The sequence below is a fragment of the Pseudonocardia terrae genome (assembly GCF_021343995.1).
Classification (GTDB): domain Bacteria; phylum Actinomycetota; class Actinomycetes; order Mycobacteriales; family Pseudonocardiaceae; genus Pseudonocardia; species Pseudonocardia terrae.
In genome coordinates, this window is record NZ_JAJTTE010000027.1 from 1 (window position 1) to 57,093 (window position 57,093).

Annotated in this window: 51 protein-coding genes and 1 pseudogene (1 of these 52 only partly in view); 29 read left to right on the forward strand and 23 right to left on the reverse strand. The window is 74.4% G+C overall.

Features of this window, described 5'->3' with window-relative positions:
• Window positions 1-367: 367 nt before the first annotated feature.
• Together LWC33_RS18790 and LWC33_RS18795 are read left to right on the forward strand one after the other, a co-directional pair.
• Window positions 368-916, forward strand: a complete 549-nt coding sequence (locus tag LWC33_RS18790; RefSeq protein ID WP_308190964.1) for a TetR/AcrR family transcriptional regulator — start codon at window positions 368-370, stop codon at window positions 914-916.
• A gap of 46 nt (window positions 917-962) precedes the next feature.
• Window positions 963-1,781, forward strand: a complete 819-nt coding sequence (locus tag LWC33_RS18795) for an alpha/beta fold hydrolase (protein WP_233305713.1) — start codon at window positions 963-965, stop codon at window positions 1,779-1,781.
• 3 nt (window positions 1,782-1,784) lie between these two features.
• On the opposite strand, the gene LWC33_RS18800 is transcribed toward LWC33_RS18795, so the two are convergent.
• The 5 genes from LWC33_RS18800 to LWC33_RS18820 form a co-directional block, all read right to left on the reverse strand.
• Window positions 1,785-2,735, reverse strand: coding sequence for a metallopeptidase TldD-related protein (locus tag LWC33_RS18800; protein ID WP_233305714.1), 951 nt, complete (start codon window positions 2,733-2,735; stop codon window positions 1,785-1,787).
• 94 nt (window positions 2,736-2,829) lie between these two features.
• On the reverse strand, window positions 2,830-3,165 hold the full coding sequence (locus tag LWC33_RS18805) for a PmbA/TldA family metallopeptidase (RefSeq protein ID WP_233305715.1): 336 nt from the start codon (window positions 3,163-3,165) through the stop codon (window positions 2,830-2,832).
• Complete coding sequence (locus tag LWC33_RS18810) at window positions 3,162-4,709, reverse strand: TldD/PmbA family protein (protein WP_233305716.1); 1,548 nt, start codon at window positions 4,707-4,709, stop codon at window positions 3,162-3,164. The genes LWC33_RS18805 and LWC33_RS18810 overlap by 4 nt, the downstream gene beginning before the upstream one ends.
• A gap of 53 nt (window positions 4,710-4,762) precedes the next feature.
• Window positions 4,763-5,104, reverse strand: coding sequence for a hypothetical protein (locus LWC33_RS18815; protein WP_233305717.1), 342 nt, complete (start codon window positions 5,102-5,104; stop codon window positions 4,763-4,765).
• The gene (locus LWC33_RS18820) at window positions 5,094-5,981 is read right to left on the reverse strand and encodes a hypothetical protein (protein ID WP_233305718.1); all 888 of its coding nucleotides are present in this window, start codon (window positions 5,979-5,981) and stop codon (window positions 5,094-5,096) included. Before LWC33_RS18820 ends, LWC33_RS18815 begins: the two co-directional genes overlap by 11 nt.
• Before the next feature lie 307 nt (window positions 5,982-6,288).
• On the opposite strand from LWC33_RS18820, the gene LWC33_RS18825 reads away from it, so the two are divergent.
• Window positions 6,289-8,052, forward strand: a complete 1,764-nt coding sequence (locus tag LWC33_RS18825; protein ID WP_233305719.1) for a PH domain-containing protein — start codon at window positions 6,289-6,291, stop codon at window positions 8,050-8,052.
• On the opposite strand, the pseudogene LWC33_RS18830 reads toward LWC33_RS18825, so the two are convergent.
• Window positions 7,966-9,489 (reverse strand): annotated as a pseudogene (locus LWC33_RS18830) (hypothetical protein); the annotation flags it as partial. The gene LWC33_RS18825 and the pseudogene LWC33_RS18830 overlap by 87 nt on opposite strands.
• Before the next feature lie 366 nt (window positions 9,490-9,855).
• Between LWC33_RS18830 and LWC33_RS18835 the strand changes: the two are divergent.
• The 3 genes from LWC33_RS18835 to trmB are packed head-to-tail and all read left to right on the forward strand — an operon-like array spanning window position 9,856 to window position 12,518.
• A complete protein-coding gene (locus LWC33_RS18835; protein WP_233305720.1) occupies window positions 9,856-10,689 on the forward strand; it encodes a glycosyltransferase family 2 protein in 834 nt (277 codons plus the stop codon).
• Window positions 10,690-10,738: 49 nt separating this feature from the next.
• Complete coding sequence (locus LWC33_RS18840) at window positions 10,739-11,767, forward strand: glycosyltransferase family 2 protein (RefSeq protein ID WP_233305721.1); 1,029 nt, start codon at window positions 10,739-10,741, stop codon at window positions 11,765-11,767.
• A gap of 43 nt (window positions 11,768-11,810) precedes the next feature.
• On the forward strand, window positions 11,811-12,518 hold the full coding sequence (gene trmB / locus LWC33_RS18845) for a tRNA (guanosine(46)-N7)-methyltransferase TrmB (protein WP_233305722.1): 708 nt from the start codon (window positions 11,811-11,813) through the stop codon (window positions 12,516-12,518).
• Between the two features lie 24 nt (window positions 12,519-12,542).
• On the opposite strand, the gene paaI is transcribed toward trmB, so the two are convergent.
• Window positions 12,543-12,935, reverse strand: a complete 393-nt coding sequence (gene paaI, locus LWC33_RS18850; RefSeq protein ID WP_233305790.1) for a hydroxyphenylacetyl-CoA thioesterase PaaI — start codon at window positions 12,933-12,935, stop codon at window positions 12,543-12,545.
• Window positions 12,936-13,087: 152 nt separating this feature from the next.
• On the opposite strand from paaI, the gene LWC33_RS18855 reads away from it, so the two are divergent.
• From LWC33_RS18855 to LWC33_RS18865, 3 genes are read left to right on the forward strand one after another with little or no spacing between them, the layout of a single operon-like run.
• On the forward strand, window positions 13,088-13,705 hold the full coding sequence (locus LWC33_RS18855; protein WP_233305723.1) for an NYN domain-containing protein: 618 nt from the start codon (window positions 13,088-13,090) through the stop codon (window positions 13,703-13,705).
• Entirely contained in the window at window positions 13,702-15,024 is a 1,323-nt protein-coding gene (locus LWC33_RS18860) for an amidohydrolase family protein (RefSeq protein ID WP_233305724.1), read from the forward strand. The genes LWC33_RS18855 and LWC33_RS18860 overlap by 4 nt, the downstream gene beginning before the upstream one ends.
• A gap of 25 nt (window positions 15,025-15,049) precedes the next feature.
• Entirely contained in the window at window positions 15,050-16,288 is a 1,239-nt protein-coding gene (locus tag LWC33_RS18865) for a D-arabinono-1,4-lactone oxidase (protein WP_233305725.1), read from the forward strand.
• Between the two features lie 613 nt (window positions 16,289-16,901).
• Here LWC33_RS18865 and LWC33_RS18870 read toward each other — a convergent pair.
• The gene (locus LWC33_RS18870; RefSeq protein WP_233305726.1) at window positions 16,902-17,480 is read right to left on the reverse strand and encodes a hypothetical protein; all 579 of its coding nucleotides are present in this window, start codon (window positions 17,478-17,480) and stop codon (window positions 16,902-16,904) included.
• Between the two features lie 802 nt (window positions 17,481-18,282).
• On the opposite strand from LWC33_RS18870, the gene LWC33_RS18875 reads away from it, so the two are divergent.
• The 3 genes from LWC33_RS18875 to LWC33_RS18885 all read left to right on the forward strand — a co-directional run bounded on the left by LWC33_RS18875 (window position 18,283) and on the right by LWC33_RS18885 (window position 22,203).
• Window positions 18,283-19,584: an AI-2E family transporter gene (locus LWC33_RS18875; RefSeq protein ID WP_233305727.1), complete on the forward strand. Its 1,302-nt coding sequence runs from the start codon at window positions 18,283-18,285 to the stop codon at window positions 19,582-19,584.
• 70 nt (window positions 19,585-19,654) lie between these two features.
• Window positions 19,655-21,148 (forward strand): SDR family oxidoreductase, encoded by a 1,494-nt coding sequence (locus LWC33_RS18880; protein WP_233305728.1) that lies wholly within the window; start codon window positions 19,655-19,657, stop codon window positions 21,146-21,148.
• Window positions 21,149-21,282: 134 nt separating this feature from the next.
• Window positions 21,283-22,203 (forward strand): TIGR03564 family F420-dependent LLM class oxidoreductase, encoded by a 921-nt coding sequence (locus LWC33_RS18885; protein ID WP_233305729.1) that lies wholly within the window; start codon window positions 21,283-21,285, stop codon window positions 22,201-22,203.
• Window positions 22,204-22,207: 4 nt separating this feature from the next.
• Here LWC33_RS18885 and LWC33_RS18890 read toward each other — a convergent pair whose 3' ends face one another.
• Window positions 22,208-23,107 carry an aldo/keto reductase gene (locus LWC33_RS18890; protein ID WP_233305730.1) on the reverse strand — a complete coding sequence of 300 codons (900 nt, stop codon included), beginning with the start codon at window positions 23,105-23,107 and terminating at the stop codon, window positions 22,208-22,210.
• A gap of 119 nt (window positions 23,108-23,226) precedes the next feature.
• Between LWC33_RS18890 and LWC33_RS18895 the strand changes: the two genes are divergently transcribed.
• The 3 genes from LWC33_RS18895 to pcaD are packed head-to-tail and all read left to right on the forward strand — an operon-like array spanning window position 23,227 to window position 25,443.
• Window positions 23,227-24,000 (forward strand): CoA transferase subunit A, encoded by a 774-nt coding sequence (locus tag LWC33_RS18895; RefSeq protein ID WP_233305731.1) that lies wholly within the window; start codon window positions 23,227-23,229, stop codon window positions 23,998-24,000.
• The gene (locus LWC33_RS18900) at window positions 23,997-24,668 is read left to right on the forward strand and encodes a CoA-transferase (RefSeq protein WP_233305732.1); all 672 of its coding nucleotides are present in this window, start codon (window positions 23,997-23,999) and stop codon (window positions 24,666-24,668) included. Before LWC33_RS18895 ends, LWC33_RS18900 begins: the two co-directional genes overlap by 4 nt.
• A 13-nt stretch (window positions 24,669-24,681) precedes the next feature.
• The gene (gene pcaD / locus LWC33_RS18905) at window positions 24,682-25,443 is read left to right on the forward strand and encodes a 3-oxoadipate enol-lactonase (RefSeq protein WP_233305733.1); all 762 of its coding nucleotides are present in this window, start codon (window positions 24,682-24,684) and stop codon (window positions 25,441-25,443) included.
• Between the two features lie 73 nt (window positions 25,444-25,516).
• On the opposite strand, the gene LWC33_RS18910 is transcribed toward pcaD, so the two are convergent.
• Complete coding sequence (locus LWC33_RS18910) at window positions 25,517-25,852, reverse strand: DUF3040 domain-containing protein (RefSeq protein WP_233305734.1); 336 nt, start codon at window positions 25,850-25,852, stop codon at window positions 25,517-25,519.
• A gap of 208 nt (window positions 25,853-26,060) precedes the next feature.
• On the opposite strand from LWC33_RS18910, the gene LWC33_RS18915 reads away from it, so the two are divergent.
• Window positions 26,061-26,987, forward strand: coding sequence for a cation diffusion facilitator family transporter (locus LWC33_RS18915; protein WP_233305735.1), 927 nt, complete (start codon window positions 26,061-26,063; stop codon window positions 26,985-26,987).
• A gap of 119 nt (window positions 26,988-27,106) precedes the next feature.
• Here the strand turns inward: LWC33_RS18915 and dnaB are convergent, their stop codons facing one another.
• The 5 genes from dnaB to rpsF all read right to left on the reverse strand — a co-directional run bounded on the left by dnaB (window position 27,107) and on the right by rpsF (window position 30,826).
• Window positions 27,107-28,528 (reverse strand): replicative DNA helicase, encoded by a 1,422-nt coding sequence (gene dnaB / locus LWC33_RS18920; protein ID WP_233305736.1) that lies wholly within the window; start codon window positions 28,526-28,528, stop codon window positions 27,107-27,109.
• A 669-nt stretch (window positions 28,529-29,197) separates the two neighbouring features.
• Window positions 29,198-29,647 carry a 50S ribosomal protein L9 gene (gene rplI, locus LWC33_RS18925; protein WP_233305737.1) on the reverse strand — a complete coding sequence of 150 codons (450 nt, stop codon included), beginning with the start codon at window positions 29,645-29,647 and terminating at the stop codon, window positions 29,198-29,200.
• A gap of 20 nt (window positions 29,648-29,667) precedes the next feature.
• Window positions 29,668-29,904 (reverse strand): 30S ribosomal protein S18, encoded by a 237-nt coding sequence (rpsR, locus tag LWC33_RS18930; protein ID WP_037042067.1) that lies wholly within the window; start codon window positions 29,902-29,904, stop codon window positions 29,668-29,670.
• Window positions 29,905-29,958: 54 nt separating this feature from the next.
• Entirely contained in the window at window positions 29,959-30,477 is a 519-nt protein-coding gene (locus LWC33_RS18935) for a single-stranded DNA-binding protein (protein WP_233305738.1), read from the reverse strand.
• Between the two features lie 10 nt (window positions 30,478-30,487).
• Window positions 30,488-30,826: a 30S ribosomal protein S6 gene (gene rpsF, locus LWC33_RS18940; protein ID WP_233305791.1), complete on the reverse strand. Its 339-nt coding sequence runs from the start codon at window positions 30,824-30,826 to the stop codon at window positions 30,488-30,490.
• Between the two features lie 372 nt (window positions 30,827-31,198).
• Between rpsF and LWC33_RS18945 the strand changes: the two genes are divergently transcribed.
• Window positions 31,199-31,969 carry a deoxyribonuclease IV gene (locus LWC33_RS18945; RefSeq protein ID WP_233305739.1) on the forward strand — a complete coding sequence of 257 codons (771 nt, stop codon included), beginning with the start codon at window positions 31,199-31,201 and terminating at the stop codon, window positions 31,967-31,969.
• 1,479 nt (window positions 31,970-33,448) lie between these two features.
• Here LWC33_RS18945 and LWC33_RS18955 read toward each other — a convergent pair.
• The 4 genes from LWC33_RS18955 to LWC33_RS18970 all read right to left on the reverse strand — a co-directional run bounded on the left by LWC33_RS18955 (window position 33,449) and on the right by LWC33_RS18970 (window position 38,780).
• Entirely contained in the window at window positions 33,449-34,108 is a 660-nt protein-coding gene (locus LWC33_RS18955; protein WP_233305740.1) for an NUDIX hydrolase, read from the reverse strand.
• The gene (locus LWC33_RS18960) at window positions 34,095-35,702 is read right to left on the reverse strand and encodes a glycosyltransferase family 87 protein (RefSeq protein WP_233305741.1); all 1,608 of its coding nucleotides are present in this window, start codon (window positions 35,700-35,702) and stop codon (window positions 34,095-34,097) included. Before LWC33_RS18960 ends, LWC33_RS18955 begins: the two co-directional genes overlap by 14 nt.
• On the reverse strand, window positions 35,703-38,057 hold the full coding sequence (locus LWC33_RS18965) for a transglycosylase domain-containing protein (RefSeq protein ID WP_233305742.1): 2,355 nt from the start codon (window positions 38,055-38,057) through the stop codon (window positions 35,703-35,705).
• 318 nt (window positions 38,058-38,375) lie between these two features.
• Complete coding sequence (locus LWC33_RS18970; protein WP_233305743.1) at window positions 38,376-38,780, reverse strand: DUF5318 family protein; 405 nt, start codon at window positions 38,778-38,780, stop codon at window positions 38,376-38,378.
• A 196-nt stretch (window positions 38,781-38,976) separates the two neighbouring features.
• Between LWC33_RS18970 and LWC33_RS18975 the strand changes: the two genes are divergently transcribed.
• The 6 genes from LWC33_RS18975 to LWC33_RS19000 all read left to right on the forward strand — a co-directional run bounded on the left by LWC33_RS18975 (window position 38,977) and on the right by LWC33_RS19000 (window position 43,854).
• Entirely contained in the window at window positions 38,977-39,546 is a 570-nt protein-coding gene (locus tag LWC33_RS18975) for a PadR family transcriptional regulator (protein WP_233305744.1), read from the forward strand.
• A 42-nt stretch (window positions 39,547-39,588) separates the two neighbouring features.
• Window positions 39,589-40,668, forward strand: coding sequence for an inositol-3-phosphate synthase (locus tag LWC33_RS18980; RefSeq protein ID WP_233305745.1), 1,080 nt, complete (start codon window positions 39,589-39,591; stop codon window positions 40,666-40,668).
• A gap of 529 nt (window positions 40,669-41,197) precedes the next feature.
• A complete protein-coding gene (locus tag LWC33_RS36125; RefSeq protein WP_233305746.1) occupies window positions 41,198-41,788 on the forward strand; it encodes a C40 family peptidase in 591 nt (196 codons plus the stop codon).
• Window positions 41,789-41,839: 51 nt separating this feature from the next.
• A complete protein-coding gene (locus LWC33_RS18990; RefSeq protein WP_233305747.1) occupies window positions 41,840-42,523 on the forward strand; it encodes an SDR family oxidoreductase in 684 nt (227 codons plus the stop codon).
• Window positions 42,524-42,604: 81 nt separating this feature from the next.
• A complete protein-coding gene (locus tag LWC33_RS18995) occupies window positions 42,605-43,381 on the forward strand; it encodes a UPF0158 family protein (protein ID WP_233305748.1) in 777 nt (258 codons plus the stop codon).
• Window positions 43,378-43,854 (forward strand): hypothetical protein, encoded by a 477-nt coding sequence (locus LWC33_RS19000; protein ID WP_233305749.1) that lies wholly within the window; start codon window positions 43,378-43,380, stop codon window positions 43,852-43,854. Before LWC33_RS18995 ends, LWC33_RS19000 begins: the two co-directional genes overlap by 4 nt.
• Before the next feature lie 46 nt (window positions 43,855-43,900).
• On the opposite strand, the gene leuS is transcribed toward LWC33_RS19000, so the two are convergent.
• A complete protein-coding gene (leuS, locus tag LWC33_RS19005) occupies window positions 43,901-46,744 on the reverse strand; it encodes a leucine--tRNA ligase (protein ID WP_233305750.1) in 2,844 nt (947 codons plus the stop codon).
• 304 nt (window positions 46,745-47,048) lie between these two features.
• Here leuS and LWC33_RS19010 point away from each other — a divergent pair, with 304 nt between their 5' ends.
• Window positions 47,049-47,489 carry an SdpI family protein gene (locus LWC33_RS19010; protein ID WP_233305751.1) on the forward strand — a complete coding sequence of 147 codons (441 nt, stop codon included), beginning with the start codon at window positions 47,049-47,051 and terminating at the stop codon, window positions 47,487-47,489.
• Between the two features lie 160 nt (window positions 47,490-47,649).
• Here LWC33_RS19010 and LWC33_RS19015 read toward each other — a convergent pair whose 3' ends face one another.
• Both LWC33_RS19015 and LWC33_RS19020 read right to left on the reverse strand, forming a co-directional pair.
• Window positions 47,650-47,988, reverse strand: coding sequence for a DUF4333 domain-containing protein (locus tag LWC33_RS19015; protein WP_233305752.1), 339 nt, complete (start codon window positions 47,986-47,988; stop codon window positions 47,650-47,652).
• A gap of 130 nt (window positions 47,989-48,118) precedes the next feature.
• The gene (locus LWC33_RS19020; RefSeq protein WP_233305753.1) at window positions 48,119-48,712 is read right to left on the reverse strand and encodes a YqgE/AlgH family protein; all 594 of its coding nucleotides are present in this window, start codon (window positions 48,710-48,712) and stop codon (window positions 48,119-48,121) included.
• Window positions 48,713-48,755: 43 nt separating this feature from the next.
• Here LWC33_RS19020 and LWC33_RS19025 point away from each other — a divergent pair, with 43 nt between their 5' ends.
• Window positions 48,756-50,072 carry an MFS transporter gene (locus LWC33_RS19025; RefSeq protein WP_233305754.1) on the forward strand — a complete coding sequence of 439 codons (1,317 nt, stop codon included), beginning with the start codon at window positions 48,756-48,758 and terminating at the stop codon, window positions 50,070-50,072.
• 118 nt (window positions 50,073-50,190) lie between these two features.
• Here LWC33_RS19025 and LWC33_RS19030 read toward each other — a convergent pair whose 3' ends face one another.
• Window positions 50,191-51,654, reverse strand: a complete 1,464-nt coding sequence (locus LWC33_RS19030) for a CCA tRNA nucleotidyltransferase (protein WP_233305792.1) — start codon at window positions 51,652-51,654, stop codon at window positions 50,191-50,193.
• Window positions 51,655-51,864: 210 nt separating this feature from the next.
• On the opposite strand from LWC33_RS19030, the gene LWC33_RS19035 reads away from it, so the two are divergent.
• The 4 genes from LWC33_RS19035 to sigM form a co-directional block, all read left to right on the forward strand.
• A complete protein-coding gene (locus LWC33_RS19035) occupies window positions 51,865-52,359 on the forward strand; it encodes an NUDIX domain-containing protein (protein ID WP_233305755.1) in 495 nt (164 codons plus the stop codon).
• Window positions 52,356-54,836: a DUF6049 family protein gene (locus LWC33_RS19040; protein WP_233305756.1), complete on the forward strand. Its 2,481-nt coding sequence runs from the start codon at window positions 52,356-52,358 to the stop codon at window positions 54,834-54,836. Before LWC33_RS19035 ends, LWC33_RS19040 begins: the two co-directional genes overlap by 4 nt.
• Window positions 54,837-54,902: 66 nt before the next feature.
• Window positions 54,903-56,681, forward strand: a complete 1,779-nt coding sequence (locus LWC33_RS19045) for a protein kinase family protein (protein WP_233305757.1) — start codon at window positions 54,903-54,905, stop codon at window positions 56,679-56,681.
• A 78-nt stretch (window positions 56,682-56,759) separates the two neighbouring features.
• Window positions 56,760-57,093 carry the 5' portion of an RNA polymerase sigma factor SigM gene (gene sigM, locus LWC33_RS19050; protein WP_233305758.1) on the forward strand. Its footprint extends 221 nt past the window's final position, so only the first 334 of its 555 coding nucleotides appear in the window; it begins with the start codon at window positions 56,760-56,762; its stop codon lies off the right edge, out of view.

Sequence of the window (57,093 nt, forward strand, 5' to 3'; positions counted from 1 at the left end):
CGTGGGCAGCGTCTGATGTGTTTAAGAGACAGGGAGTGCCGTGCCCAGCTCCGCGCCCAGCTCGTAGGCGGTCGCGCCGCCCGCCGAGGCGGACCCGGCCGGGTCGGCGGGCGCGGGCCGGGGTGGGTGCGGGGGAACGGGTGAGCGGGGCGGTGCTCGGGGTGGCGGTCATGGTGGTACGGGTCCTTGCAGGGTCCGGCGGCGCCCGGGGACGCGGATCGGGGGGAACACAGCTGTACCGTCCAGACGGTACAGCTTTACCGTCCAGACGGTACCGTTGCTCAACGGGCAGGTCCAGAAGCACATTCCGCTGGTGAGCGGCCTCACCGGGCAGTCGTCGGTCGGGTCCGGTCGGTAGGGTCCCGATGTGCCGAGTGCCCGCGACCGCGTCCTGGACGCCTACGAGACGCTGCTCGTCGAGCAGGGTCCGGCGAGCGCCACGCTCGACGCCGTCGCCGCCGCCGCCGAGGTGTCGAAGGGCGGCCTGCTCTACCACTTCGGGTCCAAGGAGGCGCTCGCCGAGGGCCTGCTGCAGCGCCTGCGCGAGCGCAGCGCCGCGGACGTCGAGCACATGCGCGCGGATCCCGGCGGCGCCGTCGCCTATTACCTCCAGACCTCCGTCCCCGGTGCGGCCTCGCCGGTCGGGCTGACCCGCACCTACCTCGCCGCGCTGCGGATCGCCGACGGCAGCGCCACCGGGGAGGCCACCCGCCGCGCCCTCGCCGACGTCGACGCGGACGGTCTCGCCGCGCTGCGCACCGAGATCCCCGATCCCGTCCTGTCGTGGCTGGTGCAGCTCGTCGGCGACGGGCTGTACCTCCGGACCCTCACCGGCGCCCCGCTCACCGGCGACGTCGGCGTCGACGCACTCGTCGCCCGGCTGCGCGAGATGTTGATCTCCACCTCACGGGGCTAACGCCGGCTCCCCTCCCGCCGAATCCCGGCCCGGGGGGACGAATCGGATGGTGCTGGTGCGACGCGGGGTCGTCGACGTCGACGTGGACCGGGTGGGCGCGGGGCCGCCGGTCGTGCTGCTGGGGTCGATCGCCGGCGGCCGGCGGGTGTGGGACCCGGTCGCCGACGCGCTGCTGGACCGCTACCGGGTGCTGACGCTGGACCTCCACGGCCACGGAGCGACGCCGCCGTGGCCGGGGGACCGGCCGCAGACGCTGTCCGACCAGGTCCGGCTGGTGCACGCGGTGACCGCCGGCAGCAGCGAACGGCTCGGGCTGGTCGGGCACTCGTTCGGCGGGGCCGTCGCGATGCGCGCCGCCGTCGAGCTGGGTGAGCGGGTCCGGGCCCTGGTCCTCGTCGAGCCCACGCCCTTCGCGCTGCTCACCAGGGCCGGCCACGACGACCTGTTCGACGCCGTGTGCGCCTCGCGGGACCGGTTGCGGGCCGAGCTCGCGGCAGGGCGCCCCGACGAGGCCGCCCGCGAGTTCACCGACCACTGGCTCGGGCCGGGCGTGTGGGACGGGCTGTCCGCCGAGCGCCGCGCCGCCGTCCTCAAGGGGCTCAGGCCCCGGCTCGCCGAGTTCGACGCGGTGACCGACCCGGGGCTCACCCTCGCCGAGGTCGCAACCGCCGACGCACCCACGTTGCTGATCCACTCGCGGGACTCCCGGGCGCCGGTGCGGGCGCTCGTCGACGTGCTCGGCGAGGCCCGGCCGGACTGGGAGCGCGCGGCGCTGCCGGGAGCGGGCCAGTGGGCACCGCTCACCGGGGCGGACGAGCTCACTCCGACCATCGGCGCGTTCCTCGACCGGCACCTGCGCCGGTGACCCTCACTTCCCGAGCGACACCGACGACATCCGGAAGTCCGGGATCCGCATCGCGGGCATCCGCGCGCGGGTGAACCAGTCCTTCCACTCCCGCGGCAGCGCCGGCTCGGTGCGGCCGACCTCCGTGGCGCGCCGGAGCATGTCCAGCGGCGAGTAGTTGAACCGGAAGTTGTGGTCGACCTCGGCGGTGACCTCCCCGCCCTCGACCAGGTACACCCCGTCGCGGGTCAGCCCGGTGAGCAGCAGCGTCGCGGGGTCGACCTCGCGGATGTACCAGAGGCACGTCAACAGCAGGCCGCGTTCGGTGCGGGCCACCATCTCGTCGAGCGTGACGGCGGAGCCCCCGGTGAGCAGCATGTTGTCGCCGGGAGGGGTGAAGGTCGTCCCGAACTCGGCCGCCTCCGCGCGGGAGTACACGAGCCCGTCGACCACGCCCTCGCGTATCCAGTCGACCCGGCGGGTGGGAGCGCCGTTGTCGAACACGCTGACCCCGCCGCCGGAGCTCGACGTGATCACCACGGGCTCGTACTCCAGGCCGGGCGCGGCGGGGTCGGAGTACAGGGTGAGCGGGAGGTCGGTGAGCCGCCCGCCGACGCCGGCCTTACCCGTGAACGCGCTGTGCCCCTCCTGCGCCGCACGGCCCTCCATCGACCAGCCCGCGTAGACGAGCATGTCCGAGACGGCCGACGGCGGCATCACGGTCTCGTAGCGGCCGGGCTCGAGGCGGACCTTCCGCGCGCCCCACGCCAGTCGCTGTGCGGCCTCGGCGGCCAGCGCACGGACGTCGACGTCGGTGAAGTCGGTGGTGGCCGTCCCCGTCCAGGCCGAGGAGTCGGCGTCCTTGACGTTCAGCTCGACCGAACCGGTCGGCTGGACCCACCGGCGGCGGACACCGGTCGAGGTGCCGAGCCAGGTCGTCGTCAGGGAGTGGTCGGCGTAGCCGAACTGGCGCAACGGCCCGGCCAGGACCTCGGCCAGGCCGGCGGCCAGGTCGGTGTAGACGGCGATCGAGGTCGCCGCGGCCGGCTCGCCCCAGCCCGGGTCGGCGTCACCGGCCGGTTCGGGCAGCGGCGCAGCGTCCCGCGAGGGCCCGGCGTCGCGCGCGCTGCGCTCGGGCGGCCGCGACGAGGTCCGCCAGCCGCTCCGGCCCGGTGATCTGCTCGCCCGACGAGACGGTGCCGGCGGCGGTCCCGCCCGGCACGTCGACGACGGCGATCACGGTGATCCGCGAGGAGGTGGTGTGCCCGTTGGTCGTCATCGTGGAGTTGGCCCAGCGGAGCACGGCCTCGCTGGTCTCCGAGACGATCACGACGCAGCCGGTGAGGTGCGCCGCCGCCGCGAGCGTCCGCTCGACCGTCTCCTGTGGGGTGAGCACGCCGGTCACTCGCCCTCCTCCCGGGTGTTGAGCACGGTCACGCCGCGGAACAGCGCGCTCGGGCAGCCGTGGCTGACCGGCGCGATCTGCCCGGGCTGGGCCTTGCCGCAGTTCATCGCCCCGCCGAGTCGCCACGTCGAGGGCCCGCCGACGGCCGCGAGCGCGCCCCAGAAGTCCGTCGTGGTGGCCTGGTAGGCGACGTCGCGCAGCTGCCCGGCGAGCCGCCCGTTCTCGATCCGGAAGAAGCGCTGGCCGGTGAACTGGAAGTTGTAGCGCTGCATGTCGATCGACCACGACCGGTCGCCGACGACGTAGATCCCGCGCTCGACGCCGGCGAGCAGCTCGTCGGTCGTGGTGTCGCGCACCGGGTCCGGTTGCAGCGAGACGTTCGCCATGCGCTGGATCGGGACGTGGTGCGGGGAGTCGGCGTAGGCGCAGCCGTTGGACCGCTCGAGGCCCAGCCGCGGGGCGAAGGTCCGGTCGAGCTGGTAGCCCACGAGCGTGCCGCCGCGCACGAGGTCCCACTCGGAGGTGGCGACGCCGTCGTCGTCGAACCCGACGGTGGCCAGCCCGTGCGGGACGGTGCGGTCGCCGGTCACGTGCATGTGCTCGGAGCCGTAGCGCAGCGTGCCGAGCTGGTCCGGGGTGGCGAACGAGCCGCCGGCGTAGGCGGCCTCGTAGCCGATCGCGCGGTCGTACTCGGTGGCGTGGCCGACCGACTCATGGATCGTGAGCCACAGGTTCGTCGGGTCGATCACCAGGTCGTAGGCGCCGGGCTCGACCGACGGCGCCTTCGTCTTCTCCGCCAACAGCTCCGGGAGCCCGGCGAGCTCCGCCTCCCAGTCGTAGGAGGTGCCGGTGAGGTACTCCCAGCCGCGCCCGGCCGGCGGGGCGAGGGTGCGCATCGACTCGAAGGTGCCGGCCCCGGGGTCGACGGTCGTGGCGCTCAGCCCCGGCTCGATGCGGACCCGCTGCTGCAGCGTGGTGGTGCCGGCGAGGTCGGAGTAGAACTTGCACTCCCGCACCTGCGTGACCGACGCCTGGACGTGGTCGATCCCGTCGGCCGCCAGCAGCCGCTGCGACCAGTCGGTGAGCAGCTCGACCTTCTCCCGCGTGGGGACGGTGAAGGGGTCGACGTCGTAGGCGGACACCCAGACCGCGTCCGGGTACACCGGCTCGTCGGCGCGCTCGACCCGCTCCAGCGCGACCGGCGCCAGGGTCCGGGCCACCGCCACCGCGCGCTCCGCCGCGGCGCTCGCCGCCTGCACCGTCAGCTCGACGTGCGAGGCGAAGCCCCACACGCCGTCGACGAGCACGCGGACCGCGAGGCCGGTGGTGACGCCGTCCGACACGCCCTCGACGGTCCCGTCCCGCAACGATATCCGCTGCGACACCACCCGCTCGACCCGGAGGTCGGCGTGCTGGGCGCCCAGCAGCATGGCCCGGCTCAGCGCCGCCCCGGCGAGGGCCTGCAGGGGGAGCGACCGGAACTCGGGGTCGACGGCGTCGACGGGATCACTCCCCGGGAACGAGGGGGCTGGATCGGGGGCCACGGCGCAGAACCTATCCCGCACCGGGGAGGGCCGCGACAGCTCGGCGGTACCGCTCAGGGATCGGCGAACCAGGTCCACGGCGCCCACCAGTGCACCTCCGCCTGACCGTCCACAGTGGGTGGAACTCCGCGACCGGGGAGGGTCGTGGGGCCGAACCGCAGGACCTGGTCGGCGAGGCGGTCGCCGTCGAAGTCGGTGTGCAGCAGCAGATCCGGCCCGTCGACGACGACGACGGAGTCGGCAACGCCGTCGGTGTCCGTGTCGAGCCCGTCGGCCCCGACGGCCACGCGGGTCGGCGCCGACCCGGAGGCGAGGGGTTCGGGCCGCACCGGGGCGTCGACGTCCGGATCGGGGTCGGCCGGATCGGGGTCGACCGGATCGAGCTCAGGGCGCATCCGGTCCTCCCAGGGAGCGCAGCTCCGCGGCGAGCGCCGTACGCCGCTCGGCGGCAGTGCGGTCGAGCAGTTCGGTGGCCCGCCGCTCGAGGTCGATCAGCAAGGCGGACAAGGCCGAGACGGTCGCCGCCTCGGCGTCGCGCAGCGCCGTGTCCAGCCAGTACCCCCATCGCTCACGGTCGAGGGCCACCCGCCGGTGCCTCGCGAGCAGGACCGCGGCGGCCACCGCGAGTCCGACCGCCAGGGGGAGCAGGGTGCGCCCGCCCGCCACCGACAGCCCCAGCGCCGGAGCGCCCGCGACGAGCACCAGCACCAGGCGCACGGCACCGGCGCCGGAGCCGGCCCGCAGCAGCGCGTCGAGCCGGCCCGGCCGCCCCGGAGGCTCGGGCAGCTCCCTGACCGCCAGGACCGCCGGTTCCGCCGGCGCCGCCGCCGTGCGCGCCGTGCTCGCCGTGCTCGCCCGTGGGATCAGCTCGCCCGGCAACGGATGTGGGCCGAGCATCCGCCCCGCGGCCCGGCGCACCGCGGCGTCGGCATCGCCGCGGGCCCGGGCGAGCAGCGTGGCCGACACGCGCCCGATCGCGGGCCCCAGCACGGCCGGCAACGACGAGCGCGGCCCGCTGATCCACGGGGCGCTCAGGGTGCGCAGATCACGAAGGGCCGCCGTGAGATCGGCGGTCGCCCGCAGCCGGACCAGGGCGAGGTCGCCGCGCAGCCGGGCCCGGTGCCGCCCGTCCACCTCGGCCAGGGCAGTGGTGAGCTCGGATCGCCTGGCGCGCAGCGCCTCGGCGTGCCGGCGGGCGAGGGGTGGCAGGGCGGGCGACGGTGCGGGCGAGGGTGCTGACGGGGCTGACGACGGGGCGGCGGTCGTGGTCACGACGCGGAGCATCACCGACCCGCGACCGGGCGTGGGGCGGATCGGCGGAACCCTTCACGGCCGTGAACGCGCCGTCCGGGTGCTCCCCCGCTCACCCCCTCGGGGTGATCCTCCGCCCGCCCGGCGGAGGTGCGACGCGCGTCCCGCCGCCTCCCGCCTGCACGAGTTCCCCTCGATCGCACCCCGCCCCTCGCCCACGGGCCGCCGGTGCGTCAGAGTGGAGCGTCGAGGAGAAGCACGGACGAGCGCGAGCGAGACGCGACCGGGGGGAAACGATCGTGTGCCGACGGGGTGGGGGAGCGGGCCGGTGAGGCCCGGCGCGTCCCCCGGGGCCGGCCTCGCCCCCGAGCGCACCGGGACCCTCGACCTCGAGCCCGACCCGTCCGGCTGGACCGGGCTGGATCAGCGCTGCGTGCCGGTCGCCGGGGTGCTGACGACCGTCACCGTCGCCGTCCTGGGCGCGACCGCGGTGGTCGCCGTCGCGGCGCGCGAGCCCGAGCTCGCCGGCCCGGTCGCGCTGTGGACGCTGGCCGTCGCGCTGCTGCTGGTCGGCCTCGCCGTCGCGACCTCCTACGCCCGCTGGCGCTGCTCGCGCTACCGGATCACCACCGACCGGGTCGAGCTGCGCACCGGCGTGATCGTGCGGCGGGCGCGCAGCATGGCCATCGAGCGCGTCCGGACCGTCGACGTGGCGGCGGGCCCGGTCCTGCGGGCGTTCGGCCTGGTCACCCTGCGCGTCGGCACGGGCCAGCAGCGCGGGCGGGGCGAGGCGACGCTGCGGCTGCGCCCGGTCGAGCGGATGGAGGCCGACCGGCTGCGCACGCTGCTGCTCGACCGGATGCGCTCCGCGGGCGGCCCGCCCGCCGGCCCCGCGGACGGCCGCATCGCCGAGCTGGACCCGCGCTGGCTGCGCTACGGCGTGCTCACCGCCGCCACCCCGCTGTTCGGGATCGCCGTGCTGGCCGTGGTGCTCGCGCTGGTGGACCGGCCGCTCGGCGGGCTGCTGCGGGCGGTCCCGCCGGCGGTGCGCATCGTGCTGGTCGTGCTCGGGATCGTGCTGGCCGGCACGGTCGTCGCGTTCCTGGTCTACGCCGAGACGTGGAGCGGGTTCCGCCTCGACCGGGAGCCCGGCAGCACGCTGCGCGTCCGTCGCGGGGTGCTCACCACCCGGTCGATCTCACTGGAGGAGCGGCGGCTGACCGGCGTCGAGCTCGTCGAGCCTCTCGGGGTGCGGCTGGCCGGGGCCGCGCGGGTCGACGCGGTCGCGACGGGCCTGCTGGTGGGCAGTGGCACCGAGAGCACCGAGCACCGCACCCTGTTGCCGACGGCGCCGCGCCGGCTCGCCGAGCGGGTGGCCGCGGTGATCCTCGGCGAGTCCCGCTCGCCGACGGCCGCGGCGCTGCGCCCGCACCCGCCCGCCGCGCGCCGCCGACGGCTCCGCCGGGCCGCACTCGTCGTCGGGCCGCCGGTGGTGGCGCTCGCCGTGGCGGGCGGGGCCACCGGGACGCTGTGGCCCGTCCTCCTGGCCGTGGCCCTGCTGGTCGTCGGCGGCCCGGTCGGTGCGGCGGTCGCGATCGACACCTACCGCGGGCTCGGGCACGCGGTGGTCGGCCGCTACCTCGTGGTGCGGGCCGGGTCGCTGCGCCGCACCACCGTCGCGCTGCACCGCGACGGCGTGATCGGCTGGACCGTGCGCCAGACGATCCTGCAGCGGCGCAACGGACTCGTCACCCTCGGCGCGACCACGGCGGCCGGCCGGGGCGCCTTCCACGCCCACGACGTCGACGCCCGCGAGGCGCTGCGGCTGGCCGGCGAGGCCACGCCGTCACTGCTCGCTCCGTTCCTGGTGTCGGGCAGTGTCTCGGGCACCGTCGCGGGCAGCGTGCCGGGTGCCGTCCCCGGCGCCCGCACCCCGGGCCACCAGCCGCGCGTAGCGGTGTCCGGCCGCCAGCAGGACCAGCCCGGCGCCGAGGAAGGCCGCCACCCGGGCGACACCGTCGAGCGCCAGCAGGTCGAACAGCACGAGCTTCCCGACCGCCGCCACCACGAGGACGGCACCCGCCGCCCGTAGCGCCGGCCGGGCGAGCCCGCGGGCGAGCAGGACCAGCGCCGCGACCGTCCACGACACCGTGACGAGCGCGTGCCCGGCGAGGAAGCCGGTCCGGTCGGGCGAGACGAGCAGCGTCGCGGTCACGGCCGTCGCGGTGGCGCCGTGCAGCGCGACGAGCGCGAGCGGGACCCACAGCACCGAGGTCCGGGCGTCGGCGCGGACCGTCCCGGTGCGCCCCGCGGCGACGAGCGCCGCGACCGCCGCCGCGAGGACCAGCACGGCGAGCACGAGGCCCCCGAACGGCACCGACAGGGCGGGGACCGTGGTCGGGTCCGGCAGCCCACCGGCGGGCGCACCGAGGTAGCCGATCACCGCGAACCCGCCGCCGACGAGCAACGCCGGCCGGCTCCGCACGACCGCCGCCGCGACGAGCACCACCACTCCTTCACCGAGCAGGACCGCGTCGAGAGTGCCGCCGTCGAACGCCACGACCGTCGCGACCAGCACCGCGACCGCACCGGCCGCGAGTGCCGTGAGCCGCACGGCCGCCCGCCCGGCCGGGACGGCGATCGCGAGCAGGGCGACACCCGCGAGCAGCGCCAGCCCCGCACCGGGCCAGGGGTCCGTCCGGGCCGCGAGCGCCAGCAGGGGCAGCGGCGCGGCCGCGATCACCCAGGCCACCGCCACGGCGGCGGGCCGGGTGCCCGGGCGGTCGAGCAGGAGCGTCGGCACGAGCCCCACGACAAGGGCGGCGCCCGCGGCTGCGACCGCGGCGCCGAGCGGCTCGGCGTACGGACCGACCAGGCCGTAGAGCGCGGGCGCGGTGGCCGCCGTCGCGAGCGCCCCGGTCCGCGCCTCGGACCGCCGGTGCAGCCGCACCGCCACGCCGACCAGGACGACGCCGAGGAGGGCTCCGGCGGTCACCCGTCCCGGCGGGGAGAACCAGCCCCGCGAGGCGGCCAGCACCAGCAGCAGCACGACACCGAGCAGCGTCACGGCCGCCCCGGCCACCGCCAGGAGCGCAGGGCCGGAGAGCCGGGCCCGCAGCCGTTCCGCCAGGGTGGGCGGGCTCGGCCCGATCGGCGCGGCGTACTGAAGGCCCTGGTGGACCGCCTGCGGGACGGGTCCCCACGACCCCCTCGCGGGCGACGGCGACACACCCGACGGTGGCGTCCACAGCGTGGTCACAGGGTCGGGGGTGTAATGGCGCGACACGCGCGGCGGGACGGACGGTTCCGACGCGTCGGCGGACGGTCGGACGGCCGCCGGCACCCCCTCCGCCGGACCCGCCGCAGCACCCCCCGCAGCACCCTCGGCCGAACCGGCGCGCCACTCCGTGACCAGCGCGTTCACCGTTCCACCGAGCTCGTCGACCCGCCTGCCCAGGCGGGTGAGCTCGGCCGCGACGGACAGCAGCCGTTCGTCGAGCGCGGGCGGACGACCGGTCGGTTCGGACATACCGCTGAGGCTGCCGCCGATCGGACGCGCCAGGATGCGTACGACTACGAGGATCGGGTCACGACACGGTCACGCTCCCCGACCGACCCGATCTCGAGCGAGTGAGATCGCGGTCACCCGTAACCGGGATCGCGGCGGCTCGTTGTCCCGAGTGGAGCGGACCTGTCTGGAGGTTGTGTGAGCGCCGTAACGCCCGCCCGTCCGGCCTCGTCGCCGATGCCCCCCGGGGCGCCCGGTGCGCCGCCGTACCGCGGACCTCGGCCCGGCGGCCCCGGGCAGCACCCCGGACCCGGCCCGCGTCCGGGCCCCTACGGGCCCCCGCCCACCGGGTACCGGCCCCCGCCCGGGGCCGTGCCCCCGGGGGCCATGGCTCCCGGTCCCTTCGCGCCGCCCGCCGGCCCGCAGGCGCCGCCCGCGGGGTTCCGCAGGCCGCGGCCCCGGCCGTCGCCGCGTCGCTCGGCCAACCCCGCCGTGACGGTCGTGGTGCCCACCCGCAACGAGGCGCGCAACCTCGAGGTCGTGCTGCCGCAGATCGCGGCCGTGCGCCCCGCGGTGCACGAGATCATCGTCGTGGACGGCAACTCCACGGACGACACCATCGGCACGGCGCGCCGCACATTGCCGTGGGTGCGATGCATCACGCAGACCCGTAAGGGCAAGGGCAACGCGATGGCGTGCGGCTTCGCGGCGGCGACCGGCGACGTGGTCGTGATGTTCGACGCGGACGGCTCGGCCGACCCGGCGGAGATCCCCGCGTTCGTCTCGGCCCTGGTGGCCGGCGCCGACTTCGCCAAGGGCACCCGTTTCGCGGCCGGCGGTGGCAGCGACGACATCACCCTGCTGCGCCGCACCGGCAACGCCGGGCTGAACGGCGTGGCCAACGCGCTGTTCGGCACGTCGTACACCGACCTCTGCTACGGCTACAACGCCTTCTGGGCCGACCTGCTCCCGCTGCTGGAGCTCCCGGACCCGGGGGAGCCGCAGCCGGAGGACGGCACGATGCTGTGGGGCGACGGGTTCGAGATCGAGACCGTGCTCAACTGCCGCATCGCCGCCGCCGGCCTGAAGATCACCGAGGTGCCGTCGGTCGAGAAGCAGCGCATGTTCGGCGAGACGAACCTGCGGACCTTCGCCGACGGCACCCGGGTGCTGCGTACCCTGCTCTCCGAGCACCGGCGCGCCGACAAGCGGAAGAACTGACCGCACGAGACGTCGGCCGCCGGCGGACCGCACCGGAGGACCCCGCCCCGTGAACCTGTTCGAGCCCGCGCCCGAGCCGCCGGTCACCGCGACCGTCGTCGTCTGCGTCTACACCGACAAGCGGTGGGCCGACATCGTGTCGGCCGTCGAGTCGGTGCAGGCGCAGGACGTGCTGCCGGTGGAGACGATCGTGGTCGTCGACCACAACGAGGGACTGCTCGAGCGGGCCCGCGAGGCGTTCCCACGGGTGCAGGTCGTGCCCAATGCGCACAGGCAGGGCCTGTCGGGCGCGCGCAACACCGCCGTCGAGATGGCGACCGGCGACGTCGTGGTGTTCCTCGACGACGACGCCACCGCCCGTCCCGGCTGGCTCCGCGCCCTGCTGGAGCCCTACACCGACCCGGCGGTGATCGGCGTCGGCGGTGTGGCGCACCCTCGCTGGCCCGTCGCCCGGACCGCCGTCGACGACTCGGGTCGCCCCGCGACCCTCCCGGGCGCGCCCGGGGGACGGGATGCGACCGGCGAGCTCGACTGGGTCGTCGGCTGTACCTACACCGGTCAGCCCACGGAGCAGGCCGAGGTCCGCAACCTCATGGGCTGCAACATGTCCCTGCGCCGCGAGGTGTTCAAGCGGGTCGGCGGCTTCGCCGAGGACATCGGCCGGATCGGCAAGAACCCGCTGGGCTGCGAGGAGACCGAGCTCTGCATCCGGGCCCGGCAGGCCTACCAGGCCGACGGCCGCGAGGTGAAGATCCTCTTCGAGCCGCGGGCGGAGGTCGACCACCGCGTCTCGGACGACCGCGTCGACTGGTCCTACCTGCGCCGCCGCAGCTGGGCGGAGGGCCTGTCGAAGGCCGCCGTCTCCAAGCTCGTCGGGCAGGGCGACGCGCTGTCGACCGAGAGCAGGTACGTGGCGACCGTGCTCCCCAAGGCGTTGATCCGCGAGGTCAAGGCGAAGCGGCCGGTCTCCGCGGCCGCCGTCGTCGTCTGTCTGGGGTTCACCACCGCGGGCTACGTCCGGGGCAAGCTGCCCGGCGCCACCTCGCACGTCTCCCTGCCCGCGGCCGACGGTGCCTAGAACTGATTCGACGGTCGGCTCCGCAGGCTCCGCCTCCGAACCAATGGTCAGCTCCGCAGGCTCCGCCTCCGGCGGGCACCACCGCATCCCCTCGTTCGTCCACCAGCGCAACCGGTTGAGCGAGGGCCAGCAGCACGCGTGGGACCGGTGGTGGCCGGAGTACGGCGACGACGTCGCCGCGGTCGAGCGGCTCGACCCCGAGACGCTCTTCGGGCGGGCGGCGCCGGTGGTCCTGGAGATCGGCTCCGGGATGGGCGACGCCACCGCCGCGATGGCGGCCGCCGCGCCCGAGGTGGACCACCTGGCCGTCGAGGTCTACGAGCCCGGGCTCGCCCGGCTGCTCATGCTGCGGCAGGAGGCCGGCCTCGAGAACCTGCGGCTGCTGCGCGGCGACGCCGTCGACCTCCTCGAGCGCGCGGTTCCCGAGGGCCTGCTAGAGGGCGTCCGGATCTTCTTCCCGGACCCCTGGCCGAAGCGGCGGCACCACAAGCGCCGGCTCGTCCAGCCCGGGTTCGTCGCGCTCGCCGCATCCCGGCTGCGTCCGGGCGGGTGGCTGCACCTGGCCACGGACTGGGAGCACTACGCGCTGCAGATGCGCGAGGTGTGCGACGCCTGCCCGCTGCTGCACCGTGCGCCCGAAGCCGGGCCGGACGGCTGGCTGCCCCGGCCCGACTCGCGCCCGCTGACGAAGTTCGAGCAGCGGGCGGTGCGCGAGGGGCGGGCGATCCGGGACCTGATGTACCTGCGTTAGTCCAGGGTGGTCAGTGCAGGATCATCAGTCCAGGGTCGGCGCGGGCAGGTGCGGCACCGCACGGGAGCGGCCCCGGAACTCCGCGACGACCTCGCCGGCGCCGGTCCGGACCGTCACGTCGTAGAGCCCGGTCCTGCCGACGAGCGCGCGCTCGACGGCCTCGGCCTCCAACTCCTCGCCGAGCCGGGCGGCGCGGAGGAAGGCGACGTCGCCGCCCGAGGCGACCGTCGAGACGCCGTGGCTGTTGCAGGCGAACGAGAAGGCGGCGTCGGCGAGGAAGAACAGGTAGCCGCCGTGCGCGATGCCGTGCCCGTTGACGTGCCGCTCCTCGACCGTGAGGGCCGTCCGCGCCCGCCCGGGTCCCACGTCCACGAGCCGTATGCCCGCTCCGCGGATCGCCTCGTCGTGGTGCTCCATCGCCTTCGCGACCCGCTCCGCGGTCGCCTGGGGGTCCGCCGGGAGGTCCGCTGCATTCGTGCTCACCCGGTCAGTGTGACGAACCGCCACGGGCGTCGGAGTCGGGATAGGGTCACGGGCATGCGCACCCACCCTCGGGAGACCCGGACCCCGTGACGTCGACCGGCCCCCTCCCGCGCGTGCTGCTCGTCTGGGACGCGCCCAACATGGACATGAGCCTCGGCTCCCTGCTGGGCGCGCGGCCCACCTCCGCCTTCCGTCCGCGGTTCGACGCCGTCGGCCGCTGGCTGCTCGACCTCGCCGGCCCGGACGCCGTGGCCGAGGCCTGCGTGTTCACCAACGTGGTGCCCGGCTCGACCGAGGTCGTGCGGCCGTGGGTCGAGGCGCTGCGCAACGTCGGGTTCGCGGTCTTCGCCAAGCCGAAGGTCACCGACGACTCCGACATCGACGACGACATGCTCCGGCACATCGAGATGCGGGAGCAGGAGGGCCAGCTCCGGCACGTCGTGGTGGCCTCCGGCGACGGCCGGGCCTTCCGGGAACCGCTCGAGAAGCTGATCGAGCAGCAGACCGACGTCACGGTGATCGGCTTCCGCGAGTACGCGAACTTCGCGCTGAACTCGGAGACGATCTCCTTCCTCGACCTCGAGGACATCGACGGCGTCTTCCGCGAGCCGCTGCCGCGGATGACGCTCGACACCCTGCCGGACACCGGCGCCTGGCTCCCGCCCTTCCGGTCCCTGCGGTCGCTGCTCGATCCGCGCCGGTGACCACCGGGGGCGAGCGCTTCGCCGCGCCCGTGGTCCTGACCTGCGGGCCGGGGTTCCCCGTGCTGCGCGACGCGGTCGTCGACGTCGGGCCGGACGGGCGGATCGCCCACGTCGGCCCGCGTGCGGAGGCCCCCGCCGCCCCGGGCCCGGTGCGCGAGCTGCCCGGCCTGCTCCTGCCCGGCCTGGTCAACACCCACTGCCACACGCCGATGCTGTCGCTGCGCGGGATGGGCGGCGACCTGCCGCTGATGACCTGGCTGCAGGAGGTCATGTGGCCGGCCGAGGCGAGGTTCACCGAGGAGGACGTGCGGGTCGGGATGACCGCCGGCGCCGTCGAGCTGCTGCGGACCGGCTGCACCACCTCGGTGGAGATGTACTTCGTCGCCGACGCCGTGATCGAGGCCGTGCTCACCGCCGGCTCCCGGGTGCTGCTGACCCCGGGGATCATCGCCGCGCCCGGCTGGGACCGGCTCGGCACCTGGGAGCAGATGCGCGACGGCGTCTCGGCCCGGATCGACACCGACGGCCTGCGGTCCGGGCCGCACGAGCGGGTCGAGCTCGGGTACGGACCGCACTCGGCCTACACGCTGCCGCCCGAGGCGCTGGCCACGACGGCGGAGGCCGCGCGGGAGCGGGGTGCGCTGCTGCACGTGCACGTGGCCGAGTCCCGGCAGGAGGACGCCGCGCAGCGGGCGGAGTACGGCTCCGTCCCGGCCGAGCTCGCCGCCGTCGGCGCCCTCGGCGGCCGGGTGCTCGCCGCGCACTCCGTCCAGCTCTCCGCGGACGACGTCACGCTCTACCGCCGGCACGGCGTCGCGGTCGCGCACTGCCCCGGGTCCAACGCCAAGCTCGCCGCGGGCCTCGCCCCGGTCGGTGACCTGCGGCGGGCGGGGATCCGCGTCGGGCTCGGCACGGACGGACCCGCCTCGGGCGACGACCTCGACCTCTGGCACCAGGCACGACTCGCCGCGCTGTTCGCGCGCGTGCGCGAGGACGACGCCGCCGCGCTCACCGCGGCCGACGTGCTGCTCATGGCCACCCGGGACGGCGCCGAGGCGATCGACCGGGACGACATCGGGGTGCTGGAGCCGGGCCGCTGGGCGGACCTCGTGCACGTCGACCTCGACGACCAGGCCTTCGTCGACCCCGACGACGACGCCCAGCTCCTGTCCAACCTCGTCTGGGCCGGCGGGTCCCGGCTCGTCCGCGACGTCTGGGTCGCGGGGGAGCAGGTGATCGACGACGGCGACCCGGTCACGGTCGACGCCGAACGGGCCCGGGCCGATCTCCGCGCCGTCGCGGCGCGGCTCCACGGGTGAGGCTCCCATCGTCGCCGCGACGTGGGTGAACTGGTGGGGCGGGCAACAGTGCCGGCCCCGGCGCACCGACCGGCCGCTCGACGAGGCGGGCGTCGTCGCCGCCGTGCGCCGCGCCGCCGAACGCGGCCTGACCGTCCGCCCGCTGGGCTCCGGCCGGTCCGACAGCGCCCTGCCCCTCACCAACGACGTACACGTCGACTGCTCGGCCCTCACCGGCGTAGCCGCGATCACGTCCGACACGGTCCGCGCCCGCGCCGGCGCGACCGTCGCGTCGGTGCAGGCGGCGCTGGCGGAACGGGGCCGTGCACTCGCCACTCTCACGCACGCGCCGCTCGCCACCGTGGCGGGTGCGATCGCGACCGGGACCCACGGTTGTGGCGGACGGATCGGCTCGCTGTCGGACCAGGTCGTCGGGATGCGGTTCGTCGACGGCACCGGCCGGGTCCGGAAGGCGGAGGACCCCGAGCTGGACGCACTGCGGACCGGGCTCGGAGCGCTGGGCGTCGTGACCGAGGTGGAGCTGCGCACCGTGGCCGCCGAGGAGGTGGAGGCCCACGAGGAGCCGGTCGTGGCCGAGGAGGCCCTCGCGGTCGGCGGGCCGCTCGACGCGCACCGATTCGCGGCGGTGGAGCTGCACCTGCCCAGCGGCGAGGCGCTGCTGCGGTGGGCGGGGCCCGTCGTCGACCGGGAGCCCGAGCCCCCGGCCGGCGGACCGGTGGAGGCGATCGGCCGGGTCGTCACGCGGCTCGGCCACACGGCGTCGGCCCAGTGGTCGGCGCAGCGTTCCCGGCCGGCGCCGCGCTGGGAGGGCGTGGTGACCGGGCCGCCGCACGAGCTGCTGCCCGATCCGCACCCGGTCAAGGGCGGGTTCACCGAATGGGCCCTGCCGCGCGAGGCGCTCGCGGCCGCGATCCGCGAGCTCGGCGCGGCGACGGCGACGCGGGACCGCGAGATCCGGCGCCCGGTCGAGGTGCGCACGGGCCCGGCCGAGACGGGCTGGCTGCACCCCGCCCACGGCCGCGCGACCGCGTGGATCACCGTGCGGACGCATCGCGGCGACGACCACGGGCCGCTGTTCCGGCTGGTCGGCTCGGTGCTGGAGGGGATGGGCGGGCGGCCGCACTGGGGCGGGCGGCACGACTGGACCGCGGCCGATCTCGCGATGGCCTACCCCGCGCTGCCCGACTTCCTCGCCGTGCGGGACCGGCTGGATCCCGACCGCCTCTTCGGCGGCGACCACCTCGAGGCCCTGCTCGGCCCCTGACGACGACGCGTCAGGGAACCATGCCGCGATTGCTCGGGCGGGTTCTACGCGTGATGGAACCATAATGTGGTTCTTCGGGCCGCTTCTGCGCGTTATGGAGCCATAGTGCTCGCCCGAGCCGGACGGTCCGGCGTTATGGAGTCATAGTGCTTGCCCGAGCCTGGCCTTCCCGCGTTATGGAACCACAATGCTCATTTCGAGGCTGACCATCGTGCGTTGGAGTCATGCCTCGCTCGAACCTGACCCTCGTGCGTCATGGAGCCATAATGCTCGTTGTGAGCCCGACTCTCGTGCGTCATGGAGCCATAGTGCCCATATGAGCCCGACTCTCGGTCGTTATGGAGCCATAACGCTCATTTGAGCCCGACTCTCGGGCGTTATGGAGCCATGAGTGCGCCACGACGACGAGGGCCGGTGGTTCCGCGATCCGGTCACTCCCCCGGACCCCGGCCCACCGGCCCCCTGGTCGACGCCGATCCGCTCCCCAGCCGACCGACGTCCGCCGCGGCCCGAAGCAGCCGCGGTGCGTTTCCCTGATCACCGGGACCTCTCGGTCCCGGGCCTTCCTTCCTTCATCACCGGGACTCCCCAGCCCCGGGGTCTTCGTCCCGGCTCAGTACGCCAGGTGGTGGTGCCCCGAGCCGGACCCGACGGCCCGGCGGTGGTGGCGACCCGTGCGCGACGACAGCTCGCCCAGCGCCTGCGGGCCCGTGTCGGTCAGCGAGGTGTAGGCCGGAGCGGCGGGCGCGTAGGTCGGGACGTGCGCGGCGTAGAGCGGCGCGCGGTCGTAGCCCGCCGACACCGGAACCGGCTCGGCCTGCGGCACCGGCTGCGCCACCGACCGGGGCACGTACTGCGGGGCGGGTGGCGCCGGCGGCGTGGTGCGGGTGTTCAGCGTGGAGTAGGCCTGCACCGGGATCGGTGCGGTCAGCGGGTCACGGCGGAAGTCGTCGAGCGCCTCGGCCGAACGGCGACCGGGCCGGCGGGCCGGGGCCTGCCGGGCGGACTGCTCGGTCTGCCGCCCACGCCAGCCGCCGACCGTGAGGGCGTGGAAGATCGGCGTCTCCGCCGCGATCTCGGTCCGGCTCGCGTGGCGCCCCGGGAACGGACCGGTGTCCTCGACGCCCCGCACCCGCACCGTGGCCTTCCGCCGGCCGACCGCCCCGTCGAGGACTCGCTCCCTGTCGGTCACGCCCCGCACCTCCGTCATCTCTCCAACTCGCGTCGTCCGTGTGCCGCGCGATGCTGCCATCGGACCTGTCCCCACAGGGCCGTTCGGCGGCACACACCACCCACAACGGGGTCACCTTCTCGGGGAAACGGGTCGGGTGCGGTCGTTACCCGCTTTCGGGCCATCTCCAGCCATTCGGGTGGCGTAGCGGTCCCACGGGACCGCGTTCGTCGCTCTCCGCGTCCGGTCGAGCCACTTTCGGGACGCTCCGTGATGCCTCACAGGACCTCACAGGGGCCTCCGGGCGTCTTCCGACGGCCGGGGACCTGCGCCTCCCCCGCAACCTCACTCGATCGGGACGGGCGCCTCCGCCGACGACCTGCCGGGCCCTCCGGACGATCACCGGAACGACCACCGCCGCGCCGCCACCCCGGCCCGGACCGACGACGTCACCGCTGGTCCCCGCCCGATCGATCACGGCGCCCGAGCCCCGCCGGCCGCCACACCTTCGGGCGTGATCGACATCGACCGGCGTGTCGGCCGGGCCGCCCGCAACGCAAGATCACTACGGTTCTGCGTGTCACCGCAACCACCGCGAACTCCGCTCCGTCATGGCTCTCTCACCCGAGAGAACCAGCAGCCGCTCAGAAGGAGGTCAACTACACGGGTGTAATTCCACAGTCCGTAATTGAAGGCCTGGAGTGCTAGGCCAACTCGGTGGATCCTGCAACTCCCCGTCACCGAGACGGAGCAGTCCACTGCCACCGAAGACATGACGGTCGATCCGCCCGTGGCGCGATCGAGGAGGGGATACCGTGCGCGAATGACCGACGATCGGGCGGCCGGGACCGGCCCCGAGATCGGCTCCGCCGACGCCGCGGCCCCGCCGCGCACCCCTGAACCTGCGGGAACCCCGGTCCCGCCGCCGTCCCCGGTCGTCCCCGAACAGCGCAGCCGCCGCAGCGCCGCCTCCTACGTGCCGACCCCGCTGCGCGTGACCTCCGAGGTCGCGGCGCGTACCCTGATCATCGCTGCGGCGTTCGGCCTACTCGTCTTCCTCGTGATCCAGCTGCGGGTCGTCGTCGTCCCGGTGGCCATTGCGACGCTGATCTCCGCGCTCATGGCTCCGGTGGTGCACTGGTTGGTCGCGCGCCGGGTGCCGCGCGGCCCGGCCGTGGCGATCACGATCGTCGCGGGGTTCTGCGTCATCGGCGGGCTGCTGACCTTCGTGGTCAACACGTTCATCGGGGGCTTCGCGCAGCTGCAGGAGCAGCTGACCGCGAGCCTCACCTCGATCCAGCAGTTCCTGGCGCGGCCGCCGTTCAACCTCAGCTCCGAGCAGCTGCGCAACATCCCCACGCAGATCGGGCAGGCGCTCACCAACAGCCAGGCCAACCTGACGTCGGGCGTGCTGACCACCGCCGCGACGATCACCGAGGTCGGCGCCGGCCTCGCCCTCACGCTCTTCACGTTGATCTTCTTCCTCTACGACGGCCGGCGGATCTGGACCTTCCTGCTCAAGGCCGCGCCGCGGACCCGGCGCGAGAAGGTCGACATCGCCGGGCGGCGGGCCTTCGCCACGCTCGTCGGCTACACGCGGGCCACGGTGCTGGTCGCGTTCGTCGACGCGATCGGGATCGGGATCGGGCTGTGGGCCGTCGGCGTGCCGCTGGTCATCCCCCTGGCGGCGCTGGTGTTCCTCGGTGCCTTCGTGCCGACGGTCGGCGCGGTGGTGAGCGGCGCGGTCGCGGTGCTCATCGCGCTGGTGGCCAACGGGCCGATCCCGGCGGTGATCATCCTGGCCGTCGTGATCGGGGTGCAGCAGCTGGAGGGGCACGTGCTCCAGCCGTTGCTGCTCGGCCGGGCCGTCCGGTTGCACCCGCTCGCCGTGGTGCTCGCCGTGGCCGGCGGCGTCGTCGTCGCGGGGATCCCGGGCGCCCTGCTGGCCGTGCCGCTGCTCGCGGTGCTCAGCGCCGCGATCCGCTCCTTCGTGCGGGACGACGAGCCCCCCGCCCGCACCATCAACGCCGTCGACCCGCACGAGGCCAACGCCGAGACCGCGCACCGCATCCGGGTGCCCTCGTGGTGGAGCCGGTTCCAGAGCCGGCTGCGGCGCTCGGGCTGAGGACACGTCCGGGGCGGGGAGCGCTCGGGCTGACGTGCCGATCCGGGCCCGCGACGGGAGGATCGGGCGGGTGCGATACCTGATCACCGGCGCGACCGGGTACATCGGCGGACGGCTGGCCCCCCGGCTGATCGAGGAGGGCGGCGCCGACGCGACGGTGCGCTGCCTGGTCCGCGATCCCGGCAAGCTGCGCGACGTGCCGTGGGCCCGGCACGCCGAGATCGTGCGGGGCGACCTGCTCGACACCGAGAGCGTGCGCCGGGCGTGCGAGGACGTCGACGTCGTCTACTTCCTCGTGCACTCGCTGGCCGACCGGGACTTCTCCGCGCTCGACCGGCGGGCGGCGCTCATCCTCGCCGAGGCCGCCCGCGCCGCCGGGGTGCGGCGGATCGTCTACCTCGGCGGACTGCACCCGGACGGACCGCTGTCCGAACACCTCACCTCACGGGCCGAGGTGGGCGAGGTCCTGCTGCGCAGCGGGGTGCCGACGGCGGCGCTGCAGGCCGCGGTGATCCTCGGCTCGGGCTCGGCGAGCTTCGAGATGCTGCGCTACCTCACCGAGCGGCTGCCCGTGATGCTCACGCCGCGCTGGGTGCACAACCGCATCCAGCCGATCGCGGTGCGCGACGTCCTGCGCTACCTGGTCGGCGCCGCCCACCTGCCGCCCGACGTCAACCGGACCTTCGACATCGGCGGTCCCGACGTCCTCACCTACCTGGACATGATGCAGCGCTACGCCGCGGTGGCGGGGCTGCCGCGGCGCCGGGTCGTCGGTGTCCCGGTGCTCACGCCGCGACTGTCGGCGCACTGGGTCAACCTCGTCACGCCGGTGCCGAAGGGCATCGCCGCGCCGCTGATCGAGTCGCTGGTGCACGAGGTGGTGTGCCGCGAGCAGGACATCCTGCGGTACGTGCCGGACCCGCCCGAGGGCCGCATCGGTTACGACCGGGCCGTCGAGCTGGCCCTGGCGAAGATCCGCCACGGCGAGGTCGAGACGCACTGGTCCGGCGCCGCCGTCGAGGGCGCGCCGTCGGACCCGCTGCCGAGCGACCCCGACTGGTCCGGCGGCAGTGTCTACACCGACGACCGCGCACAGCCCTGCTCCGCACCGCCCGAGGAGCTGTGGCGGGTCGTGGTCGGGATCGGCGGCGAGCGCGGCTGGTACTCGTTCCCGCTGGCCTGGTCGGTGCGCGGGTGGATGGACCGGCTCGTCGGCGGGGTGGGGCTCAGCCGCGGCCGGCGCGACCCCGACCGGCTGCACGTCGGCGACGCGCTCGACTGGTGGCGCGTCGAGGAGATCGAGGACGGCACCCTGCTGCGGCTGCGCGCGGAGATGAAGGTGCCCGGCCTGGCCTGGCTGGAGATGGGCGTCGGGCCCGGCCCCGGCGGCTCCCGCTACACCCAGCGCGCCGTCTTCGTGCCCCAGGGGCTCGCCGGCCACCTGTACTGGTGGTCGGTCGCGCCCTTCCACGGCATCGTCTTCGGCGGCATGGTCCGCAACATCACCCGCACCGCCGAACGCCCGGCCCCGGAGGTCACCGGAGCCGCGCGCAGGGCGTCGTAGCTCGTACGCACCTCTGCGTATGGAGGCGCGGCGGTCGAGGCGGGACCCTCCTCGGGCGGACGCAGGCTCCGGCCGGCGTCACCGACGGCGACCGTGACGTGCCGGTCACGCGCGTCGCGGGAGGGAGGTATTCCATGCGGACCAGCCTCATTCGGTTCCTGAACGACAGCGAGGGCACCTCCCCGGTCGACACCTACGTCCGGGATGTGGCCGCAGCCCACGACTCTGGTTTCCATCGCATCTGGACGGTGCAGCTGCCGTGGGATCCCGACGTGGTCGTGACGCTCGCGGTTGCTCTGCGCGAGGTCCCCGGGATCCGCCTCGCGAGCGGGGTGCTGCCGATCCAGGGCAGGCACCCGATGGTGATGGCCCAGGAGGCACTCACCCTCTCGTCATTCGCCGAAGGTCGCTTCGCGCTCGGGATCGGGGTGACCCACGCCCTGGTCAGCGAAGGCATGTGGGGCATCCCCTGGAACCGGCACGTGAGCCGGATGGAGGAGTACCTCAACTCACTCCTGCCGCTGCTCGAAGGTCGTGAGGCCGCCGTCGAGGGTGAGACGGTGACCTGCCGCGGCACCATCTCGGTACCGGGGGCTACTCCTCCCGAGGTGTTCCTCGCCGCCCTCGGCCCGCGGATGCTGGACATTGCCGGTAGGCGCACGGCGGGGACGCTCACCTGGATGGTGGGGCCGCGGACGCTCCGCAACCACGTGGTCCCCACCCTCAGGCGCGCCGCCGAGGGGGCCGCCCGGACCGCCGACGTCGCGGCGGCGTATCCCGTCTGCGTCACTGACGATCCGGTGAAGGCGCGCGAGCTCGCCGTCGAGCTCTATGCGCTCTACGGCACGCTCCCCTCCTACCGCGCGATGCTCGACCGCGAGGGCCTCGACGAGCCGGCCGACATCGCGATCATCGGCGACGAGGACCACGTGGGCAGGAGGCTGAGCGAGCTGGCCGACCTCGGGGTCGCGGAGTTCACGGCCCACATCTTCGGGCCCTCCCGCGAGGACCGCGACCGGACCTGGGCGACGCTGCGAGAAGCCGCCCAGGCCTGAGTACCTACAGCTCGGTCAGGCCCGCGTCGAGGCGGTCGATCTCGGCGAGGTCGAGCTCGAGCTCGGCGGCGCGGCAGTTGTCCTCGAGGTGCGCGAGGTCGGCGGTCCCCGGGATCGGGAGCATGACCGACGAGCGCTGCAGCAGCCACGCGAGCGCGACCTGCGGCGCAGTCACGCCGTGGGCCCAGGCGATCTCGGCGACGGCGCCGCCCGGCTCGGCGAGGGCGCCGGCCGCGACCGGGTGCCACGGCAGGAATCCGATGCCGTTCTCGGTGCAGTAGCGCAGGACGTCGTCGCTGGCGCGGTCGACGAGGTTGTAGCGGTTCTGCACCGTCGCGACGTCGACGATCCCGCGGGCCTGCTCGATCGTCTCGACCGAGACCTCGGACAGCCCGACCTCGGCGATCTTGCCCTCGGCCTCGAGCTCGGCGAGCACGCCGAACTGGTCCGCGGCCGGGACCGTCGGGTCCACGCGGTGCAGCTGGAACAGGTCGATGCGCTCGACGTCGAGCCGGCGCAGGCTCAGCTCGCACTGCTGGCGCAGGTACTCGGGCCGCCCGCACGGCGTCCACTGCCCCGGCCCCGGACGCAGCTGGCCCGCCTTGGTGGCGATCGTCAGCCCGTCGTACGGGTGCAGGGCCTCGCGGATCAGCTGCTCGGAGGTCTCCGGCCCGTACGAGTCCGCCGTGTCGATGAGGTTCACGCCGAGGTCGACGGCGCGACGCAGCACGTCGAGCGCCGCCTTGGGATCGGCCGGCGGGCCCCACACCCCGGGCCCCGTGATCCGCATCGCCCCGAAACCCAGGCGGCGGACCACGGGTCCCTCGCCGATCCGGAACGTGCCGGCGGCAGCCGCGGGGCCGGCGCCCTCGGCGGCCTCGTTCTGCGAGATGACGCTGGTCATGGGACGAGGGTGGCACCGTGGGTGTCCGCGTCGCCCCCGATCGTGACCAGCACCGCAGGGGTCACGGCGGTCACGTGCGTCCGGTTGCCGCCCCGGCGCCCGCCCGTTAGCTTCGCGCCGTGGCCACGATCTCGCCGCTGGCCGACGCCGTCGACGCCCTGGTGCACGACGGCGCGGAGATCGCCTTCGAAGGGCTCGGCGCGGCGGTGCCCGCGGCGGCGGCCCGTGCGGTGCTGAGGCGCAGGCCGCGGGACCTCACCCTCGTCGGCACCGCACCCGGCCCGGCCGGCGACCAGCTCGTCGGCGCGGGATGCGTGCGCAAGCTCGTGTTCTCCCGGCTCGACCCGGGGCTGCACCGCATCCGCGACGCCCTGGTCGCGGGCTGGCCGGCGCCGCTGGAGATCGAGGAGCACACCCAGGCCGGGATGGCCGCGCGGTACGCCGCCGGCGCCTCCGGGCTGCCCTTCGCGACCGTCCGCGACGGCTACACCGGGACCGACCTCGCGGCCCTCACGCACGTCGCGACGGTCCGCTGCCCGTTCACCGGCGCGGAGCTCACCGCGCTGCCCGCCCTGCGCCCCGATCTCGCCGTGGTGCACGCCCGGCGCGCCGACCGGGCCGGGAACGTGCAGCTCGGCGGGGCTCCCGGGGTCCGCAAGGAGGCCGTGCTGGCCGCCCGCCGCGCACTCGTCACGGTCGAGGAGGTCGTCGACGAGCTGGAGCCCGAGCACGCCGCCGTCGTCCTGCCGGCGTTCGCGATCACCCTGATCGCGGTGGTGCCCGCCGCCCCGCCAGACCGGCACGCCTGCGACGACGCGGTGGACCGCTCCTGGGCCGGTGTGTCCGGCGATCGGGTCCGCTTCACGAGCTGGCTGGAGGAGATCCGCGCGTGAGCGACCAGATGCTCGTCACCGCCGCCCGGATGCTGGCCGATGGCGAGGTGTGCGTGGCCGGCTGCGGGGCGGCCCGGCAGGCCGCCCGGCTCGCCCGCGCCGTGCACGCGCCCCGGCTGACCGTGCTCGGCGACGACGGCACCGTCGACGGCCTGCCCGCCGCGACCGCGGGCGTCGCCGACCTGGCCTGCTGGCTGCAAGGCGGCCGGGTCGACGTCGGTCTGCTCGCCGCGGACCAGGTCGACGCCTTCGGCAACGTCAACACCACCGTCCTCGGCGAGTACGACGAGCCCACGAACCGGCTCGCCGGCGTCGGCGCCACCGCGGAGATCGCGGCCGGCGCGAGCCGGGTCGTCGTGCTCCTGCCGCACCGGCTCCCCGCCTTCGTGGAGCGGGTCGACTTCGTGACGGCGCCGGGCGCACTGGCCGGGCCGCTGGACCGGGCACACCTGGGACTGCGCGGGTCGGGGACGGTCGCCGTCGTCACGGACCTGGGCGTGCTGCGACCCGATCCGGCCACCGCCGAGCTCGTGCTCACCGAGGTCCACCCCGGCGTCACCGTCGACCGGGTACGGGCCGAGACCGGCTGGCCGCTCGAGATCGCCGACGAGGTGGGCGTCACCGAGCCGGCCACCGCCGAGGAGGTCGCCGCCCTGCGGGGCGGATGACAGGATCGGGCGCATGACCGACCTGCTCCACACCCGGACGGACGGACCCGAGGACGGGCCCGTGCTCGTGATGCTCGGCTCGCTGGGCAGCACGCTCGACATGTGGGAGCCGAACCTCCCGGCCCTCGCCGGGCGGTTCCGGGTGATCCGCATGGACCACCTCGGGCACGGCGCCTCACCCGTCCCGCCCGGCCCGTACACGATGGCGACGCTGGCCGAGGCCGTCCTGGCCACGCTGGACTCGCTCGGCGTCGACCGCGTGCACTGGTGCGGCCTCTCGCTCGGCGGGATGGTCGGGATGTACCTCGGCTCCGAGCACCCGGACCGCATCGCGCGCCTCGCGCTGTGCTGCACCTCCGCGGCCTTCCCGGACCCTTCGATCTGGCGCCAGCGCATCGAGGCCGTGGAAGCCGGTGGCACGACGGGCATCGCGCCGGGCGTCGTCGAGAAGTGGTTCACGGAGGACTGGGCGGAGAAGCACCTGGAGGTCGTCGAGCGGGCGGTCGGGTGGGTCTCCGACACCCCCGACGACGGCTACATCGCCTGCTGCGAGGCCATCGAGGTGTGGGACCACCGCGACCGGCTGGCCGCCGTGACGGCGCCGACGCTCGTGATCGCGGGGGACGAGGACAAGCCGACGCCCGTCGAGCCGCACGCCCGCACGATCGCCGAGGGCATCCCGGGGGCGCGGCTGGAGGTGCTGCGCGGCGGGCACCTGGCGACGATGCAGAGCGCGGAGGAGACGAACCGCCTCCTCCTGGAACACCTGACCTGAGCCGACCCGATCTCAGGAGACCGCTGAAGAACCCCGGCCAACTGCGCGACGACCGGGGTTCTTCAGCGGTCTCCTACGGCGTGTCCGGCCGCGCCCGCTGGGGCGCGGTCAGGGCCAGGCCGAGCGCGGCCATGGCCATGAGGATCCCGGCGACGACGATGGGCACCGCGGCCGCCGCACCACCGAGCACCAGAAGCAGCAGGCCGCCGCCGAGCAGGATCGTGGGCACGAGGCCCGCGGCGTGCACCGAGCGGCGGCCCGCGGAGCGGGCGGTGCGGGTCGCCGTGGCCGGCCGGAGCCGGCGCACCTTGCGGCCGAGCGCGCTGCACCGCGCCACGAACAGCGGATCGCCGGACATGAGGCCCTGCTCGATCAGGGCGAACTGGCTGCGCTCGCGGTCGCTGAGCATCGGTCGGGATACCCCCGGGTTCACGAAGGCCTGGTTGGGGAACGGGCGTCCCGCTCGTCGTCGATCCGGGTGCACCACGAACGAGTGTATGTGACCGAATCGTGACCTTGGACCGAGGTGTGACGGGACCCCGGATGTGATCGTCGTCGCGTGGTGAGGGGACCCTTCCCCTTTGCATGCACGATCACGCATAGGTAGCGTGCGCCGCATGGGAACGGGTCACGGACACGGGCACGGCCACGGTGCCGGCGGGGCGGGGGGCGACCGCCGCCGGCTGGTCGTCGCCCTGCTCGTGACCCTGGCCTGTGCCGTCCTCGGCGCCGTCGGCGCCCTGCTGACCGGCTCGCTCGCGCTGCTCGCCGACCTCGGCCACCTGCTCACCGACGCCGGGGCGCTCGCCGCCGCGGCCGTCGCGTCCGTGCTCGCGACGAAACCGGCCTGCCACCACCGGACCTTCGGCCTGGGCCGCGTCGAGGTGCTGGTGGCCGGGCTCAACGCCGTGGCGCTGGTCGCGGTGGTCGTGTGGGTGGCGGTGGAGGGCGTGACCCGGCTTTTCGCGCCGGCCGAGATCCCCGGCCTGCCGCTGCTGGTCATCGGTGCGGCCGGGCTCGTCGGGAACGTCGTGTCGCTGGTGGTGCTCGCCGGTGGCAACCGCGGCAACATGAACCTGCGCGGGGCGATGCTGCACGTCCTGGGGGACGCGCTGGGCTCGGTCGGCGTGATGGTCGCGGCGGTCGTGCTCGTCACCACGGGCTGGCCCTACGCCGACACCCTGGCCTCGCTGCTCATCGCCCTGTTGATCCTGCCCCGGGCGATCGGCCTGCTCCGCGAGGTCTGGCACGTGCTGCTCGAGGGCACGCCGCCGGGGATCGACGTCGCCGAGGTCCGCTCCACGCTGCTCGCCGTGCCCGGCGTGGCCGACGTGCACGACCTCCATGTGTGGGCGATCAACGACCGCACGCCGTCCATGTCCGCGCACCTCGTGGTCACCGAGGAGGCCGAGGACGCGACGGGCTGCGGGGCGACGGTGCTGGACCGCGCCGGTACCGCCCTGCGCGACGGCTTCGGCCTCGGCCACAGCACCCTGCAGCTGGAGCGCCGCGCCCACGTGGGGCACGAGCACACCTGCCACTGACCGACGTACGGAGCCACGACACATCTCTCCGGGGCCTCAGGGATGCGTTATGGATCCACAACGCACCTGTCGGCGACTTCAGGAGTGCGTTGCGGAGCCACGGCGCTCCGGGGGCGGTCTCAGCCGTGGGCGAGGTCGGCGAAGCGGCTGTAGTGCAGCTGGTGGGCCACGGTGATGGTGTTGGTGGGGCCGTTACGGTGCTTGGCCAGGATCAGGTCCGCCTCCCCGGCGCGGGGGTCGTCCCGCTCGAACGCATCCGGCCGGTGCAGCAGGATCACCATGTCCGCGTCCTGCTCGATCGAGCCGGACTCACGCAGGTCGGAGATCATCGGCCGCTTGTCCGTGCGCTGCTCGGGACCACGGTTGAGCTGCGAGATCGCCACCACCGGCACCTCGAGCTCCTTGGCCAGCAGCTTGATCTGCCGGGAGAACTCCGACACCTCCTGCTGGCGGGACTCGACCTTGCGGCCCGAGGTCATCAGCTGCAGATAGTCCAGGATGATCAGCTTCAGGTCGTTGCGCTGCTTGAGCCGCCGCGCCTTGGCCCGGATCTCCATCAGCGTGAGGTTCGGCGAGTCGTCGATGAACAGCGGCGCCTCGGAGATCTCCGACATCCGCCGCGCCATCCGCGTCCAGTCGTCGTCGCTCATCCGACCCGCACGCATGTCCGCCAGCCGGATCCGCGCCTCCGCCGACAACAGGCGCATCACGATCTCGGACTTGCTCATCTCCAGCGAGAACACCGCGCTGGTCATCTGGTGCTTGATCGAGCACGACCGCGCGAAATCCAGCCCGAGCGTGGACTTGCCCAGACCCGGCCGCGCCGCGACGACGATCATCTGGCCCGGGTGCAGCCCGTTGGTGCACGCGTCGAGATCGGCGAACCCGGTCGGCACGCCCAGCGACACCCCGCCCCGGGAGGCGATCGCGTCGATCTCGTCCATCGTCGGCTGCAGCAGCTCCTCGAGCGCGACGTAGTCCTCGCTCGTGGACCGCTCGGTGACCTCGTAGATCGCCGCCTGCGCCCGGTCGACGACCTCCTCGACCTCCGCGCCCTCGGCCCCGTGATAGCCCAGCTGCACGATCCGCGTGCCCGCCTCGACCAGCCGCCGCAGCGTGGCCTTCTCCGCGACGATCTCGGCGTAGTACGCCGCGTTCGCCGCCGTGGGCACCGTGGCGATCAGCGTGTGCAGATACGGCGCCCCACCGAGCCGGATCAGCTCCCCGCGCCGCTGCAGCTCCGCCGACACCGTGACCGCATCCGCCGGCTCACCCCGGCCGTAGAGATCGAGGATGCAGTCGTAGACCGTCTGGTGCGCCGGCCGGTAGAAGTCGTCCGGCCGCAGCACCTCCACCACGTCCGCGATCGCGTCCTTGCTCAGCAACATCCCGCCCAGCACGGACTGCTCGGCCGTGAGGTCCTGCGGAGGCTGGCGGTCGAACGGGTTCGGGACGACCCCGCCCGCGGACTCCCCGCCCTGACGACCCTCGCCCTCGCGGACGGCTCGCGGCCGATTGGGACGGTCATCCGTCACCGCCACCCGACGTCACCCCCTGTCACCACGTGGCCTCATCATATCGAACATGAGTTCGAACCGCAGGCCCATTCGCCCGGCCGCGCGACGAGCGTGCCGACCCCGCCCGCACCCGTCCGGGGTCACGCCCTCGGGTGGCGTGCGGCGAACGGTCGGCGGGCGGGCGGCGATCGTCCACGTGGCCCGGGCCCGTGACGGTAGGCGAGTCCGCGCCAGGGCCCAAACCGGCGTGTGGACAACCCTGGGGAGGGTGTGGGGACGGATCGGGGACACGGCAGGCGGGCCTCCCCACCGACCTGTGGACACCGTGGGGACAACCCCAGCTCAGCGCGCCTTTCCGCAGATCAGGACATGGGTGGCCGATGTGGACAACTTTCTTTTCGGTCCGCCCGGCGCGTCCCGGCGCGGGCGTGTCGGACCCCGCCGATACCGGTCCACCCGGCGCATCCGGACGCTCACCGAGCGACGCGGGCGCAACCTCTGCGTGTCGCTGCGGCGCGCCGGACGGTCGGTGTGCCGCCGCTCGCCGCAGGTGCTCGCGAGCCGACCCACGGAGATCGGCACCGAGGGCGACTTCAGTGCCGAGAACGCCGCGAGGGCGGGACCCGGTCGACTCGACCGCGATCCCGCCCTCGTGACGGAACGTGACGGACTCCGGGTCCGCCGATGCCGTTGTCAGGCGGCGACGACCGCCACCTGCAGCTCGGTCGTGACCTCCGGGTGCAGGCGCACCTTCACCGGGTGGGTGCCGACCGACTTGATCTGCTCGCCGATCTCGACCGCGTGCCGGTCGAGGGCCGGACCGCCGGCGCTGCGCACGGCGTCGACGATCTGGGCCGGGGTGACCGAGCCGAACAGGCGGCCGGAGTCGCCCGCGGCCTTGGCCTTGACGGTGACCGACAGCTCCTTGAGCGAGCCGGCGACCTCCTGGGCGTGGCCCAGGTCGCGGATCTGGCGGGCCTTCTGGGCACGGCGGATCTGCTCGACCTGCTTCTCGGCGCCGCGGGTCGCGACGATCGCGAACTGGCGCGGGAGCAGGTAGTTGCGGCCGTAGCCGTCCTTGACCTCGACGATGTCGCCGGGCGCGCCCAGGTTCGGCACGTCGGCCGTGAGGATGAGCTTCACGGTGCTACTCCTTCCTCGGGTCAGCGAGCGGTCGAGGTGTACGGCAGGAGGGCGACCTCGCGGCTGTTCTTCACCGCGACGGCGACGTCCCGCTGGTGCTGCCGGCAGTTGCCGGTCACGCGGCGGGCCCGGATCTTGCCGCGGTCGGAGATGAACTTCCGCAGCAGGCCGGTGTCCTTGTAGTCGATCTCCTGGGCCTTGTCCTTGCAGAACGCGCAGACCTTCTTCTTCGGCTTGCGCAGGACGGGCTTGGGCATTGCTGGTGCTCCTGGATGTACTGGTCCGCGCTCACGCGCGGGTGTGGATCGAGGTCAGAAGGGAGGCTCGTCGTCCGCGGCGGGACCACTGCCGGCCGGCGGGGCCGAGCCCCACGGGTCGTCGTAGCCGCCGCCACCCTGGCCGCCGCCACCACCACCGAAACCGCCGCCGCCACCGCCGCCACCGAAGCCGCCGCTGCCACCGCCGCGGCTGACCTTGTTGACCTTGGCCGTGGCGTAGCGCAGCGAGGGGCCGACCTCGTCGACCTCCATCTCGATGACGGTGCGCTTCTCACCCTCGCGGGTCTCGAACGACCGCTGCCGCAGCCGGCCCTGCACGATGACGCGCGCACCGCGGGTGAGCGTCTCCGCGACGTTCTCCGCGGCCTGGCGCCAGATGTTGCACCGCAGGAACAGCGCCTCGCCGTCCTTCCACTCGCCGGACTGGCGGTCGAAGGTGCGCGGCGTGGACGCCACCGTGAAGTTGGCGACGGCCGCCCCGGAGGGGGTGAACCGCAGCTCCGGGTCGGCGGTGAGGTTGCCGACCACGGTGATCACAGTCTCGCCGGCCATGGGGGCCTCCTCAGCTCGCGGCGGGGGCGGGCGTGCGCGCGGGGGCGGCCTTCGCGGCCTTCTTGGGCTCCTTGCGCAGCACCTTGGTGCGCAGGACGGACTCGTTCAGACCCAGCTGACGGTCGAGCTCGGCGACGGTGGCCGGCTCGGCCTGCACCTCGAGCACCGCGTAGATGCCCTCGGCGTTCTTGGCGATCTCGTAGGCCAGGCGGCGCTTGCCCCAGACCTCGACCTTCTCCACGGAACCGCCATCGGAGCGGATGACGTTCAGGAAGGTCTCCAGCGACGGCTGCACCGTGCGCTCGTCCAGGCTCGGGTCGAGAATGACCATGAGCTCGTAGTGACGCATGAGAACCACTCACCTCCTGTGGACTGGAACGGCCGCGGCGCTTCCGCGGCAGGAGGTTCTCACCCCGCACCGACAGAATCGGGCCGGCCCGGGAGACGGGGCTCCGGGTCCGGCTCGTCGCGGTGGCCCGGGTGGCCACCGGTCGGAGCGGTTGCACAGGAGGTTACCAGCGCGTTTCCGCCGGTCCGGCGCCGCCCCCGCGGTCGTTCACGCGGGTGAACGGTCCGCTGTGGTCCCGCCCCGGGATCCGAGGTGGGCGCGAGCGGAGGTCCCGGGCAGGGGAGGTGCCCGACCGGGCCGCCGGACCCGACCCGCCCGCGCCGGGAGTGCGGGAGTGCGGGACTGTCGGTGGGGGTCACTACCCTCGTCGGCATGCTCATCGGTGCCCACGTCCGCGACGACGACCCCCTCGCCGCGGCGGCCGAGCGGGGGGCGGAGATCGTGCAGTTCTTCCTCGCCGACCCGCAGGGGTGGAAGAAGCCGCAGCCGCACCCGCACGCCGAGGCGCTCGCGGGCGCGGAGGTCGCGACGGTGGTCCACTCGCCGTACGTCGTCAACGTGGCCTCGCCGAACAACCGCATCCGCATCCCCTCGCGGAAGCTGGTGGTGCAGCACGCGGAGGGCGCGAAGGCGGTCGGCGCGATCGGGCTGGTCGTGCACGGCGGGCACGTCACGAAGGACGAGGACCCGGCCGTCGGCGTCGACAACTGGCGCAAGTTCGTGGAGCGCCAGCAGGACGAGGGCGGCTTCGCGGTCCCGGTGTTCATCGAGAACACCGCGGGCGGCGACAACGCGATGGCCCGCAAGTTCGACGCGCTGGCCCGGCTGTGGGACGCGGTGGGCGAGTTCGGTGTCGGCTTCTGCCTGGACACCTGCCACGCGTTCGCGGCCGGCGAGGACCTGGTCGACGTCGTGGACCGGGCGAAGGCGATCACCGGCCGGATCGACCTGGTCCACCTGAACAACTCGCGGGACGAGTTCGACTCCGCCCGGGACCGGCACGCGAACGTCGCCTCCGGGACCATCGAGCCCGCCGTCCTGGCCGCGGTGTGCGCCGCGGCGGACGCGCCGGTCGTGGTGGAGACCCCCGCCGAGGGCCAGGCGGCGGACATCGCGTTCCTGCGCGAGAAGCTCGGACGGTGAGCGAGAGCGCGGCCGCGGGCTCCCCGGCCGCGCGGCCCGCCGATCCCGGCGCGCACGACCCCGGGCCGGCCCCCGCCCCGGCCGACCGCACCGACCCGGCCGCCCGCACCGACCCGGCCGACCGCACCACCCGCGCGCCCCTCGGCACGGCGGGCCTGGTCCTGCTCGTCCTGCTCACCGGCCTGACCCTGCTGCTGGGGTACGCCAACAAGGCCCGCTGCACCGGCCCGGAGTTCGACGCCGCGGGCCGGTCGGGCCCCGACCACGTGGTCCGGCAGTACCGGGACGTCTGCTACTCGGACATCCAGAAGCTGTGGCTGGGCCGGGACGTCGACCAGCACGTGTTCCCCTACGTGCACGGGTCGATCACCCCGGACGGACAGCTGCAGGGCGGCACCGTCGAGTACCCGGTCCTCACCGGCGTGCTGATGTGGCTCGGCGCGCTCGGTGTCTCGACCGACGCCGGCTTCCTGCTCGCCTCCGCGCTGCTCCTGGCCCCGTTCGGGCTGGTCACGGGCTGGATGCTGGGGCGGCTCGCGCGCTGGCGGGCGCTGCTGTGGGCGCTCGGCCCGCCGCTGGTGCTCTACGCCTTCCACAACTGGGACCTGCCGGCCGTCGCCTGCGCGGTCGGCGCCGTGTTCGTCCTGCACGGGCTGCGCCGGGAGATGCCGTTGCGCACCCGGGCGACCGCGGCCGCGGTGCTGCTCGGCCTGGGCTTCGCGGTGAAGCTCTACCCGGGGGCCTTCCTGCTCCCGCTCGCCCTCTACGTCCTGACACGGGGCCGGCCGCCCGGCGCCGGCCTCGACGTCGCGGGGGCCGTCCGCGTGTGCCTCGCCGGCGTCCTCACCGCCGTCGTGGTGAACCTGCCCTTCGCGGTGCTCGGCTTCACCGGCTGGGCGGCCTCGTTCACCTTCCAGCAGCAGCGCCCGGTCGACGTCAGCACCAACTCGATCTGGTTCTGGGGCGTCCGGCCGCTCATGGCCGACCTGGGCCTCGGCGAGGAGTTCGCGCCGGTGACCGACGTCCTCTCACCCGCCCTGGTGCTGCTGTCCTTCGTGGTCGCGGCAGGCGTCGGCCTGCTGCGCCGGCGGCGCGGGACGGTCTACCCCTGGATCGGGGTCAGCGCGGCGATGCTCTGCGGCTTCCTGCTGCTGCACAAGGTGCACTCGCCGCAGTACACGCTCTGGCTGCTCCCGTTCCTGGTGCTGCTGCGGGTCCGCTGGGGCTGGATCGCCGCCTACCTGGCGGCCGACGCGCTCATCGGCATCGGCATCTTCCGCTGGTTCTACCTGCTCGACGTCCGGGCCGACTCGGGGATCGCCGCCGGCTTCGCCGCCCAGGCCGTGGTGCTGGGCGTGTGGGGCAAGGCGGTCCTGCTCGCGATCCTGTTCGTGCTGTTCCTGCGCACGCCCGCGACCCTCGACGCCGCCGAACCCGGCGAGCCCGGCGAGGTCAGCGAGGTCAGCGAGGTCAGCGAGGTCAGCGCCACGCGAACACCGGCTGCTCCAGGTGGTCCACCCGGGTCGGGCGGCCGTGCAGCAGCAGCTCCCGGGCCTGGTACAGCACCGCCCCCGTCGGCGCGTGCACGAACCGGTCGAACAGCGGCACCTGGATGACCGGCGCCTCGGACTCCGGGATGGTGAGGAAGCGCGGCTCCACGTCGATGTCGGCCAGCGGGATCCGGTACAGCTCGCCGACCTCGTCGGGGTTCGGGGTCAGCTCACCCACCTCGCCGCCCCACAGCACGACCGGCGTGATCACGTACCCGGAGCGGGTGGGGTAGTCGTCGAGCAGCCCGAGCACGGCGTCCTCGCCCAGCTCGAGCCCGACCTCTTCGAGGAGCTCCCGCCGGCCGGTCTCGGTGATGGTCTCGCCCGGGTCGGAGCGCCCGCCCGGCAGCGCCCACTGCCCGGAGTGCCGGCGCAGGGTGGCGGCCCGCCGGGTGAGGAGGAAGGCCAGCCCGTCGGCCAGGCCGCCGCCGCCCGTGGTCACGAGGGTGAGGGTGACGGCGGAGCGCTTCAGGTCCGGCCGCTCGACGGCCCGTCGCTCGAACCCCGCCAACCGCTGCTCGACGGCCGCGCGCAGCGCCGCGACCCGGTTCCCGGAGTCCGCGTCGACCCCGTTCTCACCCGTTCCCATGCTCCGGACTCTGCCCCACGCGGACCCGGTGCGCGGGTCGCTGTGACCGCTGTCGCACCGGCCAGTCCGGATCGCGGCTCGGGTCGCCGGCGCGCACCGGGTCCCGCGAGGGCCGCAGGATCGAGCGCACCACGAGCACGCACAGCAGCACGACGACGGCGTCGCGGAGCAGGACCGCGCCGAGGAACCAGTCCGGGGGCAGCCCCTTGTTGTCCGTGCCGACGTAGAAGAACATCCGCGGCACCCACACCAGCGCGTCGACGGTCATCCACGCGAGCAGCAGCCGCCAGCGCGGCAGCGCGAGCACGGCCAGCGGCACCAGCCAGAGCGAGTATTGCGGGCTCCAGACCTTGTTGACCAGCAGGAACGCCGCGACGAGGAGGAACGCCAGGGACGCGAGCCGGGGCGGCCGGGGTGCCTTGGCGGCCAGCACGACGAGCCCCGCGCAGGCGATCACGAGCAGTGCCGCGGTGACGGCGTTGAGCGTGTTCGGCGCCTGGTCGGCGTGCAGGGGGCCGTCGAACCCGCTCCAGCCCGTGAAGTAGGACAGCGCGTAGTAGAGCGAGTCGGGGTCGGCGGGGCGGGTGCGGTTGAGCCGGACGAACTCCCACCAGCCCGTGGGCCACGCGATCGCGACCGGGAGGTTCACCGCCAGCCAGGTGACGACAGCGGCGCCGATCGTCCGCCACGCCGTGCCGAGCTCGCGCCGGCGGGCGGCGACGAGCAGCACCGGCAACAGCAGCAGCAGCGGATAGAGCTTGGCCGCGCCGCCGAGCCCGAGCAGCACCCCGCCGAGGACGGGCCGGCGCCGCGCGATCGCGAGCAGCCCGCCGCAGGCCAGGGCGACCGCCAGGGCGTCGAAGTTGGTGAAGGCGTGCACCGCGACCAACGGCGAGATCGCGACCAGCGCCGCGTCCCACGGCCGCTCCCGCCGCAGCCGCACGACCGCCCAGACCGCGACGACCCAGGCGAACGCCAGGCCGAGCGCGACGAGGTCGAAGTACACGACGACCGACAGTGCCGTCGGCAGCGGGAGCACGGCGGCGGCGGCCTGCCAGCCGTCCGTCAGCCGGGCCATGGCCCACTGGTAGAAGCCCGTGAGCACGGGGTACTCCATGTACCGCGTCTGCGAGGCGCCGGTGGCGGAGGTGTCGGTCCACGCGTCGCGGTACGGGACGGCCGAGGGGTCGTCGAGCCGCTCGATGCCGTACAGCGGCACCGTGTCCGAGTAGCACATGGCGACGTACTGGCGGTTGTTCTGCCAGTCGAGTGCCGGCTGCCCGTCGTCCGTGGGGTACTGCTGCAGGCAGGGTGACTTGCCGAGCCAGCCCAGCGCGAGCACCACCACCGCGAGCAGCAGCACCACCCGCAGCGGCGTCCAGAACCTGGCGCGGCCGACGAGGGCGTGCCGGCCGAGCGGTCCGCCGACCACCCGGCTGGCGGCCGCGACGAAGGGCTCGGTCCACGTCGGGACGATCCGACCGGGCCCCGGCGCCGGCTCGACCCGGCGGGTCGACCGCCCGGCCGTCGAGGGTCCGGAGGACCCGGACGACCCGGACGACGTCGTGTCCCCGGGAGCGACCGGCGGCGTCATCTAGCCGCCGCCGTTGTCGCCGTTGCCGCCGTTGTCCCCGCCGCCGTCGCCGGAGTCCCCGCCGCCGCCGTTCCCGTTGCCGTTCCCGTTGCCGTTCCCGTTGCCGTTCCCGTTGCGGGAGTTGCCGTTTCCGTTCCCGTTGCCGTTGTCGCCGTTGTCGCGGTTGTGGCGCTGCTGGCCGTCCTGACCGTCGTTGTTCGAGTCCGCGGCCTGCGTCGGCGCGCTCGACTGGGTCGGGATGTCCGACACCGGTGCCTGGCCGATCGGCGTGAACTTCGACCAGGGCTCGACGTCCGTCCCGCGCAGCGCGTCGGACATGTACTCCTGCCAGATCGAGCCCGGCAGCATCCGCCCGTAGACCGGCCGGCCGGCCGAGTTCTTGATCGGCGAGTTGTCGTCCGTGCCGACCCACACCGCGGTCGCGATCTGCGGCGTGTAGCCGACGGTCCAGGCGTCGTTGTTCTGGCCCTCGACGCTGCTCTGCACGGTGCCGGTCTTGGCGGCGACCGGGCGGCCGTCCCGCAGCCCGATCCGCGACGAGCTCGCCACGTCCGTCATCGACTCGGTGACGTTGCGCGCGACCTGCTGGCTGAACGCCTGCGTCCCGGCCGAGGAGCCGGTCCCGTGGTCGAAGATGACCCGGCCGTCGCTCGTGGTCACCTTCGCCACGAGGTAGGGCTGGCGGGCCACGCCGTCGGCCGCGAACGTGGCGAACGCGGACGCCATGTTCTCGGTGGTGACGTTCTTGTCGCCGAGGGCGATGCCGCCGGTCGGGTTGACCAACGATGCGGCCGGGATGCCCGCCTTGGCGGCGGCGTCGGCCACCTTCTGCGGCCCGACGTCGAGCGCCATCTTGTAGAACACGGTGTTGATCGACTGCGTCATGGCGGTCTTCACCGAGCACCGGCCGCAGCTCACGCCCTCGGAGTTCGAGACCTTCTGGCCCGCGAGGACCTGCGGCGACGACCCGTCGTACTGGGTGCCCAGGCCGATCGGGTCCGGCTCCTGCAGGGCCGCGGCGAGCACGAACGGCTTGAACGACGACCCGGGCTGCTTGGAGGCCTGCGCGTAGTCGAGGCCGACGCCGTCGTTGCCGCCGAAGTAGGCCAGCACCGCGCCCGTCTTCGGGTCGATCGACACGAGGGCCGTGCGGAGGTTCTTCGGCTGGCCCTTCATCACCGTGTTGGCGGCGTCGACGGCGTCCTTCTGCTTGTCCGGGTCGATCGTGGTCTGCACGGTCAGGCCCTCGGTGTTGATCTCCGTCTCGGAGATCCCGTTCTGCTCCAGCTCGGCGCGGACCTCGTTGTAGATGTGGCCGTTGGCGTCGCCGGGGATGCCGCCCTCGACCTTCGACGGCGGCAGCCACTGCGGGTACTGCTGCTGCGCGCGCTCGGCCTGGGTCATCCAGCCCATCTGGACCTCGCCGTCGAGCACGTAGTTCCAGCGGTCCCGGGACTTGTCCTGGTTCTTCGCCGGGTCCCACAACGACGGCGCCTGGATCAGACCGGCGAGCATGGCGCCCTCGGACGCGTCGAGCTGCTGGACGTCCTTGCCGAAGTACGCCTGGCTGGCGGCCTGGATGCCGTACGCGCCGCGGCCCAGGTAGATCGCGTTGAGGTAGTTCTCCAGGATCTCCTGCTTGGTCTGCTCCTTCGAGACCTTGGCGGCGAGCACGACCTCGCGGTACTTGCGCCAGAGCGAGAACTGGTCCTGGCCCGTGGTCACCTTGATGTACTGCTGGGTGATCGTCGACCCGCCGCCGATGCCGCCGGTCAGCTGGTTCCACACCGCGCGCCCGATGCCCGAGATGTCGAAGCCCGGGTTCGAGAAGAACGAGCGGTCCTCGGCGGACAGCACGGCGTGCTGCACCTGCTGCGGCACCTGGTCGAGGGTGACGTTGGTCCGGTTGATGTTGTTCGGCCGGACCGTGGCCAGCGGGCTGCCGTCGGCGAAGGTGAACGTGGCCACCTGGGTGTTGGCGACGTCGTCGGCGCTGGGCACCTTGAACGCGATCCAGCCGATCGCGAACGCCAGGAACGGCCCGACGATCAGCACGGCCAGGGCCCACAGCACGATCCGGCGCACGAGCCGCCCCCGTCCCGGCCGGCGACCACCGCCGTCGCCCTCGCCACCACCTCCGGTGCCCGGGCGGCGCGGCGGCGGACCGGGCTGGTCGGCCAGGGCGAGCGACGTCGGCCGGTCGTCCGGGCCGGACGTGCCGGCGTCGTGGGTCAGCAGCGGCGGGGGACCGGCGGGCGGGGGGCCGCCGGGCGGACCCTGCCGCCCCTGGGGCCCCGGCCCGACGCGCTGCGGCACCGGCCGGTTCGGCGGCCCGTAGGGGCCGGGCTGGTGCATGCCGGGAGGCGGCGCCTGCGGCGGGCCCGCCGGACCACCCGGAACGGGGCCACCCTGCGGCGGGCCGGACCGGGACGCGCGACCCCGCCAGGGCCCCCCGCCGGGTGGCGGGGGGCCCTGGTTCGGGCGGATGTCCCAGACGTCCGGGACGCCGGGCCGGGGCGGCGGGCCGCCGGCTGCTGGTCGGTCGCTGCGTTGATCGGTCACCGCGGGCTCCGTGCTTCTCCGGTCCGCCGCCGGGGAGCAGGGACGGACCGGGCTGGGGCGTGGGGTGCGGGCGCTGTACGGCTCACGGGGTCGGGGGTCATCGCGCGGGGGTCACTCGGCGGCGGTCCTCCGGCGACGCGGGCGGTCGGGCCGGGCACCGGTGCCCAGCACGGCCGATTGGACCAGATGGTTCCAGCTGCACGTGCGGCAGACCTCCACGAGGTAGACGGAGAACTCGCCGTGCCGGGCCGCCAGCTCCTCGACCTCCTCCGGGTCGCGGGCCGAGCCGGACACCTGGCGGAGCTCCTCGCCGAACACCCACCAGACGTGGGTCAACCGCTCCTTGCGGCACACCGGGCACTGCTGCTGCGTGGGCCGGCCGTGGAACCGAGCGGCCCGCAGGAGGTACGGGCTCGCGTCACAGACCTCCGCGGTTCCCACCCGACCGGCGTAGACGTCCGCGAGCAGCGCACGGCGCTGCAACGCGTAGTCGACGACCTGTCGCTGGGTGAGCACCCGACCAGGGTACTCAGCCACCCGCCCGTGCGGTCCCCGAACCGCCCGGACGGGCAGGGCCGCCGGGCGCACGCGCAGGTCGGGGGCGTGACCGGAATCTCGACACTGCGCGCGGATGTATCGCGCCGATATAGTGGTCCGACCGATCGCCGAGGACAGCGGGGTCCTCGGACGGCGCGTGGGAGGAGGGAGGCGGATGCTCGAGTTCGCCATCCTCGGGCTGCTGCTGGAAGCGCCGATGCACGGCTACGAGCTGCGCAAACAGCTCGGGCTGCGGCTCGGCGGGTTCCGTGCCTTCTCCTACGGCTCGCTCTACCCGGCGCTGCGCAGGCTCGTCCGCGCGGGCCTCATCGTCGAGGACCCGGACCGGTCGGGGAGCCCTCCGGCGACCGGTGGCGGCTGGTCCCGGCGCGCGCGGCGCGTCTACCGGATCACCGCCGACGGCAAGGAGCGGTTCGCCGAGCTGCTGGCCGAGTCCGGCCCGCAGACGTGGGACGACGAGAGCTTCGGCGTCCACATGGCGTTCTTCTCCCGGACCCCCGCCGAGACCAGGATGCGGATCCTGGAAGGCAGGCGGCGGGCCGTCGAGGAGCGCCGCGAGGGGTTGCGCGCGGCGCTCGCCAGGGCCGGCGAGCAGATCGACCGGTACACCCGCGAGCTGCACGAGCTGGGGCTCGACACCACCGAGCGCGAGGTGCGGTGGCTGAACGAGCTCATCGAGCGGGAGCGTCACCCCGGCGACGACGCCGGACCCGTCAGGCCTTGACGAAGGCCGAAGTCACCGACCGAGAAAGTAAGGAGAGCCGGCATGAGTGAGGTGCGAGTCGCCGTCGTCGGCGTCGGCAACTGTGCGGCGTCGCTGGTCCAGGGCGTCCAGTACTACGCGGACGCCGACCCCGCCACCCGCGTCCCCGGCCTGATGCACGTCGACTTCGGCGGCTACCACGTGCGCGACGTGAAGTTCGTCGCCGCGTTCGACGTCGACGCGAAGAAGGTCGGCCGCGATCTCTCGGAGGCCATCACGGCCAGCGAGAACAACACGATCAAGATCGCCGACGTGCCGCCGCTCGGCGTTCCGGTGCAGCGCGGCCACACGCTCGACGGCCTGGGCCGCTTCTACCGCGAGACGATCACCGAGTCGGACGAGGAGCCGGTCGACGTCGCGCAGGTGCTGCGCGAGACGCAGGCGGACGTCCTCGTCTCCTACCTCCCGGTGGGCAGCGAGGCGGCCGACCGCTTCTACGCGCAGGCCGCGATCGACGCGAAGGTGGCGTTCGTGAACGCGCTGCCGGTCTTCATCGCCTCGGACCCGGTGTGGGCGCAGAAGTTCACCGACGCCGGCGTCCCGATCGTGGGCGACGACATCAAGTCCCAGGTCGGCGCGACCATCACCCACCGGGTGCTGGCCAGGCTGTTCGAGGACCGCGGCGTGCAGCTCGACCGCACGATGCAGCTCAACGTGGGCGGGAACATGGACTTCCTGAACATGAAGGAGCTCGAGCGCCTCGAGTCGAAGAAGGTGTCCAAGACTCAGTCGGTGACCTCGCAGGTCGACCGGGACATGGGCAAGGACAACGTGCACATCGGCCCGTCGGACTACGTCGCCTGGCTCGACGACCGCAAGTGGGCCTACGTCCGGCTCGAGGGCCGCGCGTTCGGCGACGTCCCGCTCAACCTGGAGTACAAGCTCGAGGTCTGGGACTCGCCCAACTCCGCGGGCATCATCATCGACGCCGTGCGCGCCGCGAAGATCGCCAAGGACCGCGGGATCGGCGGTCCCATCCTCTCCGCGTCGAGCTACTTCATGAAGTCGCCGCCGGAGCAGTACAGCGACTCCGAGGCCCGCAACGCCGTCGAGGAGTTCATCCGGGGCGAGCGGGAGCGCTGACCCACCCCACCCCCGTCGCCCCACCTGCCGAACCCCGGTCGGAGCCCCGCTCCGGCCGGGGTTCGCTTTTTCTTGCTTTCCGGAAATGTTCGCGGAGCTTCCGTTCCGGAAGCGATTTCACCCGGACGGAGTCATCACGGCCGCATCACGTGACGAACGTCCGAGTACCTCACCTGCATCGACGAGTGTCACCTCACGATCACGGTGACATCACGGCAACATTGGGCCGAACGTGTCACCAACTCGGTGAGAACGCTCACCCGAATTTCCCGGCCAGAATATGATCTGCGTCATGGCGATAGCCGTAATGCGTTCGTAATTTGCTTTCCGGCCTCGCGACACCGCCCTCCACCCGGGAGGACGGGCACGGGGTCACCGCCCGGACGGGCGGGTGCGTCAGCCGGCCCGGGCTCCCCACAGCTCCCTTGCGCGGGCCTCTCCCCACCGCACCCGTCAGGCCGGTATCCCGTTCTCCCCCGAGCGGGATCCGGCGGCCGTCGGGCGGTGCGATTCACGAGGATCCCCACCGGTGCCCGAGCACAAACCTGCCCTGCTGCGCTCCACCCTGGTCGCCGCCACCGCCGCGGCCGCCGCCTTCTTCGCCCTCGCGCCGGCCTCCACCGGGGCCACCGGGGCCACCGAGGCGCCCGCGCCCGCCACCGCGGCCGCTCCCGCCACGTCCGCCACCGCCCCCGTCGAGGCCGCGGTCCACACCGTCGCGTTCACCGCGCCCGCGCAGGCCGTCGGCGCCGCCACGGCCGGCCTCTCGCCCGCCGCCACGCGCGCCTCCGCGCTGTCGACGGCACTCGCGCAGATCGGCAAGCCCTACAGCTACGGCGCCGCCGGCCCGTCGGCGTTCGACTGCTCCGGCCTGACGAGCTTCGCGTTCAAGAACGCCGGCGTCTCGATCCCGCGCACCAGCAGCGCCCAGTCCACCGTCGGCACCCCGGTGTCGAAGGCCAACCTGCAGCCCGGCGACCTGGTGTTCTTCTACCAGCCGGTCAGCCACGTGGCCATGTACATCGGCAACGGCCAGGTCGTGCACGCGAGCACCAGCGGTCAGCCGGTGAAGATCAGCCCGCTGGACTCCATGCCGTTCAGCGGCGCCCGCCGGGTCTGATCCGCCCGCTCCGACCCGTGGGGCGCCGGGAGGCGATCTAGGGTGGCGGCCGTGGAACCCCGGCCGCTCGCCCTCGTCACCGGCGCCTCCCGCGGGATCGGCGCCGCCACCGCCCGCGCCCTCGCCCCCACGCACGACGTGCTGCTGGGCGGGCGCGACACGGTGGCGCTCGAGTCCCTCGCCGCCGAGCTCGACGGCGCGCGGGCCTGGCCCGTCGAGCTGACGGACGACGGGTCCGTCGCCGCGGCCGTGGCCGGACTCGACCTCGAGCGGCTCGACGTCCTGGTGCACTCCGCCGGCGTCGGGCTGCTCGGCACGGTCGAGGAGACCGAGCCGGACACGTGGCGTCGCCAGTTCGAGGTCAACGTGGTCGCGGTGGCCGGGCTGACCCGGCTGCTGCTGCCCGCGCTGCGGGCCGCCCGCGGCGACGTCGTGCTGGTCAACTCCGGCTCCGGGCTCACCGCCCGGGCCGGCTGGGGCTCCTACGCCGCCAGCAAGTTCGCCCTGCGCGCCTTCGCCGACGCGCTGCGCGCCGAGGAGCCGGAGCTGCGGGTGACCTCGGTGCACCCCGGCCGCGTCGACACCGACATGCAGCGCGGCGTCGTGGCGCACGAGGGCGGGGAGTACGACGGGTCGAAGTTCCTGCGGCCCGAGAGCGTCGCCGCCGCGATCCTCGCCGCGGTCACCGCGACCGACGACGCGCACGTCCCCGAGATCGTCGTCCGTCCCCGCTGATCCGCTCCTACCGATCCCGCCCGCTGATCCGGCCGGGCGACAGCGGGTTCGCAGGACCCGCGCCTGGGTAGGGTGCGAGCCATGCTCGATCCGGCGCAGGTCGACCTCGGCGAGCTGGCGGACGCCCTCGACGACCGCACTCCCGAGGTGCAGTGGTGGATCGACCCCCGCACGGGCCGGATCCTCTCGACGATGCCCGAGATCTACACCGGCGAGCCCGACGACTCCGAGGAGCTCGAGGAGCAGGGCTGGGTCGCGATCGAGCAGACCGGCTCCCGCGAGGGCTACCAGGACATGGCCGACTTCACCTCGGGCGTCCAGCACCGCCGGGCGGCCGAGCTGCTCGACCGCGCGCTCAACGGCCGCGGCGCGTTCCGCCGCTTCAAGAACACCCTCTTCGAGTTCCCCGAGGTGCGGGACCAGTGGTTCCGGTTCCGCGACGCGCGGGCCCGGCGACGCGCGCTCGCGTGGCTCGCCGACGCCGGGCTCGTCGACCCGGAGGCCGCGGAGCTCGCGGCGGCCGCATACCCGGACCCGGCCCCGGAGAACGAGGACCTGCCCGCCACGGTCGCCACGGAGCTCGCGACGCACTACGGCGACCGGTTGCACCAGGTCCTGCTGGTGGGGCCGTGGGCGAGCGGGGAGGGCTCGGTGGAGTCCGAGCTGGACCTGCTGGTGGTCCTCGAGGACCTGGAGTCGCCGTGGGCCGAGCTGCGTGCCGTGGAGTCGGTGCTGTGGCGGCACACCGAGCGCTCCGGCATCACGGTCTGCGCCTACCCCGTCACGCAGGCCCAGCTGTCCCGGCCCGAGGAGCCGTGGCTCGTCCGCGCCCGCGCCGAGGCGGTGCGACTGCGGTGACGAACGCCCACGAGCGCGCGCCGGCGCCGCGGCCCGGTACGGCCCGCGCGCGCCGGGAGCTGGCCGCCGCCGAGCTGCTCGTCGGGAGCGGGTTCGCCGGGCAGGCGGTGGTCGCCGCCGCACGCGCCGCGCTGGAGTCCGCCCAGGTGGCGCTCGCGGCGCTCGACGAGACCCGCGACCAGCCGTCGGACGTGGTCTCGGCCTACGTCCGGCGGGTGGTCCGTGAGCGCGCGATGGATCCGGTGACGGGTCGGCTGCTGCGCTCGCTGCTCAACCGTGCCGCGCTCGCCGAGCGCTCCTGGGCGGCGGTGCCGCTCGAGGAGGCGCGGTCCGCGCTGGTCGACGCCGCCCTCGTCCTGGCCGAGGTCGACGGCTGGCTCGACGACCCGGCCCGCAGCGCCCCGCCCCCGACCGGCGCGACCCGGCGCGCGGTGCGCCCGCTCAAGCGGCGCCGGGCCTCCGAGACGGGCTGAGCCTCGGGCCTCGGGCATCGGGCCTCGGGCCGAAGGCCGAGGCCCGTCAGCGGACGACGTTGACCAGGCGGCCGGGTACCACGATCACCTTCCGCGGCTCGGCGCCGGCCAGCGCGGCGACGATCTTCTCGTCGGCCAGGGCCGCGGCCTGCACGGCCGCACCGTCGGCGTCGGCCGGCACGGTGACCCGCGAGCGCACCTTGCCGTTGACCTGGATCGGATACTCGACGGTCTCCTGGACCAGGTACCGCTCGTCGGCCACGGGGAAGGACTCGTAGGCCAGCGTGGCGTCGTGGCCCAGCCGGTTCCACAGCTCCTCGCTGATGTGCGGGGCCAAGGGCGCCAGCATCAGCACCAGCGGCTCCGCCACCGACCGCGGCGCCCCGCCGGGGAACTCCTTGGTCAGATGGTTGTTCAGCTCGATCAGCTTCGCCGCGGCGGTGTTGTAGTGCAGCGCGGGGTAGTCCTCGCGCACGCCCGCGATCGCCTTGTGCAGCGCCCGCAGGGTGTCGGCATCGGGCTCGACGTCCGTGACCCGAGGGGCGCCGGTGTTCTCGTCGACGAGGTTGCGCCACACCCGCTGCAGGAACCGCTGCGGCCCGACGACGTCCCGGGTCGACCAGGGCCGCGAGGCCTCCATCGGGCCGGTGTACATCTCGTACAGGCGGAACGTGTCGGCGCCGTACCGGTCGCACATCTCGTCCGGCGTCACGACGTTCTTGAGGGACTTGCCCATCTTCCCGTACTCACGGTTCACCGGCTGGCCGTTCCACGTGAAACGCCCGTTGTCGTCCTCGACGACCTCCTCCGCCGGCACGTAGAGCCCGCGCGAGTCCGTGTAGGCGTAGGCCTGGATGTAGCCCTGGTTGAACAGCTTGCGGAAGGGCTCCTCACTGGTCACGTGGCCGAGGTCGAACAGCACCTTGTGCCAGAAACGCGAGTACAGCAGGTGCAGCACGGCGTGCTCGACGCCGCCGACGTACAGGTCGACGCCGCCCGGGTCGACCGGCGAGATCGCCGGCTCCTTGCCGATCCAGTACTTCTCGGCCTCGACGCCGGTGAAGCGCTCGCTGTTCTCCGGGTCCAGGTAGCGCAGGTAGTACCAGCACGATCCCGCCCACTGCGGCATCGTGTTGGTCTCGCGGCGGTACGACCTCACGCCGTCGCCCAGGTCCAGTTCGACGTTCACCCACTCCTGGGCGCGCGACAGCGGCGGCTCCGGCTCGGTGTTCGCGTCGTCCGGGTCGTAGGTCTTGGGGGAGTAGTCGTCGACGTCCGGCAGCACGACGGGCAGCTGGTCCTCCGGCAGCCCGACCGGACCGTGCTCGTCCCAGACGATCGGGAACGGCTCGCCCCAGTACCGCTGCCGGGAGAACAGCCAGTCCCGCAGCTTGTACTGGACGACGCCCTCGCCGAACCCCTTGGCGGCCAACCAGTCGATGATCGTGCGCTTGGCCTCGGTGACGCCCAGCCCGTTCAGGCTGATCTCGGCGTTGGCCGAGTTGATCGCGGGCCCGTCGCCGGTGAAGGCCTCGCCCTTCCGGTCGCCCGGGTCGACGGTACGGACGATCGGCAGGCCGAACGCCGTGGCGAAGTCCCAGTCGCGCTGGTCCTGGGCCGGCACGGCCATGATCGCGCCGGTGCCGTAGCCCATCAGCACGTAGTCGGCGACGAAGACCGGGACCTCCTCGCCGTTCACCGGGTTCGTGGCGAACGCCCCGGTGAAGACGCCGGTCTTCTCCTTGTTCTCCTGCCGGTCCAGCTCCGACTTGCGCGCGGCGGCCTCGCGGTAGCCCGCGACGGCCTCGGCCGGGGTCGCGGCCCCGCCGGTCCAGCGCTCGTCCGTGCCCTCCGGCCAGGCCGCCGGCGTCAACCGGTCGACCAGCGGGTGCTCCGGAGCCAGGACCATGTAGGTGGCGCCGAACAGCGTGTCCGGACGCGTGGTGAAGACCTCGATCTCGCCGGCGGGGGCGGGGAACCGGACCCGGGCGCCCTCGGAGCGGCCGATCCAGTTGCGCTGCATCGCCTTGACCGACTCGGGCCAGTCCACCCGGTCCAGGTCGGCGGCCAGCCGGTCCGCGTAGGCGGTGATCCGCATCATCCACTGCTTGAGGTTGCGGCGGAAGACGGGGTAGTTGCCGCGCTCGGAGCGGCCGTCGGCCGTGACCTCCTCGTTCGCCAGTACGGTGCCCAGCCCGGGACACCAGTTCACCGGTGCCTCGGAGATGTAGGCCAGGCGGTACGAGTCGATCAGCGCGCGGCGCTCGCCCTCGGGCAGCGTCCCGTACGGACGTCCGTCGGGGGTGGGCCGGGCACCGGACTCGAACTCGGAGACCAGCTCCGCGATCGGGCGGGCGCCGTCGGCCGCGGTGTCGTACCAGGACTCGAAGATCTGCAGGAAGATCCACTGGGTCCAGCGGTAGTACGTGACGTCCGTGGTCGCGATCGACCGGCGCGGGTCGTGGGCCAGGCCCAGCTGCCGCAGCTGCTGCTTGTACCGGGCGATGTTCGCCTCGGTGGTGGTGCGCGGGTGCGTGCCGGTCTGCACGGCGTACTGCTCGGCGGGCAGGCCGAACGAGTCGAAGCCCATCGGGTGGAGCACGTTGTGCCCGGTCATGCGCAGGTAGCGACCCAGCACGTCCGTGCCGATGAAGCCCAGCGGGTGCCCGACGTGCAGGCCCGCACCCGACGGGTACGGGAACATGTCCATCACGTACGCCTTGGGCTTCTCCGAGCCCGGCTCACCCGGGTTGGGCGCGTGGAACGTGCCCTCGGCCGCCCACCGGTCCTGCCAGCGGCGCTCGATCTCGCCGGCCAGGCGCGCGTCGTAGCGGTGGGGCGGGGACGCGGGAGCGTCTCCGGGCGCGATGGTGGTGCTCTCCGTGCTCATGATCCCGCTCTACCTCGAGGATGAACCGTCCCGCGACGGTTCGCCGGTCGGCCTGCTGCTGCGGTCGCCGGGAGCCGCGCGGCCGGATCGCGCCCGGCCCGGGCGGGGCCGTGGGTCGCTCCGGCGTGCGGCTCGGCGCGGCGCCGGTGAGGCCGGGCATCCGGCGGGCCGTGGAACGCGATACCCAGGGTAACGCCGCTGGCCGACGGGCTTCGACGGGGTTGCGCCAGGGCCGGTCCCGCCCGGCGGCGAGGGCCCGCCGGGGCCGCGCCGGGTGCTCGCGAGGCCGAACTACCCTGGTGACGTGCCCGCGACCCTCCGCCTCGTCCTCGGTGTGCTCTTCGTCCTGGCCGGCGTGGCGCTGGTCACGGTCGCCGTGCTGGGGGCCCGCTCGAGGCTTCCGCGCAACCGCTGGGCGGGCGTCCGTACCGCCGCCACCCTCGAGTCGGCGCCCGCGTGGGTCTCGGCCAACCGCGTCGCGGCCCCGCCGCTCGGCGCCGCCGGGGCGGTCTGTCTCTTCGCCGGCGTCGTGCTGCTGGCCGGGCCGTCCGCCGTGCTCGGCTGGATCGTCACCGTGGTCGGCGTCGTCGGCGCGCTGGTGCTCGCCGGGGTCGGCGGCGCGCTGGGCGACCGCGCGGGCCGGATCGAGACCGCCACCCGGGCCGCCGAGTCCGCCGCCGGTGGCTGCACCGGCTCCTGCGCGGGCTGCGACCTGGTCGCGGGCTGCCGCACCGCCCCGCGCTGACCGCACCTCCGGCTCGCAGGGCCGGGGCAGGGTGTCGCCGAGCTCCGGCGCGCCCTGCCGCTGCTCCCACTTGCGCTGCTGCTCTCCCGGAGCTTCCGCATGATCGTCTTACTCGTACGAACGTCCTACACGTACGTATGAACATGATCTCGTACGGACGTCAGAACGGCTTCCCGACCTGGTAGTTCCCGTCCCGGTCGAGGATGGTCACCGGGACCGAGCGGATCACCGCGCCCTGCTGCACCTGGCAGAACAGCACCAACTGCGGATACACGACGACCTGTTGCGGGCACTGCAGCGGCGCCGACGCGAGCGCCGCGGTCGCCGGGTCGGCCGCGAGCACCGCCCGCACGTCGCGTTCGAGCTGGGCCCCGTCGAGGGTCCGCGGCGGGGCCGGGGTCGGGGTGCCCGCCACGAGGACCGCGCAGGAGGTCAGCAGCGGCGCGAGCGCCGCCGCCGCAACGAGACGGGCGCGGGACGCAGCGGGACGGGCGGGCATCCGGCCTCCCTGGGTCCGTCTCGGTCCGTGCGGGCCTCCAGGGTCCCCGCACGACCGCACCGGGGGAAGGTCCGGCAGGTCACGAACGCGTTGCCGAACGCGGGCCGGGCACCCGCCCCGAGGGCTCGGCTCAGTTCAGCCCGATCTCCACCGGGAAGGTCGACAGCAGCGCCAGCGGCGCGCCCTGCCGGCGCAGCACCCGGCCCCAGAGGTCGGCGTGCCGCTCGGTGGTGACGTCGTCGGGCAGGCCCGGGACCACGAACCAGTCCCCGCGGGCGATCTCCCCGGCCAGCTGCCCCGAGTCCCAGCCCGAGTACCCGGCGAAGACCCGCAGCCCGCGGACCCGCGGTTCCACCGCGGCGGGCTCGCTGTCCAGATCCACCAGCACGACCGGGCCGTTCACCGCGACCACGCCCTCGATGCCGTCGGCCCGCTGGCCGGGCCGCAGGCTGGCGAGGCACAGCGCGGTGGTGCCGTCGACCGGGCCGCCGACGAAGACGGACCCGGGACCCGACGCCAGCGGCGCCCAGCGGGGGAGGACGTCGCGCACCGACGCCTCCGACGGCCGGTTGAGCACCACGCCGAGGCTGCCGTGCTCCCGGTGCTCGACCAGGTAGACGACGGTGCGGGAGAAGTTGGGATCGGTGAGGTTCGGTGCGGCCACCAGAAGGGTGCCCGGTCCGACCGGAGCGGTGGCCTGCCTGCCGGGGCGGTCGTCCCTCACGCGCCCATATTCCCACCCCGGCCTCGGGCCGTACGCTCCACCCGTGTCCGTCCCGAACCCCGCTCCGCCGGCGACCCCGGCGGCCGGGGACGCGGACGCCGTCAAGGTGGGCGTCCGCGCGCTGCTCCGCGGTCGGGGGTTCCGCAGGCTGCTGATCTCGCGGGTCCCGGCGCAATGGGGGGACGGCTTCTTCCAGGCCGCGCTCGGCGGGGCGGTGCTGTTCAACCCCGAGCGTCAGGCGGATCCGCTCGCGGTGGCGGCGGGGCTCGCGGTGATGCTGCTGCCGTACTCGTTCGTCGGGCCCTTCGCCGGAGCCCTGCTCGACCGCTGGGACCGCCGCCGGGTGCTGCTCCTGGCGAACCTGCTGCGCGGAGTGCTGATCGCGCTCGTCGCGGTGGCGGTCGGGACGGGGGTGGCGGGTCCGCCGCTCTATCTCGGCGCACTCGCCGTCGTCGGCGTGAGCCGGTTCGTCGGGGCGGGGCTGTCGGCGGCGCTGCCGCACGTCGTCGAGCCGCGCAACCTCGTCGAGGCCAACGTCGTGGCATCGACCGCCGGGGCCGCGTCGGCCGCGTTGGGTGGCGTGATGGCGATCGGCGTCCGCGAGCTGGTCGGGCCCGGCGACGCCGGTTCCGGGGTGACCACGGCGCTGGCGGTCGTCGGGTCGCTCGTCGCGGCGCTCGCGGCGGCCGGGTTCGCGAAGGGCGTGCTCGGGCCGGACGGGACCGAGGCACGCAGCCGGGTCGCCGCCGTCGCCCGCGGGTGGCTGGACGGCGCCCGCGCGGTCGTACGGGTCCCCACCGCGAGCGCGGCCTTCTGCGCGGTGGGCGCGCACCGGCTGGCCTTCGGCACGAGCACGCTGCTGTCGCTGCTGCTCTTCCGCTACGCGTTCCACGACTCCGGCATCTGGCGCGCGGGACTCGCCGGGGTCGGGCAGGTCGTGACGGCCGCCGGGGCCGGGATCGGCGTGGCGGCGCTGGTCACACCGTGGCTCACCCACCGCCTCGGCCGCGCGACCACGGTCCGGACGGGGCTCGTCGTCGCCGCGCTGGCGCAGGTGGGCGTCGCGGTCGTGACGACGATCCCGACGGTGCTGGCCGGGGCCTTCGTGCTCAGTACCGCCGGGCAGGTGGTCAAGCTGTGCGCCGACGCGACCATCCAGCAGGAGACCGCCGACGAGGCCCGCGGCCGGGTCTTCGCCCTGTACGACGCGCTGTTCAACACCTGCTACGTCGTCGCGGTCGCCGCGGCGGCCCTGCTCGCCCCGCCCGACGGCGACTCGCCCTGGCTGCTGGGGTCGGCCGCCGTCGTCTACCTGCTGGGCCTGGCCGGCCACGAGACACAGCTGCGCCGCCGCGCCTGAAGCGCATAACGTCTCAGGAGCGGCCCCAGAACAGCACTTTGGAGCCATAACGCGACAGAACCGCCTCGGAGATCGCGTTATGGTTCCATCACGCGTCAGGACAGGCTCGTAGATCGCGTCAGAGGTTCTCGGCCGCCCAGGCCCGCAGCTCCCGTTCGGCCTGCTCCGGGCTCATCGGCCCGTGCTCCATCCGCAGCGCCAGCAGGTGCTTGTAGGCCTTGCCGACCTGCGGGCCCGGCGGGATGCCGAGGATCCCCATGATCGCGTTGCCGTCGAGGTCGGGCCGGATGGCGTCGAGCTCCTCCTGCTTGCGCAGCTCCGCGATCCGGTCCTCGAGCGAGTCGTAGGAGCGCTGCAGCGCCGCGGCCCGCCGCCGGTTGCGGGTGGTGCAGTCGGAGCGGACGAGCGCGTGCAGCCGGTCGAGCAGCGGCCCGGCGTCGGTGACGTAGCGGCGCACGGCCGAGTCCGTCCACTCGCCCTTCCCGTAGCCGTGGAACCGCAGGTGCAGGTAGACGAGCTGGCTGACGTCGTCGACCACGTGCTTCGGGTAGCGCAGGTCGCGCAGCCGCTTGCGGACCATCTTCGCGCCGACGACCTCGTGGTGGTGGAAGCTCACCCGGCCGTCCGACTCCTTGCGGCGGGTCGGCGGCTTGCCGACGTCGTGCAGCAGCGCCGCGAGCCGCAGCACGAGGTCCGGCCTGCCCGGCTCCTCGCGCTCGATCGCCTGCTCCATGACGACGAGCGAGTGCGTGTAGACGTCCTTGTGTTGCATGTGCTCGTCGATCGCGAGCCGCATCGCCGGTACCTCGGGCACCACGTACTCGGCCAGCCCGGTGTCGACCAGCAGCTCGATCCCGCGCCGCGGGTGCGCGCCCAGCAGCAGCTTCGAGAACTCGGCCTGGATCCGCTCCTTGGTGATCCGGCTGAGCTCGCCGGCCATCGCCGACATCGCCGAGGTGACCCGCTCGGCCGGGGTGAAGCCGAGCTGGGAGACGAACCGGGCGGCGCGCAGCATCCGCAGCGGGTCGTCGGCGAAGGAGTCCTGCGGGGCCGCGGGGGTGTCCAGGACGCCGGCCGCCAGCGCGGCGAGGCCGCCGTAGGGGTCGACGAAGCGGCGGTCACCGGACGCGGTGTGCACCTCCACCGCCATCGCGTTCACCGTGAAGTCGCGGCGGACCAGGTCGCCCTCGAGGGTGTCGCCGAACCGGACGAGCGGCTTGCGGCCGACGCGGTCGTAGGCGTCGGCCCGGAAGGTCGTGATCTCGAGGGTGTCGTCGCCGCGGCGCACGCCGACGGTGCCGAACTCGATGCCGGTGTCCCAGGTCGCGTCCGCCCAGCCGGAGACGATCTCGAGGACGCGCTCGGGCCGGGCGTCGGTGGTGAAGTCGAGGTCCGACCCGGTGCGGCGGAGCAGCGCGTCGCGGACGCTGCCGCCGACGAGGTAGAGCGTGTGCCCCGCCGCGCGGAACCGGTCGCCGAGCTCGTCGGCGACGGCGGGGATGTCGAGCAGCTCCACGAGCGCATTCTCCTGCGCGCGCCGCAGCGCGTCGGGCTGGTCCGGGGCGGCTTCCGGCTCGGCCAGGGTGGCGGTACCGGAGGTCACGGGCGGGGAAGACACGGCGGGCCAGTGTAGGCGGCGCCTCCGCGGGCCGCCCCGGGGATCCGCCCGAAGATCAGGACGGAGATCAGGACGGGCCCCGGTCACGCTGAGGGCCGGGAGGGGAACGGCGCGTGACGCACCCGCGTCGCGCGGAACCCGACCGCGGGAGCCCCGGCTCGTTACCATCGCCACATGTCCTCCTCCCGCGGCCGCTCAGGGGGGCGCCGCGCGGGGAGGCCCGCCGACCGGCGCCGTCGCCTGCGGACGGTCGACGAGACGTCCGCGGGGGGCCTCGTCGTGGACCACGACCTGGGCCGCGCGGCCGTGATCGGCCGCCTGGACCGCCGCGGCCGGCTGCTGTGGTCCCTGCCGAAGGGGCACATCGAGGCGGGTGAGACCGCCGAGGAGGCGGCGGTGCGGGAGGTCGAGGAGGAGACCGGCATCATCGGGCGCGTGGTCGCACCCCTGGGCACGATCGACTTCTGGTTCGTCGCCGAGGACCGCCGGGTGCACAAGACCGTGCACCATTTCCTGATGCGGGCCCTCGGCGGCGACCTGTGCGACGACGACGTGGAGGTCGCCGAGGTCGCCTGGGTGCCGCTCGGGGAGCTGGAGGGCCGACTGGCCTACGCCGACGAGCGGCGGTTGATCCGGCGGGCGACCGAACTGCTGGAGGAGACCGCGTGAGAGCGGTCGCGGCGACCGCCGCGATCCTCACCCTGCTCGTGACCCTGGTCGGAGCGGCGGCGGGGACGGCCGCGGCGCAGACCGACGCGCCACCGGCCACCGACACCGGCGTGCGACTCGACGTCACAGCGGCCTCGCCACGGGTCGTGACGGCGGACGGGCCCGCCGCCCTGACCCTCACCGGCACCCTCACCAACACCGGGTCGAGCCCTGTGACCGGCCTCGGCGTCCGCGTCCAGCGCAGCGACCCGTTGCGCAGCGAGGCCGCGGTCCGCGAGGCCCTGGCCGGCGACGAGGCCGCCGACGCCGTCACCCCGGCCTTCACCGACCTGCCCGACCTGGCCGCCGGCGCGTCGGAGCCCGTCACGCTGTCGGTGCCGCTGACCGGGTCGCCCACCTCCACGCTCGCCCTGGCCCGGACCGGGGTGCACGCCCTGCTCGTCAACGTCAACGGCACCCGGGAGGGCCTGCGCGCCCGGATGGCCGCGGTGCGGATGTTGCTGCCGGTGCTCTCGCTGCCCGGGAGCGCCGCGGGAGGGTCGACCGCGCCCTCGACCGGCTCGACGCCGTTGACCCTGCTCTACCCGATGGTCGAGCCGCCACGCCGGCTGCCGACCGTGCCCGGCGAGCCGGTCACCCTCACCGACGACGGCCTCGCCGCGTCCTTCGCCCCGGGCGGCCGGCTGGCCGGCCTGGTCGACGCCCTGTCCGCACGGGCCCCGGTCGGCTCGCCGCTGCGGGCCGGGGTGTGCGTCGCGATCGACCCGGACCTCGTCGAGACCGCGGCGCAGATGGCCGACGGCTACCAGGTGCGTGCGCCCGACGGGACCGTCACGCCCGGGACCGGGGTCGACGCCGCCCGGGCCTGGCTCGCCCGGCTCTCCGCGACGCTGCACGGCAGCTGCGTTCTCGCGCTCGCCCAGGACGACGCCGACCTGGTCGCGCTGGTCCGTTCCGGGGCGTCGGACCTGGCCCGGCGGGCCGTCGACGACGGCCGGGAGATCACCGGCCGGCTGCTCGGGACGCCGGTGCTCGCCGACACGGTGTGGCCGGTCGACGGGGCGCTCGACGATGCCACCCTGGCCGACGTCGGCCGGGCCGCCGACGGCTCGTCGGCCGCCGTGCTCTCCGCCGACTCGGTCGAGCAGCCCGGGGCCACGCAGGTGTCCGGCGTCGTCCCGCTGGCCGACCCGACCGCGCCGGGGACGTCCACGGTCGGCGTGCTCAGCGACCCACTGCTGACCCTCGCCGCCGGGGGCAGCTCGGCGTCGACCACCAGCACCAGCCCCGCCGGCGGCCCCGGGGCCCTCGGGACGCAGGACGCGCTGGGCGCGCTCGCCTTCCGGGCGCTCTCCGGGGGCGGGCGCGGCGGCGGGCCGCTGGTCCTCGCGCCGCCGCACCGCTGGGCGATCGACGGCCGCGGCGCCGACGCCCTGCTCGACGGCGCCGGCCGGCTGATCACGGCCGGGCTGGCCGAGCCCCGCGCCCTCGGTGCGTCGGTCGCGGCCGGCGCCCCGGCCGGGGCGGACCGGCAGCGGCTCACCTACCCGGTCCGCGTGGGCGCGCAGGAGATCCCGCCCGCCGTCGTCGCCGCCGTGGCCCAGGACCGCGACGACGTGGAGCGGCTGCGGGCGGCCGCCGACTACGAGACGGGTGTGGGGGCGCCGCCGGAGCAGGTCTTCGACCCGCTGCTGCGGGGCATCCTGCGCGCGGTCTCCGGGTGGTGGCGCGGGGATCCGGCCACGGCGCGAACCCAGGCCGGCCTGGTCGGGGTCCGGATCGACGAGCTGGTCGGGTCGGTACGGGTGCTGGAGCCGCCGGGGCCGTTCTCGCTGGGTACGCGGGACGCGCCGGTGCCCCTGACCGTGGCCAACGGACTTCCCATCACGATGACGGTCAGGGTCGAGCTGGCCAGCACGGCCGGGCTGCGCGTCGCCCCGATCCCGGTCCAGCGAGTGCCTCCGCTCGGCCGGGTGCAGGTCCGGGTCAGCGCCGAGGTGCTGCGCGCGGGCCAGTTCACCGTCGAGGCCTCGGTCCGCACCCCGGACGGCGGCGCGCTCGGCGCGCCGACCCGGCTGCAGGTCCGGTCGACCGTCTACGGCACGGTCACCATCTGGATCACCGCGGTCGCCGGCGCGCTGCTCGTGCTGCTCGCGGCACGGCGGATCGTCCGGCGGATCCGGGGCGACCGGTCAGGTCCGGATGGGGGAACCGGGCCGGGCGAATCCGGCACGGGCCCGCCCACCGGACCGGTCCGGCCCCCGGTCCCGGTGCGCCCGCCGGGCGGCGGGCCGCCGGACGGATTCGTGCCCGGACCCCGCGACACGCCGGTCGCGAGCGGTCCGGAAGGTCCCCGACCTGCGGTTCGTCCCGACCAGCGGCCGGCCGGAACGTCCGCGGGGCCTGCGGAGTTCCCGCCCGGACTCCGGCGCGCGTCACGGCGCGGGGTCACCGCGCCGGACGGCGATCTGCCGTAGGCTGACGACCTGGCGGCAGGGGGACACGACAGTCGCGCGGGGCGCACGGGGTGGAGGTCGCGACCGGTGAGCGGGCAGACGGAGGAGAAGCCTGTGCCCGGTTCGGGCACCGGTGCCGCCGCCGCAGCCGTCCCGGTCACCCCGCTCACCTCGGCCCCCTCGACCCCGGCGGCCACTGTCGCTCCCGAGGTCCCGGGCACCGCCATCCCGAGCCCGGCCGGCCCGCCGGATGCGGCCACGGTCCGCTCGTTGCAGGCCGCCCCGCCGGTGAACGGCACCGCGGCGGGCCAGGGCACCGTGAGGTCCACGGCGGCGACCGGTCCCGGCACCGTGCTCGGCAACCGCTACCGGCTCGTCCTGCGGGTCGGCTCCGACCTGTCCGCGGGCGCCGAGTTCTGGCGGGCCGAGGACACGATCCTGCAGCGCGACGTGGGCGTCACCGTCCTGCGCCGGCTCCCCGCCGACGAGGCGGACGAGGACCCGGAGGGCACCGCCCGCGCCGGCGAGATGATCGTCCGCGCGCTGCGCTCCGGCGGCTTCGAGCACCCGGGGTGCGCCCGGCTGCTCGACGTGCTGGCCGCGGGCTCGCCCGGCGTCCCGTCGGACGTGCTGGGCGCCGCCGTCACCGAGTGGGTCGCCGACCACAGCCTCACCGAGGCCGTCGCGGGCGGGCTGATCAAACCGCTGCGTGCGGCCAGGATGGTCCAGCAGCTCGCCGCCGCCGCCGAGGACGCGCACGGCCGGGGCCTGCTCCTCGGCACCGACCACCCGCAGCGGATCCGGGTCACCGGCGACGGGCGGGCGCAGGTCGCGTTCGTGCTGCCCCGGCCCGGCCTCACGCCCGAGGACGACGTCCGTGGCCTCGGCGCCGTCCTCTACACCCTGCTGACCTCGCGCTGGCCGCTGTCGGGCTCCGACGCCGCCCGCGCCGGTCTGCCCTCCCCGGAGCGGGACGAGCAGGGCGCTCCGGTGCCGCCCTCGGCGCTGCGCCCCGGCGTGCCCGTGGAGCTCGACGCGGTGTGCACCGCCGCCCTCGGTTCGCACGCCGCCGGACCCGCCGTCGGCCGGCTGCACACCGCCGCCGCGGTCAACCGGATGATCGGCGAGGTCGTGCTCGAGGACGACCGGGGCGCGATCTTCCCGCCGGAGCACGACGGCGTGCCGGCCGAGCCTGGCGACGTCTGGCAGAACAAGACCCGCAGGGCCACGCCGCAGGACCCGGACCAGCGGCGGAAGCTGCTGATCGGACTGTGCGTGCTGGGTGCCGGCGTGCTCGTGGTGCTCGGATACCTGGGCGTGCAGGTCGGCGCGATGTTCGGCGAGTCGAGGGGCCCCGCGATCGTCGTCGGGGACAACGCCGCCGGAGCGCCGGTGCCGACCGCACCCGGGGGTCCGGCCACGAGCGTGCCCATCAGCGGTGTCTCGCTCGACGTCTACGACCGCACCGGGGACCGGGACAACGTCGCCGACGTCGACCGGGCCGTCGACGGCAACCCGGCCACGAGTTGGTCGACCTTCACCTACAAGCAGCAGCTGCCGGCGCTCAAGCCGGGCGTGGGCCTGATGGCCTCCTTCGCCTCGGTGGAGCAGCTGTCCCGGATCACGGTGCAGTCGCCCAGCGCCGGGACCGTCGTCGAGATCCGGTCGGCGCCCTCCACCGACGCCGCCCTTTCCGAGACCCAGCTGCTGACCACGCAGACGCTCACCTCCGGCACCACCACGATCTCGCTCGCCGACAGCCAGCCGACGCAGCACATCCTGGTGTGGATCACCAAGCTCTCCGGCGGGGGCGACGCGAACGTGAGCCAGATCGACGAGCTCACCTTCTACCGCGCCGGGCTGTAGCCCCGCCGCCGTTCCCTCCCGTGAACGGTTCCGCCGTTCCGGGCCGTGTGGAGCCGCCCGGCTCCTAGCGTCCGCCGTGTGCCCCTGCTCGACGCGCGGTCCGACCTGCAGCTGCTGGAGGCGCACCGGTCCGGCGAGCGCCGCGCGTTCGACGAGCTGGTGCGCCGGCACGGCGACCGGCTGTGGGCGGTGGCGTTGCGGGTGCTGCGCGACCCGGAGGACGCCGCGGACGTCCTGCAGGACGCGCTCGAGTCGGCCTACCGCCGCTCGGCGGCCTTCCGCGGGGAGGCGTCGGTGAGCACGTGGCTGCACCGGATCGTGGTGAACAAGTGCGTCGACCGGATCCGCTACGACCGCGCGCGGCCGCCGTCCGGGTACGGGCGCCCGCACCGGGTGCCGGTCGGACGCGATC

Excerpts from the sequence above, each read along its gene's own strand:
- LWC33_RS18980 (WP_233305745.1), top strand. The coding sequence starts at position 39,589 with ATGAGTGAGGTGCGAGTCGCCGTCGTCGGCGTCGGCAACTGTGCGGCG.
- LWC33_RS18885 (WP_233305729.1), top strand. The coding sequence starts at position 21,283 with ATGCGGACCAGCCTCATTCGGTTCCTGAACGACAGCGAGGGCACCTCC.
- LWC33_RS18875 (WP_233305727.1), top strand. The coding sequence starts at position 18,283 with ATGACCGACGATCGGGCGGCCGGGACCGGCCCCGAGATCGGCTCCGCC.
- LWC33_RS18960 (WP_233305741.1), bottom strand. The coding sequence starts at position 35,702 with ATGACGCCGCCGGTCGCTCCCGGGGACACGACGTCGTCCGGGTCGTCC.
- LWC33_RS18965 (WP_233305742.1), bottom strand. The coding sequence starts at position 38,057 with ATGCACCAGCCCGGCCCCTACGGGCCGCCGAACCGGCCGGTGCCGCAG.
- leuS (WP_233305750.1), bottom strand. The coding sequence starts at position 46,744 with ATGAGCACGGAGAGCACCACCATCGCGCCCGGAGACGCTCCCGCGTCC.
- LWC33_RS18910 (WP_233305734.1), bottom strand. The coding sequence starts at position 25,852 with ATGCTCAGCGACCGCGAGCGCAGCCAGTTCGCCCTGATCGAGCAGGGC.
- pcaD (WP_233305733.1), top strand. The coding sequence starts at position 24,682 with ATGACCGACCTGCTCCACACCCGGACGGACGGACCCGAGGACGGGCCC.
- LWC33_RS18795 (WP_233305713.1), top strand. The coding sequence starts at position 963 with ATGGTGCTGGTGCGACGCGGGGTCGTCGACGTCGACGTGGACCGGGTG.
- LWC33_RS19035 (WP_233305755.1), top strand. The coding sequence starts at position 51,865 with ATGTCCTCCTCCCGCGGCCGCTCAGGGGGGCGCCGCGCGGGGAGGCCC.
- LWC33_RS18975 (WP_233305744.1), top strand. The coding sequence starts at position 38,977 with ATGCTCGAGTTCGCCATCCTCGGGCTGCTGCTGGAAGCGCCGATGCAC.
- paaI (WP_233305790.1), bottom strand. The coding sequence starts at position 12,935 with ATGGAGCACCACGACGAGGCGATCCGCGGAGCGGGCATACGGCTCGTG.
- LWC33_RS18955 (WP_233305740.1), bottom strand. The coding sequence starts at position 34,108 with ATGGGAACGGGTGAGAACGGGGTCGACGCGGACTCCGGGAACCGGGTC.
- LWC33_RS18995 (WP_233305748.1), top strand. The coding sequence starts at position 42,605 with ATGCTCGATCCGGCGCAGGTCGACCTCGGCGAGCTGGCGGACGCCCTC.
- LWC33_RS18890 (WP_233305730.1), bottom strand. The coding sequence starts at position 23,107 with ATGACCAGCGTCATCTCGCAGAACGAGGCCGCCGAGGGCGCCGGCCCC.
- rpsR (WP_037042067.1), bottom strand. The coding sequence starts at position 29,904 with ATGCCCAAGCCCGTCCTGCGCAAGCCGAAGAAGAAGGTCTGCGCGTTC.
- LWC33_RS18945 (WP_233305739.1), top strand. The coding sequence starts at position 31,199 with ATGCTCATCGGTGCCCACGTCCGCGACGACGACCCCCTCGCCGCGGCG.
- rpsF (WP_233305791.1), bottom strand. The coding sequence starts at position 30,826 with ATGCGTCACTACGAGCTCATGGTCATTCTCGACCCGAGCCTGGACGAG.
- LWC33_RS18915 (WP_233305735.1), top strand. The coding sequence starts at position 26,061 with ATGGGAACGGGTCACGGACACGGGCACGGCCACGGTGCCGGCGGGGCG.
- LWC33_RS18935 (WP_233305738.1), bottom strand. The coding sequence starts at position 30,477 with ATGGCCGGCGAGACTGTGATCACCGTGGTCGGCAACCTCACCGCCGAC.
- trmB (WP_233305722.1), top strand. The coding sequence starts at position 11,811 with ATGGTCAGCTCCGCAGGCTCCGCCTCCGGCGGGCACCACCGCATCCCC.
- LWC33_RS19015 (WP_233305752.1), bottom strand. The coding sequence starts at position 47,988 with ATGCCCGCCCGTCCCGCTGCGTCCCGCGCCCGTCTCGTTGCGGCGGCG.
- LWC33_RS18815 (WP_233305717.1), bottom strand. The coding sequence starts at position 5,104 with ATGCGCCCTGAGCTCGATCCGGTCGACCCCGATCCGGCCGACCCCGAT.
- LWC33_RS18835 (WP_233305720.1), top strand. The coding sequence starts at position 9,856 with ATGGCTCCCGGTCCCTTCGCGCCGCCCGCCGGCCCGCAGGCGCCGCCC.